Raw genomic sequence first — 45553 nt, forward strand, 5'->3', positions numbered from 1 at the left:
GCAGCCGACGGACAGCCGGCATGACCCGGACCGCGGGTTCCGAGACCGCCTACCGCAGGCTGCTCACGGCCTCGACCATCTCCGCGCTGGGCGATGGCGTCCGGTTCTCGGCCCTGCCGCTGTTGGCCGCGGCCCTGCTCGACTCCCCTTTCGCGGTCAGCCTGGTCACCGCCTCCTCCACCCTGCCCTGGCTGTTGCTCAGCCTCCCGATCGGCGCCCTGGCGGACCGGTGCGACCGGCGTGCGCTGATGGTCGCCGCCGACCTCCTGCGGGCCGGCGCGCTCGCCATCGCCGTGGTCCTGCTGCTGAACGACGCACTGCACCTGTGGTCCCTGGTGGCCGTCGCGTCGGTGCTCGGCATCGGTGAGGTCCTCTTCGACTGCGCCTCGTTCGCCGTGCTGCCCGCACTGGTGACGGCCGAGCGCCTGCCCTCCGCGAACGGGCGGTTGTTCACCTCCCAGACGCTGAGCCGCGACATGGTCGGGCACGTCCTCGGCGGCTGGCTCTTCGGGATCGGCCAGTTCGTGCCGCTGTTGGTGAACACCGTCTCGTTCCTGCTGTCGGCCGGCTTCCTCAGCGCTCTGCCGGCCAGCCGGTCGAGCCGTCCCGACACCCCCCGCAAGCTGCTCCAGGAGATCGCCGAAGGCATCGCCTTCGTCGCCCGCGACCGCCTGATGCGGGCGCTCACGCTCGCGGCGGGACTCGTCAACGCCGTCTACCTCGGGCAGATCGCGATCTTCGTCCTGCTGATCCGGGAGACCTTGCACGTCCCCGCGTCCAGCTACGGCCTGTTCGTCGCCGCCTCCGCGCTCGGAGGGGTGCTGGGCGGCGCGGTCGCGGACCGGGTTACCCGTCGGCTGGGACGCGCCCGCGCGCTCGCCGCCGCCCTCGCGGTGGTCGCCGCCTGCGGCCCCGTCATCGCCGCCACCACCAGCCCATGGGTCGTCGGCGCCGCCAACCTCGCCTCCGGCGCCGCCATCATGGTCTGGAACGTCGTGGCCGTCTCCGTACGCCAATCCCTGGTGCCCGAGCAGATGTTGGGGCGCTCCATCGGCGTCTACCGGCTCTTCGCCTGGGGCACGATGCCGCTCGGCGCCGCCCTCTACGGTCTGCTCGCCGACCTCTGGGGCACGCGCGCCGCGTTCCTCGCCGGCAGCCTCCTGGCGGTGGCGGCCCTGCTGCTGGTCGTCCCCGCCCTGCTGTCCGAGGCCCGGCTCGCCAGGGCCGATCCGGCCGTGCCCGCCGTCGACCAACCGAAGTCATAGCCCTGCGATGAAGGGACAGTCGTGATTGCTGTAGAGAATGAGGCCGCCCTGGTCGGCATGGCGGTGTTCCGTGCCGCCGCCGAGGTGCGCAACCGGACCGTCGTCACCGCGGGCGGGGAGCGCCACCCGGTCTCGCCGGTGTCGGGCGGGTTCGTCGCACTGCGTCCGCGCGGATTCGAGCAGGACCTGACCGCGTCGCTCGGTGCCCTCGGCTGGGGGCGCCCGGTGGCCTTCGTCGGGGACCAGTGGGGGCTGGCAGGGTTCGCCGCCGCGGCCACCGAGTCCGCCCTGCTGGAGGCGCCGTCCGGGGCCGCCCGGACGGGAGTGTCCTTCGTGATGCCCGACGCGTTCCTCGCCCGCAGGAAGTCGGCCATCGAGCGTCGGCTGGAACGATGTCGCACGAAGCCGCGGGGTGCCGTCCAGACCGTCCACGCGGTCGGGGTAGGCCCCTGGACCGTCGCCGACCCCGCAGAGGCCGTCCGGGCGCTCGAAGGCGTCGAGGACATCGTCATGTCGGACTGGACGCACGCCAACACCTTCCCGCTGCTGCCCGACCACGACCGGCTGACCGCACACGTCCTGCCGTACGAGTTCGGCGACTTCGACGCCAACATCCACCACGTCGACGACGCGTTGCGCGGCCTCCACGAGAAGGGGGTCGACCGGGTCGGCCTGCTCATCGAGGGGAATCCGGACACCTACGACGTCCTGGACGGCCTTCCCGTCACCAACCGGGAGATCAGGGTCGCCCCCGGTGTGCCGATCGGCCTGCTCGCCGCCTCCCACAACGCGGATCGCTTCCGCACCGACCCGTTCGCGCGCTCCTTCGCCTACTTCTCGGGCCTGCACAGTCGGCACAAGCTCCCCGCCGAGCAGTTCCTCGGCGAGCTCACCTGCTACCTCGCCGCCGGAATCACCTGCGTGCTGGTCGAGATGTACAAGGGCGACGTCGAACTCGCCCTGCGCGCCGCCCGGCTGAGCGGACGTCCGGCCACCGCCGTGCTGATGAGCGACTACTTCTCCGGCTCGGAGAACACCCTCGTCCTGAACCGGCCCGACGCCGAGGCCGCCCATCACGCCGCCGAGGCCACCCGAGGCGGCCTGTGCACCATGCTCATCACCGACGAGGAACTGCGATGACCTCCGCGCCGCCCCCCGGCCCCGCCCTGCCCGCCGTCCTCTTCGACGCCGCCGACACCCTCGTCGAGCTCGTGCCCGCGATACCCGAGCTGCTCTCCACCGCCTGGCTCGGCCGGGACGGGGCCCCCGACACCACCGCCGTCCGCCAGGCGCTGTGGGCCATCGGCTCCGAAGGCGACTGGCCCGACGACGAACCCGACCCCGAGCGACGACTCGCCATGTGGAGCCGGTTCTGCCGCGAGGCGCTGCGCAGGGCCGGGGGCAACGCCTCGGCCGAGGCGGCCGAGCGCGCGGCCCGGCACATCCTCGACCCGGCCCGGTACCGTGCCTACCCCGACGCCGTACCGTGCCTGCGGGCCCTGCGCGCGGCCGGCCACCCGCTCGCCCTGGTCTCCAACTTCGACCGGTGGCTGCGCGACATCCTCGACGGCACCGGCCTCACGGGGCTCTTCGACACCGTCGTCATCAGCAGCGAGGTCGGGTTGGAGAAGCCCGGACCGGAGATCTTCGTCCTCGCCTGCGAACGGCTCGGCCGTCCACCGGGGGAGTGCGTCTTCGTCGGCGACTCGGTCGTCATCGACGTCGAGGGAGCCCAGAGGGCGGGTCTGCATCCAGTCCTGCTCGACCGCTACGCTCGCTTCCCCGGCTTCACGGGCCCCCGCGTCACCACCCTGGACGGCTTCGCGGCCCTGGCCACCCATCTCCCGATCCCCGCCGGAAGGACCGCCCAGTGACGACAGACCCCCGACACGGCGAGCCGGACACCCACGAGCTGGACACCCACGAGGTGGCCGTCCGGGTGGCCCGGGAACGCGGGATCGAACTGCGCGGCCTCGCCGGGGAGGGCGTGGACTTCGCCGTCTACCGCGCCCACTGCGCCACCCACGGCGAGGTCGCCCTGCGCGTTCCCCGGCACCGGGTCTACTCCGCGCCCTACGGGCGGGTGGAGGCCGGTGACCTCGTCCGCCAGGAGCACGAGATCGCCGGGCTCCTCGCCCGCCAGGGCCTGCCCACCGCCCCCGCGCTCGAACTGATCACCATGGCGGACGGCCTCGTCGTCTCCCTCGCGGGCTACGTGCGGCACGACGGGCTGACGGTTTCCCCGAAGGAGGTCGGTGCGTTCCTGGCGGCCCTCCACCGGGTGGAGCCACCGTCGATCGAACTCGCCTACCAGGAGCCCGGGGACTTCCCGTCCTTCCTCACCACGCGGCTGGTGACCCGTCACGCGACCCTGCGCGGGTTCGCCCCCGACCTGCCCGAGCTGCCCCATCCCGACGGGATGCGCGCGGTGCTCGAAGCCGAGGAGGGCGAGCCGCGCCTGCTGCACCTGGACGTCCGTCGGCAGAACCTGCTCGGCAGCGGGGGGCGGCTCACCGCCGTCGTCGACTGGTCCAACGCCCTGGTCGGCCCGGTCCTGATGGAGCTGGCCAGGGTCGCCGAGTACGCCAGGCTGGCGGACAACGGCATCGACGCGGACGGCATCCTGGCCGGCTACGCGGACTCGGCCGAGCTGCCCGACCTGTACTCCAGGGCCGCCCTCCTGCACCGGCTCGACACCGTCGTGATGCTGGCGCTGGTCTTCCACTCGGTGGCCCCCGACCCGGCCCGCGCGGCCGATCTGACCGCCCGCGCCCGCCACCTGCTGGAGCGCCTCCGAGGCTGAACCGCCACACGGCCGGCGTCCGACACCGGACACCTTGATCATCCTGTGGGACTGCACCGGCGACCCGAACGAGAAGTTCCAGCTCATCGCCGTACAGGCCTGACCGTAACTCCGGATCAAGAGTGGTGGGGTGACCGTGGCCGGATGCCACGGTCACCCTTCCGGTTTCAGCCGGTTCGGCCGATTCGGCCGTGAGCGGCCCGTGGAACGCGCCGTCGCCCCACCGTCGGCGGCGAGGTACCGCGCGGACGTGAGGTCCCGGGGGATGCCGGATTCGTTGGCGCTGGTGCCAATGGTGATGGCCAAGCCCTTCTGGTTCGTGGCACGGCTGTACATGGCGGTCAGCGGGCTGAGGACCAGCACGACCGGTGCGTTGCGGTCGAGGACGGCCTTCCCGCCACGGATCGTGGGCGGTGCCGGTGACCGCGATCGTCCAAGTCCGGGTGCCCCCGTCGGATCGTCGCGCGCGCAGCCGAGGCAGACGCGCGTGTCGGGCGATGCGACTGCTGCGGGCAGGTGTCACTGCGGCGGCCTGCGAGTCTTGCCGTCACCATGCACTGCGGTGGTGCTGCTCGTACGCCGTCGGGCGTCGCCAACAGCGGCGTTGGCGCTGTCCGCCGGTTCACGGCATCCGGTCGGAGCCGCACCGCCGGGCGGCTCCACGGCGGCGGTGCGCACGACCGCCGCCGTACCCGCCAGTACCCGCCGCGGGTTCAGCCGAACAACTGCCGCCGGCTCAGCACCTCGTCGGCGATCCCGTAGGCGACGGCCTCCTCGGCGGTGAGCACCTTGTCCCGGTCCATGTCCGCGCGCAGCGTCGCCACCTCGTGGCGGGTGTGCCGGGCCAGGACCTCCTCCACCTGCGAGCGGATCCGGACCATCTCCTTGGCCGCGAGGCTGAGGTCGGACACCGTCCCCTGCCGGCCGCCGCTGGCCGGCTGACCGAGCAGGACCCGCGCGTGCTGGAGCACGAAGCGCCGTCCCGGGTCCCCGCCGGCCAGCAGCACCGCCGCCGTCGAGGCCGCCTGGCCGACGCAGAACGTGGAGACCGGCGTCTGCACGAACGTCATGGTGTCGTAGATCGCCATCAGTGAAGTGAACGATCCGCCGGGCGAGTTGAGGTAGATCGAGATCTCGCGCTCCGGGTTCTCCGACTCCAGGTGCAGGAGTTGCGCGATGACCACGTTGGCGACGCCGTCGTCGATCTCGGTGCCGAGGAAGACGATCCGCTCGTTCAGCAGCCGGCTGAAGACGTCGTAGGACCGCTCGCCCTGCGCGGTGCGCTGGACGACGTAGGGAACCGTGTACGAGCCCATGTCACAGCCCCATCCGTCGGCGGGAGGAGGCCGGACGGATGTCGGCGACCGACTCCACCACCCGGTCCACGATCCCGTACTCCCTGGCCTGTTCGGCGGTGAACCAGCGGTCCCGGTCGCCGTCGCGCGCGATCGTCTCCTCGCTCTGCCCGGTGTGCTCGGCGGTGATCCGCTCGATGGCCCGCTTGGTGAACTGGAGGTTCTCCGCCTGGATCTCGATGTCCGCGGCGGTGCCGCCGATGCCGGCCGAGGGCTGGTGCATCATGATCCGCGCGTTCGGCAGCGCGAACCGCTTGCCGGGCGAGCCCACGGCGAGCAGGAACTGGCCCATGCTGGCGGCGAACCCCATCGCCAGCGTGGAGACGTCGTTCGGGATGAGCCGCATGGTGTCGTAGACGGCGAGCCCCGCGCTGACCGACCCGCCGGGGCTGTTGATGTACAGGCCGATGTCGGAGCGCGGGTCCTCCGCCGACAGCAGCAACAGCTGTGCGCACACCCGGTTCGCCGACACGTCGTCGACCTGGGTGCCGAGGAGGACGATCCGTTGGGCGAGCAGCTGCGCCGCGAGGTGGTCGTCGAAAGGGCTGGGCGGGGTGTCGCCCTCCCCCGCGCGGGGCGGGGGCGTGGTGAGTGGAGCCATCTGCTCTCCCTGGTCGGGGCGGAGTTGCCGTCCACTCCACTGTCGACCCGCGAGCGCTCCCCGATGCCGTCCTTCTGCCCGCCGCAGATTCGCCACGGGCAGAGCCGGGAGCCGGGCCCCGGCCCGCGTCAGCGCGGGTAGGTGCGGAACCTCGCCTTGCGCAGGCGGTACCACCGGGCGACCGGATCGCCCGGCCAGTCGTCCGGTCCGTCCTCGGCTCCGTCCTCAGCTCGGTCCTCGTCGAAGCCCTCGGGCACCGCGCGGGCCATCGCGTCGCGCGCCTTGAGCAGGAGGTCCCGGCCTTCCCGCCAGGGCTCGGCGTCCCCGCCTCCCGGCAGTCCGTCCGGGCCCGCCACCAGTTCCGCACCGGCTTCCAGCGCCTCGGCCAGCCTGGCCAGGCTGTCGCGCAGCACGGCCGCGATCTCCCGCGGATCCGGATCGTCCAGCCCGCGGTAGGAACAGTGGTGATCCATCGCGTAGGAGAACACCTGGACGGCGTCGGCCAGTTCGCGGACGGCGTGGTCGCCGACGGGGCGGTCCAGCTCGGAGGTGTCGTTCATGGTGCCCTTCGCTCCCGGCCTGCGCTCAGCCCGAAGGCTACCGACGCACTACCCCGAAGGCACCGGGGTTTCCGGCCGGTGCACCGGCACCGGCAGCCCGGCGCGCGGCGCCCCTCGGCCCGGCAGGCCCGGGAGCCGGCCCAGGGCGATCCCGACGTCGCCGCGGTACGCGGCGAGGCTCCGCTCGGTGCGCCCGCCGGCCGCTGAGCGCGACCCGGCCGCCGTCCGCGGTGAGCAGTGTGCAGGACATCGAGCGGGTGAAGGGGGAGTCCGGTACGGCGGCCTGCCACCAGCAGGTCGGGCCGAAGTCGGCTGGGCCGATCAGGAAACCAACGGCCGCTGGCCCGACGGACCCCCGTTCTGAACCGCCAGGTCGGCCTGCCTGGTGGCCAGGCGAGCGGGCCGACCCCGTCGGCTACGCGCAGGTGTCACGTATATCGGCACACTGAGTCCTGCCGCGGACCGGACGGTTCCGTGGCTTTATCAGCGCTCTGGACTGCAGCCCGGGCAGATGTTGTCGTCGTTGAACTCAAAGTGCACGTCGCTCGGCTGTAGATGGTTGGACCTGCAGACAGTGCACAGGTCCCCGCCGCAGTTTCCGCAGCCCACGTAGCGGCCGCCGGCGTACTCGTAACGCCGCTTCTCAATCCATGGGGCATCACATGTCATACCGGGTCTCCCTTCAGCGAGATCATCTCCGTTCGCCTCGGGTTAACGAGTGCACCCACACGATGGTTGCAGGAGGCAGGACGTACAGCCGCCGAGGGTTCTCCGCGCCTGCGGCAGGCCTTGAGGGTGGCCGGGGCGGCCGGCGGCAGGCCACTCAGCGGCTCCCACTCGCCGCCGACAGCTCCGTCCACCCGCACACCCGCCCGCGGCTGCCGAGCGGATGCCAGATGGGTGCGGACGGTCCGCGCTGGACCAGGTCCTCGATCCGGGCGGCGACGGCCGGGACAGCGGCCGGCATCTCGGCGACGGCCGGGTTCTCCTCGGCGGCCAGCCGCAGGTCCGCCACCGCCGAGCGCACCCCGGGGGCCGCCATGCCGACCAGGACCACCAGTAGCCACGGGAAGGAGCGCCGGCGCCGCTCCCACGCCCGGCCCCGGCCGTCCGGACCCGATCGCTCCCACAGTCGGGCGCAGGCCGCCGGCTGCGCCGCGGTTTCCTCGGTGCCGACCCCGGGGCGGTGCCGTTCGACGCCGGCGCCTGGCGGATCCACTGGACCTGGGGCCCGGGCACCGGCGCTGGCCGCCCCGAGCACGACGGCCAGGGGACGATGCGGTGCTCACCGTGCTGCTCATCGGCCCTCGCTGTTGCCGCCGCCACGCTCGCGCGGCGCCGTTCCGGCGCCCGTGCCGCGGCTCAGGCCTCTGCTGACGGACCCTTTCAAGCACCAGGTCAGCGCGAGCGGCTGAGCAGCTCAGCCGTCTCGGCCCGTCGGTTCCAGGCGATGACGGCCAGCGGCACCATGAAGATGAACGGGGTCCCCGCGTTCTCGCCGTGCATCGCGGTGAGCTGGGTGACGAACGCGAACGCCAGGAAGACGATCAGTGCCGTCGCGGCCGGCCCGGCCAGCCGGCGGACCAGCAGGCCGACCGCTCCGGCCAGTTCCACCAGTCCGGTCAGGTACATGAACCAGTGGCCTGCCCCGATGGCGTCGAAAACGGTCGTGGCGGCGGGGAGCGCGAGCAGCTTGGGCAGCGCGCTGGCCAGGGCGAAGAAGAGCGCGAGCAGGATTCGCAGCGTCCAGACCACCCGGACCACGGCCGTGCTGGACTTCGTGGCGGTGGCGGTGGCGGTGGCGGTGGTCGTGGTGGCGGTGCTGGACATTTCAGGTCTCCCTGGTCGGCTGTCGTTGCTTTCTCGGGTTTGACCGCCGCTACCGCCTGAACTCATCGCTCTCGGGAGGAAAAGTCTTCCGGCAGCCCCACCTCCAGTACCGGCGGCTCGCCGCTGACCCCCGCCACCCCGGCCTGCGTGCCTACCGCTACCACGCCCTGCCCGGTCACACCGGCCACCGCGTCTTCGGCTCCTACGTCGAGAACGGCGCCTCCCCCCGGTGGCGGGCACCCGGCAGCGCGCGGAGGCGCCGGCCGCGTGCACGACCAGGAGCTCCGGGTCCAGGGCCCGTACGTTCCCCGGAACGACCAGCCGGATGAGGTCGAGCCGGCCTGCCGACCCCTGCGGCCCGCCCCTCTATCTCCAATGACCATTGTTCCTAGAATGGCCGCATGGAGCACATCGAAGCGATCGCCGCCCTGCACGACCCCGTGCGCCGCCGCCTCTACGCGTACGTGGCGGCCCAGGGCCGCGAGGTGGGCCGGAACGAGGCGGCGGAGGCCGTCGGGGTGGCGCGGACACTGGCGGCGCACCACCTGGAGAAGCTGGTCGAGGCCGGGCTGCTGGAGAGCGGCAGCCGCAGGCTCACCGGGCGGTCGGGGCCGGGGGCGGGGCGGCCGGCGAAGGTGTACACGCGGACGCGCGCCGAGCGGGTGGTCTCGCTGCCCGCGCGCGACTACCGGACGGCCGCCGAACTGCTCGCCGAGGCCGCCGAGCGGGCCGGGCTGGACGACGGGCTGCGCGCAGCCGCGCGGCGGCGGGGGGAGGTCGAGCGCGGAGCGGCCGCGCCCTGCGGGGGGCTCGACGAGGCCGTCGCGCTGCTGGCCGCCCGCGGGTACGAACCCCGCCTGGAGGAGGGGGCCATTCGCATGCGCAACTGCCCCTTCCACTCCGTCGCCGAGCGATTCCCGCCCCTCGTCTGCGGCATGAACCTCGCCCTCCTGGAGGGACTTCTCGGCGCGGACGGCGCCCTCCATGCCCGGATGGACGCCCGGCCCGGGGAGTGCTGCGTGGTGGTCGAGCCTTCTAAAAACAATATTGATTGACATAGAAAGAAGGCCCGTGCTGGGATGGCGCCATGACCTCCCACCACCTCGCCCAGTTCAACGTCGCCACGCTCCGCCACCCCGTCGACGACCCGCGCATCGCGCCGTTCGTCGATCTGGTCTCCCCGGTCAATGCCGCCGCCGACACCGCCCCCGGCTTCGTCTGGCGGCTCGCCGCGGACGGGAAGGACGACGCGACCGCCCTGCGCCCGGCGGGCGAGGACGTCATCGTCAACATGTCGGTGTGGGAGAGCCGGGAGGCGCTGTGGGAGTTCACCTACCGCAGCGGGCACCTGGAGGCGATGCGGCGGCGGCGTGAGTGGTTCGAGCGGAACGTCGAGGCGCACCTGGTCCTGTGGTGGGTCCCGGCCGGGCACCTGCCGGACGTCGACGAGGCCCTGGAGCGACTGGCCGACCTGCGCGCGAACGGCCCCTCCCCGCGCGCCTTCACCTTCAACTCCCCCCGTACTCCGGACGGAGCCGCACCGCACCCGGGCGCGTGAGCGGGCCGCTCCTCCGCCACCGCCGAGCGGACCCGGCGGCCGCCGTGCCGGCCAGGACCACCAGCAGCCGCGGGAACGAACGCCAGCGCTGCTCCTCGCCGGTGCCCACGGTGTACGCGGGCTCGGCGGCGGGCCGGTACACCCCAGCCTGGCCGGCGGGCAGCTCCGGGGCGGGGACGAGGCCGAGCGGGCCGCAGGCCTCGCCGCGGGCGCCGGCGACGAAGGCGGCGTGGATCCGGCCGACGTCGAGCAGGTGCTCGCGCCCGGCCCGCCCGGCGCCACAAGGGATGCCGGGCGGGCCGGTTCAGCGCAGCACCTCCAGCTCCGGCCAGTCGTCGCCGGGCCGATCGAGGAAGCCGGTGGGCCGCCCCGTCAGGTACCGCGCGAAGAAGGCGGCGACGGCGGTGCGCTGGGCGGCCAGGGAGCGCCGGGGGTCGACGGTGCCGATGAGTCCGGCCGCGTCGGGGACCGGGAGGCGGCGGACGAGCTGGGGCAGGAGGACCTGGAGGTCGGTGTACGAGCCGTGGGCGGCGTTCCGCAGCCGCAGGGCATGCCGGGGGCCGGTGGACGCCGCCCAGCACGAGGCCCAGCTCGGTTCGGTGCGCAGGGTCTTCGTGCCGGAGGCCATCAGCAGGAAGGGCTTGGCGAGGCCGCTGTCGGCGACGGGTTCAAGGAGGGCACCGTCGAGGTCGGCCGCCGCGCGGACGCGGGGCTCGTCGTGGGCGAGCTGGGCGGCGACGGAGCCGCCGAGAGACTGCCCGAGCACGCCGGTCCTGGCCGGGTCGGCGGCTTCGGCGAGCCCGTCCGGGAGCGGGTCGGTGCCGGTGTCGGTGCCGGTGTCGGGGCGGTCCCCGCGGGCGAGCCGGTCGAGTGCGCCGAGGACGAAACGGGCGTCGGCGAGGCGGGCCCGGGAGTGCCCGGCGAGGAGGGCGGCGACGACCTCTGGGGTGAGGTCGTCGGGGAGCGGGAGGGCGCGTTCGACACGGCCGCCGGGGAACTCGACCTGTTCGGCCTCGTACGTGGAGTCGAGGGTGACGACGAGGTGGCCGCGGCTCGCCAACTCCTCGACCAGGGTGGTGCCGAGGGCGCGCGAGCCGCCGTCGCCGGGGGAGAACAGCACCACGGGCAGCCGGCCGGCGCGGCGGGCGACGGGCGCGCCGGTGCGGGCGTGGGTCCTGATCCCCCGCCAGTCGGCGGCGCCGGCGGGGACACCGAGGGCCGGTGCGGAGTGCGCGTCCCAGTCGGCCGCCGCGGCCGGGGGCAGCCAGGGGGCCGTCGGGTGCCCGGCGCCGGGTTCCGCCGGGTACCAGAGGCCGGCCATGAGCTCCCGGTAGGGCTTGGCGGGGAGGAGGGGGTCGGGGCGGCTGTCGTCGACCAGGTGCAGCGCGACGGTGCCGACGGGCCAGGGCCCGGTGGGCGCGGGCAGGCACAGCGGGACGGGGGCGGCGGGGCCGTGTCCCCCGGCCGGGGCGGCGGGGCGGCTTCCCGGGGTGGGGGCCGGGGCGGCGGCCACGGTGGCGAGCGCGGCGACGCCGAGCGTGCCGAGCAGGGCGCGGCGGGTCGGGGGCGTGGGCGGGGACATGGGCGGGCTCCTCGGGTGGTGCGGCTGCGGGGTCGCCACCAGGGTTCCGCCGCCGGGGGGTGCGGGGCGCCCTGCCGGGGGACGATCCCGCCGGTGGGTGCGGGTCGCCCCGGCGCGCGTTCGCTCCTCCGCGCGGAGGAGCCCCCGGTGTCCCGGGGTCTCCCCCCGGTGTCCGCCGGCGGGCGGACGCCTTCGCGGGCGCGAGGGCCCTACCGTGGGGCTCCGGCGAGGACGCCGGACGACGCGGACGCGAGGACGGACACGATGACCGAGACCGGCGCGGTACGGACGGGCCCGCCGGGAGCCCTTGCCCGGCTGCCGGGGCGGGTGCCGCCCCTGGTGGCGGACGCCGCGCTCGCGGCGGCCCTGTTCCTGGTGACACTCGGGCCGGGGCGGGTGGCGAACGGTACGGGCTTCGCGCTGCAGACCGCCCTGGTGCTGCCGTTGGTGTGGCGGCGGCGGGCGCCCCGGGCCGCGTTCGGGGCGATCGCCGCCGCGGCGCTCGCGCAGTGGCTGCTGGGTGTTCAGCTGCCCGCCGACGCGGCGTTGCTGGTCGCCCTCGGGACGGTGACCGCGCGGGCGCCGTACCGGTCGGCGTGGGCGGCCGCTCTGGTGGCGGTGGCCGGGGCGGTGCTGGCGGCGGCGCGCTGGGCGCCCGAGGGCCGGTTCCCCGCCTCGGCCGCCGCGATGACGGCGGCGGTCGCCGCGAGCGCGCTGCTCGGGGCGAACGCCCGGATCCGGTGGGCCGCGCGGGCGGAGCGGCTGGCGCGGCTGGAACTGGACCGCGACGAGCGGGAGCGCCGGGCGGTGGAGGAGGAACGCGCCCGGATCGCAAGGGAGTTGCACGACAGCGTGACGCACGGCCTGTCAGTGGTGGTGGCGCTGGCGGACGCGCTCGGGCACGCGAGGCCGGCCGACGCCTGCGCCGTGACGGCCCGGATCGCGGAGACCGGGCGGCAGGCGCTGACCGACATGCGGCGGGCGCTGGGCCTGCTCCAGGACGCCGGTCCCGACGCCGGCCCCCACACGGGGCCCGGGGACGACCGGCGGTCGCCGCCGGGGATCGGGCAGCTCAGGGCGTTGTGCGAGCAGATGGAGGCGGCGGGCCTCGTGACCCGGCTGCGGGTGGACGGCGAGGCGGCCGGGGTGCCGGCCGCGGCGCAGTTGACGGTGCACCGGCTCGTCCAGGAGTCGCTGACCAACGCGCTGCGCCACGCGCCGCAGGGGTCGCGCGCCGAGGTGCGGGTGTCCTGCGCGCCGGGGGCGGTCACGGTCGAGGTGACCGACGACGGGCGGGCCGCAGGGACCGGGCGGCCGGGATCCGCCGGGTCCGGGCGGGGTCTCACGGGGATGCGGGAGCGCGCCGCGGCCTTCGGCGGGGTGCTGGAGGCGGGCCCGCGGCCGGGCGGCGGCTGGCGGGTCTTCGTACGGCTGGATCCCGGGGGCGCGCCGTGAGCGTCCGGGTGCTGCTGGTGGACGACGAGGAGCTGCTGCGGCTGGCGTTCGGCATGATCCTGCGCGCCGAGCCGGACATGGAGCCGGTCGGGGAGGCGGCCGACGGGGCGGCGGCGGTGGAGCTGGCGCGGCGGCTGCGGCCGGACGTGGTGCTGATGGACGTGCGGATGCCGGGCACCGACGGCATCGGGGCGACCCGGCGCCTGCTGCGCGAGGTGCCCGGGACGCGGGTGCTGGTGCTCACGACCTTCGACCTGGAGGCGTACGCCGTCGAGGCGCTGCGCGCCGGGGCCTCCGGCTTCCTGCTGAAGAACAGCCGGCCGGAGGAACTGCTGGGGGCGATCCGCGACGTGGCCCGGGGGGACGCCGTGGTCTCCCCTCGGGTGACCCGGCTGCTGCTGGACCGCTTCGCCCACCGGCTCCCCGCCGCCCGAGACGGCGGCGGAGGCGACGCGGAGCGGCTGCGCGTGCTGACCGCGCGCGAGCGGGAGGTCCTGCTGGGGGCCGCCCGCGGCCTGACCAACACGGAACTCGCCGCCGCCCTCGGTCTCGCGGAGCCCACGGTGAAGAAGCATCTCGGCCGGGTCATGGCCAAGCTGGGCCTGCGGGACCGGGTACAGGCGGTGATCTTCGCGTACGAGTGCGGGCTGGTCGGGCCGAGGTAGGCGCGAGCGGCTGCCGGGCGGGGGCCGTCCCCTCCGCCGCCGTCGGTCCGCCCGCCGGGTCCCCGCGCGCCGCCGCTCGGCCCGTCGGGAGCCGCTGGCGCGCCCGTGGCGAAGCAGCCCGTCCGGGCGCACGGTGTCTTCCCTGCCTTCGGCGAAGTGGTGGGTGGTCAGCGGGAGCGCGGCCTGCCGACCTCTTGGATCCTGCCGACCTTCGGGGCCTGCCGGACCCGGCTACGGCCGGTACCGGTCGGCGAGGTCGCCGTAGCCGCCCGCTGTCCAGACCGCCTTGCGGAACTCCGCGAGGCCGAGCGACCCGGTGCCCTGTCCGGCGGCGGGCGGGAAGTGCGTGGTGCCGCAACGGGCGCAGTACCAGGCCTGGTTCCAGAGCCGTTCGGCCCGGGGCCGGCCTGCCAGGTGCCGCCGCCTGGCGAGGAACAGTGCGGTCGCGCCCGCCAGCAGGGCGATCGCGACGGCCAGGATCAGACACGACCCCCAGAGCGGGACCAGCGCGTCGTTCGCGTCGGCGAGCGCGGCCGCCGTGTGCGTGGCCGGGGAAGCCGGAGCGGCCTTCGGAAGGTCGCCCGGGAGGAGGTCGGTGGGGAAGTCGTTCGGGAACCCCGGGTGCGCGGTCACCCAGTCCGGCGGCGAGAGGTCGGGCTTCCGGGCGACGGGCGCGTCGCGCGGCATGGTCCCCTGGACGAAGGTGAAGACCGCCCCGACCAGCGTCACGAAGCCCAGGGATGCCAGCGTCTGGACCGCCGTGCCGACCGCGGGCGGCGCGGGCGCCAGGGCCCGGCCGAGGGCGGAGACCTCCTCGCGGGTCTCAACGCGGCCGTCGCGGCCGGAGGAGCGCACGGTGACGTTCCGCCGCTCGCCCAGGTGGACCGCCGGCACACTGCGGACCTGGTCGGTCAGCGCGCAGCTCGGGCAGGGCGTCAGGGCACCGGGCGGCGGTGGCGCAAAGACGGCGTCGTTGATCGGCATGTACGGAAATCCCCCCAGGAGCAACGATGGTCGGGCGACCGTTCGTATCCGGGTGGACGCAGCCGCACGGCCTCCGGTTGCCACTGCCCCGACCGCCCCCGTGCCCGCCGCTGCGCACCACCTGCTCCGGAAGGCGGCCACGCCGCCCGACCGCCGCCCTTCCTTCAACACGATGGGCACGGGCGGGCAGAGACGCCTTGGAGAGTCTCCGGCGGGCGACGGGCCATCGTCGCCTACCGCGGCCGCGTCCACCCGGCCGTCGACCGGGACTCCGCCGACGCGATCGACGAGGCCGTCGCCGACCCCGGTCGGGCGCGTAGTAGGCCACCCGTACGACCCGGACGGTCTCGCCGGCGGTGTCGTCCGACAGGCGGTCATGACCGTTTGACGGGCGATATTGACCGGTGCAGTCGAACTGTCGGTACGGTCAGCTCATGGAAGAGCTGCCCGAGGGCGTGGACCGCGACATCCTGGACCGCCGGATAGGCCGTGCGATCAGGGCGATCCGGGACGCGTCCGGCTGCACGCTCCATGAAGCACTCGACGTATTCACACAGCGGTACGAGGAGCTCCGCCGTGATCGGCCTGGTGACTTCCAGCTGAGCCGCGAGGAGTACAGCCGGGACGTCTACACCTGATCCGATCGAACTCGCCGGGCAGTCGGTCAAGGTCGCCTGTCAGCGGACACGGGTGACCGAGCAGACCGGCCAGGAGGCCACCCGCGGGAGCCGGCACGTCGTCGACGCGGTGACGGCACCGCCGGCGTGCGAGCGGCTCGCTGATGAGGCGCTCGCCCTGCTGGCCGCCGAGGAAGAGGCCACGGCCGAAGGCCGGCTCGGTGCCGTCCGGCGGATGCGTACCGGCCCGCACGACGCCGTCGGCCTGCTGATGGAGACCGTCCAGGTGCCACCGTCCACGGGAGCACCGCCCTTGGCATCGACGGTGCGGTCAGCCGCGGCGCCGACGGCGCATCCGTGACCCTGCTGCCCGGCCTGCGCTCGCAGCAGGAGCTGCTCCTGGACGCCTGGGAGCTCGCGCGGGACGCGGTCGATCGCCTCGCCCTTCAACCCGCCGAGCGCTGAACCACGGGCCCACCCGGCCGCTCATGAGAGTGGGCCCGAGACGCATCAACTCACGGGAGGATGCCCCGCGCGCCCAGCGGACCGCTCGGCTGCTCCGTTCCGGTGTGTTTTGAAAGATCCTGTCGATTGATCATGCGTTGAGCAGGGGACTTGCAGGATCTGGGACTTGAGATCCTGGTTGTCTGGCCTGTGGTTCTGCTGCCGTGATTGATCGTTCATGGGCTGTGGCCTGAGGGTTTGCAGAATCTGGGACCGATGTTCGGGTCGGTCGGGAGAACCTGTGGGTGGTCAGGGAAGCAGGGGCTGGCCGTTCTGCCCGCGGACGGCTCGGTAGCCTCGCCCGATGCGCATCCTGTTCACGTTCATCGGTGGCAGCGGCCACTTCCGCCCCCTCATCCCGGTGGCCCGCGCGGCGCAGGCCGCCGGGCACACCGTCGCGGTCGCGGGCAGCGGCGGCAGAACGGCCGAGATCACGGCGGCCGGGTTCACCGCCTTCGCCACCAGCGAGCCGCGGGTGAGTACGGCGGGTTCCGCGGGCGCGGCGGCCGTGCCCGTCGACGTACCCGATCCGGCGGCTGACCTGCGGCAGCTCGCCGAGGGCTTCGCCCGGCGCGGCGGGAGACGGCAGGCTGCTGCGGTGCTGGACATCGCCCGCGATTGGAAGCCCGATGTCCTGGTGCGCGACGAGGTCGACTTCGGCAGCTCGATCGCGGCCGAGGTGCTCGGGATACCCTGTGCGACCGTCATCGTGCTGGCCGCCGGGGGCTTCCTTCGCAAGGAGGTCGTCGCGGGGCCGCTGCACGAGCTGCGCTCCGAGTACGGGCTGCCGGCCGACCCCGGGCTCGCGATGCTGGACCGGGACGTGGTCCTGTCGCCGTCCCCGCACGCCTTCCGGGACCCGCGCTTCCCGTTGCCCGCCCACGCGTTCGCGTTCCGGCCGGGCCCGGCCGTTCCCGCAGCCCCTGTGCGGGACACCCCCACCGTGTACTTCACGCTCGGCACCGTCTACACCAGCACCGAGCTGTTCGCCCGGGTCCTGAGCGGGCTCCAGGGACTCGCGGCGAACGTGGTCACGACGGTCGGCTCCCAGGTCGACCCCGCGCTGTTCGGGCCAATGCCGCCGAACGTTCGGATCGAGCGCTTCGTCCCGCAGGATCAACTGCTGCCGCAGTGCAGCCTGGTGGTCTCGCACGGCGGCTCCGGCAGCCTGCTCGGCACGCTCGCCCACGGCCTGCCCTCGGTGCTGCTGCCGCTCGGCGCGGACCAGCCGTACAACGCGCGGCGGTGCGTCGAACTCGGTACCGCCCGGGCGCTGGAGCCGGTCACCGTGACCCCGGACGAGGTGCGCGAGACGGTGTCGGCGGTACTGGCCGATGAAGGCTACCGCCATGCCGCCGAGCGGCTTCAGCGCGAGACCAACGCCCTGCCCGGACCGGAGCAGACCGTTCCCCTGCTCGAAGCACTCCGCTGAGCATCCCGCGTCCCCGTATCGGCCCCGCCCGCTGACGGCCCCGCACGTCGTGGCGGTTGGAAGGTACGGCCGGGCTGGACGCGGCTGCCGCCGAGCTCGGCCTGCCCCGCCGCCCGGAGCCGGGACGTGCGTGGGTCCGCTGGCCGCACCGTCCGGCCCTCGGCGGCGGCCACGCGTTTCCCCCGGACAGAAGGATCGGTACCGCACTGCCGCGCCGCGGTCCCGACCCGCGATCCGACCCGGCGGCCCGGGACGCCCCGGCGGCTGCGCGCGGTCGGCCGGTGCTCTGCGGGGTGGCCGTTCTGGTTCTGTTCGGAGCGGAGCGGCTCCTGGTGGCCGAGGCCGATCTCGGCGGTGCTCCCGTCGGCGAGTCGCAGGGTCTCCTTGTGTCTGCGCGGCACGTTGAGGTGCCCTTCCAGCTCGCGGTACTGGGTGGCTGCGGCGAGGTTTCGGGCCTCTTTCCCCGCGTGTGTCACCTTCGCGGCCGGCATTTTCGGGCGTTCGGTCAGTTCCGGTCGGCGACGCCGGCCTCCAGGACGGAGACCACGGCGAACAGCGAGAAGCAGACGGCGCCGAGGCCGACCAGGACCCGGGCCGCGACCGTCACGTCCGGGTCGGCCGACTCGAACAGGAACGCCGACATGAACAGGCACAGCAGTGTGGTGCCGATCGGGAGCAGCGCGGCGCGGCCGGCCGGCGGCGCGGCACGGCGCCAGCCGAGGGCGAGCAGCAGCACCGCGCTCAGCACTGTCCAGCACAGCAGACCCAGCCCGATCTGCACGTACCCGGTGGCCAGTTGACCGGGCCGGGGGTCCAAGGCGACGACGACCAGGCCCCCGGTGATGTCCATGGCGCCGAGCACGGCGGCCGGGACGAGCCACCAGACCCGCTCCCGCCGGGTGTAGGTGTTCCGGATCTGCCGCAGCAGGGTGATCACCAGCCCGATCAGGGCGGTGCAGACGATCGCCTGGTCGACCACCACGTGCCCGGCCGTGAAGCGCCCGTCCGAGTCCCCGCCGCCCCCGTTGGCCAGCATGACGGTCGCCCACGCCCAGGCGGCGGCGGCCGCAAGGACCGGGACCGCCACCAGCGCCCGGGCCGCGGACCGGCCGAACGGCGCGGGCGAGCGCGGCGGGGAACCCTCCGGCAGGACGGCGTTCTGCCCGATCAGCGTGAAGCGGGTGGCGACCGCGGCCACCGACGAGACGCACACGCAGACCAGGCCGATGCCGAGGACCACGCTGCCGGCCACGAAGTCGGCCACCGGCCGGTGGCTCTCCGCCAGCAGGCCCAGCCCGTAGCCGACGGCGGCCCCGGACACCGCGAAGCCGAACGCCGGGTAGCCGATCCGGTCCAACGCGCCGAAACGGCCGATCAGTTGCCGCACGACGGTCGCCGCGACGGCGAACAGGCAGAGACAGACGGCGGCCAGGAAGACCAGCGTCAGGCCCGCGACCCGGGCGCTCGGCCCGGTGGAGTGCGCGAGGACGTAGCCGCCGAGCGAGGCCGACACCGCGCCCATGAGCAGCGGAATCGCCCGGAGCAGCACGCTCATTCCGTGGTTCACCAGGTCTCCTCGTTCCCTCGCGCTCGCCGGTTCCGGGCGGCAGTCAGTGTTCAGCCCACCGGGTCTTCGGCCGGGACCCCGGCGGCGGGTGTCCACGGATTTCGTCCGATCGGCTCACGGCTGCTCCGTCCCGGCTGTTTGGAAAGATCTTGTTAATTGATCATGTGTTGGCCATTGGACTTGCAGAATCCGGGACTGCTGTTCAGCCCAGTTGGGAAAACCAAAAGGCGGGGGAAGGGATCGCCCCTCGACGCTGTTGATCTTGATTCAGCAGGGAGACCACCTGGACCCCTACCGGTCCCGCGCGGCCGCCATGCCTCCAGGGACCAAAAGAGGGGAAGCCGCCGCTGCATCCTGCGTCGGTGGCTTCGACGAGTGGTTGCCCTTGTGGCGCTCAGTCGTGAATCGACCAGGTGTCCCTCGGCAGCCAGTGGGAGAGGTCGTCGAGAGCCTCGGCCGGGTAGAAGATCGGCCGGGTGAGGAGCCGGTCGCCTTCCCGCTGCACGTTGACCGTCACGCCCAGGGACCGCGAGGCGGGCACGCCGGCGCTCATGTAGGCGAGCTCGGTGTCCGGCGGCCGCTGCTCGGCACGCTCGGTCATCCACCGCTCCACCACAGAGGGCACCTGCCCGACCAGCGGCACGCCGTCCGCGAGGACCTGGGGCCCGCACAGGGCGTCGACCACGACACCCGTGAGCCGCTGGCCGTCGTAGTACAGGTGGAGGCCGAACTCGCGGTAGGTGGCCTCGACGAGCTCCCAGGCGTTGCCACGGCCCGTGAACCTGCGGTGCCCGGTGTCCGCCGTCATTCCGCTGACCGTGTCCTCGACCTCCGCCGCGCGCATCCCGAAGCGCAGCGGTCCCACGCTCACGTACGGGTCCAGCGTCCACTGCGGCCGCTCGTCGTCCGGCACCACGTGCCACCATCCCTTGAACATGATCACGGACCCTACGCGCGACCGCTGACACCGGGCACAGGCCAGGGGCACAGTTGGTCGCCCGCCCCGGCTCCGCAGGCGTTCTGGAAGGCGGTCAGCGGGGCCTAGGGGAGGCTCTGCTGACCGTGGACCTGCACGCGTTTGCCGCGGCCCGCGGGGGCCGGCCCGTCCTGTTGCCCGCCAGCCGCCTGGTCGGGGGATGGCGCGGGGAGTTCGAGGACGGTGAAGGCGTTGTCGAGTGCGGTCCGGGCGGTGCGGGCGTGGCGGACGAACACCAGGACCTGGCCGCTGTCGAGTTCCTGCAGGGCCTGCTGGGCGTGTTCGCCGCCGCCGAGGCCGCGTCGCAGGGCGCGGGCCTCGTCCCGTAGGGCGGGGAGTTCTTCTTCGAGGCGGCGTCGGCGGTGTTCGGCCTGGCGGCAGGCCGGGCTGCAGTGGAGGGCGGGGCGGCCGGTGGCGGCCTTCGGCAGGTCGCGGCCGCACCCGGGCCGGGCGCAGGCCGGCCTGCTGGCCGAGGGTTACGTCACACGGCAGATTCTGACGAAACGTCGGCCGCGGTGGCAACGGCCCCCAGCGCGCGCCGGGGCCCTCGCACTGCCCCGCCCCGGGCGTTGAGCGCATGGTCGTCGTCCGGCCCGCTGCGCCCCCGCCCCCGGCTCGGCAGCCTGCGGTCGCGGCCGAAGCCTTCGCCGCGGCTGCCGTCCGGGACCGGGACGTTCGTCGACACCTTCCGGGTGGATCACCGCAGCATGGGCTCCCGGCGCTGCTTCGGCACCCAGCGCGCTGCCCAGGGGGAGGGCATGGTCACCACATGCGGTCCCGCCACTCCGCGGTGGGGAGATAGGTCTCGGAGTGGTCGCCGATCCGCTCCGCCCAACGGGAGTCGACGAGCATCGCCCTCGTGAGGAGTACGTCACCGGCCCGTTGGGTGGAGCCGAGGAACCCCAACTCCTCCGAGGCCAGGTCCCCCAGCTGGGTGTGCTGCAGGTAGACGTCGTGGGTGTCGGCGTGCGCGGTGAGGTCGGCCACCAGCTCGGACGGCACACGCCCCACCAACGGCAGACCGTCCAGGAAGACCTGGGGACCGCGCCGCGCGTCGAACGCCACGCCCACCAGGCGCCCGGCGTCGAAGTACGCGGTGACGGCCGCCAAGGCCGGCACGCGAGGGAGATTGAACTCGCTGCTCACCACGGACCCGTAGTGCGGTCGGACCCTTCTCCACGGGCTGGGCACGAGCTCGCCGACGAGTGCCTGCTCGGCCTCCTCGGCCGTCATCCCGAACCGCAGCGGGCCTACCCGGCGGAGCGGCTCCGATGTCCACCGGATCCGCTCGTCCGCCGCGACAACATCCCAGCTCACGTGTCCCGCACCCTTCTCGCTGCCGGCCCCGGGAATCCCGGACCGGCTGGCTCTTCCAGCTCGGGGGAGCGTACGGCGGGACAGTGACAGCCCGTACCGGCGAGCACTTCACCGCGCTGGTCAGGATCACTTGGCAATCGGTCAGGACCGCGTGTCAGAGGACATCGGGCTCAGCCCCGCGCTCGACCCGAGGCCCTGACCGGGTACCCGCCGGTGGCCCTGATCGTCACCGGCGCCGGAGCGATGTCCTGGTCAGTCTTCTAGGGTCCGACCAGATGTTGAGACTGCCGTCCTCGACGACCCACTCGTGGTGGCCGAGCCTGCGGCCGATCTCCTCGAACCGGCTCAGCCGCGCCGGGCCAATGGGGATGAAGTACACCTTCATCGCCCGCTCAGGCCCCGGAGGACTCGCGCACCGTCAGGTCCGGCAGGAGGTCCAGGTGGTGCACCGGCAGGGCGGGGCCGGTGGCGGCCAGCCGGCGGACCAGGAGGTCCACCGCGGCGGCGCCTACGGCGCGCTTGGGCGGGGCCACGGCGGTCAGCGGCGGGGCGCCGAGGGCGGCGAACACGTCGTCGTAGGCGACCAGGGCGAGGTCCTCGGGGATCCGTACGCCGCGGGTGCGCAGCAGGGGCAGCAGTTGCAGGGCGTCCTGGTCGTTGTGCACGAGGGCGGCGCGGACCCCGTCGGCGACCGCCTCGGCGAGCCGGGCGGCGACGGAGTCGACGCCGGCGGCCGGGGTGCGGACGTCGATGACGGGTTCGGCGGGCAGGTCGAGGGCGCGGCAGGCGTCGGTGTAGCCCAGGCGGACCTGGTAGGCCGTCCAGGTGTCGGTGCGGGCCGCCAGGGCCACCCGGCGGTGGCCGAGGGAGGTGAGGTGGCGCAAGGCGAGCAGGACGCCGTGGCGGTGGTCGGAGCCGACCGCGTCGAGGGCCGCGGCGGGGCTGCCGGGGGCCGGGCGTCGTTCCAGCAGGACGGCGGGGACGGGGAGTTCGGCCGCCCAGGCGTGGTCCTCGGGGCGGTCGGCGGCGGTCCAGTTCGGGGCGAGCAGAAGGCCCTGGGCGCCGGAGGCGAGGAGCTGGTCGACCTGGACGCGGTCGGCGCTGGCCTCGTAGGAGGAGATGCCGAGGACCAGGTGCGCGCCGGCCTCGGCAGCGGCGGTGCGCGCGCCGGCGATGACCTCGTCGAAGTACTGCACCACGGCGGGGACGAGCAGGCCCAGGGTGGGGGCCTCGACGGGCCGGGGCGGCACGGGGGCGGGGGCGTCCGCGGGGCCGCCGAAGGAGACGGAGCCGTGGGTGCGGCGGAGCAGGCCCGCGTCGGCGAGGCTCGCGACGTCCCGGCGGACGGTGACGGCGGGCAGGCCGAGCCGCTCGGCGAGGTCCACCACCCGGACGGTGCCCAGGCCGCGCACCGTGTCGAGGATGCGGGCGCGGCGATCGTCCGCCGGGATCGGCATGGCACTCCCTGTCGGTGGGCCGGTCTGTCGAGGTGGACAGGAACCTACCATTCGGTCACCGGGCGGACGGCCGGTGCGGGGTCCCCGCGGGCCCGGGCCGGGGCCGGCGCGCGCCCGCGGGGCGGGAGGGGTCAGGAGCCGTAGCGCTCCTCGGGGACGGCGGGGCCGAGGTCGGGGCCCTCGACCAGTTCGACGCGGTCGCCCGGGCGGTGGAGTTCGAGGACCAGCAGCTCGTTGGCGCCGGCCCGCCAGAGCGGCGCGGGGGCGTAGAGGGTGCGCTGCGGGCCGCGGTCCCAGTAGCGGCCGAGCGCGAAGCCGTTCAGCCAGACCATGCCCTTGGTGAAGCCGGGCAGGGCGAGGAAGCCGTCGGCGGGGGTGTCGACGGTCAGTTCGGCGCGGTGGAAGCCGGGGCCGTCGGCGGTGGAGGGCGCGCCGAGGGCGAGGGCCGTCAGGTCGTCGAGGGGCAGCGGGCGTATCTCCCAGCCGAACTGGTACTGCCGGTCGACCCGGACACCGCCGGTGATGCCCTTGGGGTCGTGCAGCAGCGGGCCGTAGTTGATCCGGCCGAGGTTCTCGACGAGCAGTTCCAGGACGGCGCCGCCCTCGGGCACCCGCAGCGGCAGGGCCTGTTCGGGGTGGTTGCGGTCGAGGACGCCGAGGGGTTCGCCGTCGAGGAAGACCTGGGCGCGGTCGGCGAGGCCGTCCACCCGCAGTTCACCGTGGGCGAGCGGGCCGCGCAGGCGGGTGCGGTAGTGGATGAGGCCGAGGTTCTGGCCGAGCCGCTCCATCGGGAGGGGCTCGGGGAGGTGGTGCGCGGTGGAGAGTTCGCCGAGGGCGCCGCCGGCGCCGAGCAGCGGGCGGCCGGCGGTGACGGGGGCGCTGCGGGGGGCGAGGCGGGCGGGCAGCGGCGGCAGCGGGTGGGGGTTGGGGCCGAGGTGGCGTTCGATCACCGCGCGGAAGAGGTGGAACTTCTCGGTGAGTTCGCCGGCTTCGCCGACCGGGGCGTCGTAGTCGTAGCTGGTGACGTCCGGCTGGTAGCTCGTGCCGTCGTGGTTGGCGCCGTTCCACCAGCCGAAGTTGGTGCCGCCGTGGCCCATGTACATGTTGACGGAGGCGCCGGCGGCGAGCTGGGCGTCGAGGACCTCGGCGGCGTCCTCGGCGTCGCGCACGTGGTGCGGTGCGCCCCAGTGGTCGAACCAGCCGCACCAGTACTCCATGGTGACCAGCGGGCCGACCGGCTGGTGGCGGCGCAGGCAGGCGAGGGACTCCTCGGGGCGGGAGCCGAAGGTGCCGGTGGTGAGGAGTCCGGGCACCCGGCCGCCGAGCTGGAAGCCGTCCTCGGCACCGTCGGCGGTGAACAGCAGGACGTCGACGCCGCGGGCGACCAGGGCGTCCCTCAGATGTTCGAGGTAGGCGGTGTCGTTGCCGTAGCTGCCGTACTCGTTCTCCACGGCGACGGCGACCACCGGGCCGCCGTGGGAGGAGAGCAGCGGGAGCAGTACGGGCACCAGGTGGTCGAACCAGGCGTCCACGGCGGCGAGGAAGGGCGGGTCGAGGCGGCGCAGCCGCATCGCGGGGTCGGCGAGCAGCCAGCCGGGCAGGCCGCCGAACTCCCATTCGGCGCAGATGTAGGGGCCCGGGCGGACGATGACGTCGAGGCCGAGGTCGCCGGCGGCGCGGACGAAGGCGGCGAGGTCGCGGTCGCCGGTGAAGTCGGCGCGGCCCGGGGCGGGCTGGTGGAAGTTCCAGGCGACGTAGGTCTCGACGGTGTTGACGCCCATGGCGCGCAGCCGGGTGAGGCGGTCGGTCCACTGTTGGGGGCGGATGCGGAAGTAGTGGACGGCGGCGGAGACGATCCGGTGCGGACGTCCGCCGCGCAGGAAGGTGTCGCCGTCGGTGGTGAGGGCGGGGTGGGGGGCCTGGTCGGCCATCGGGTCCTCCGCGGGAGGGGAGCGGGAGTGAGGGGGGTGTGGGGACCTCGGTGGGTCCGGGCGCACAGCTGCGCGGGTGGCCGCGGGCGGATCGGCGGCGGCCACCGTGGTCACCCTAGGAGTTCGGTGATCGCACGGTCAATCGATCGACGATCATCGGCTTTATTGATCAATTTCCGATCGAACGATACTCTTCGATCGGAATATCATCGGCTGACCGCTTCCGGACGACGCGTCGGCCGGCACGACGGATGGAGGCCGGAATGGCCATCTCGGGGGAAGAGCGCCGCAGGCTGATCGTGTCGGCCGTCGGCGAGCTCGGCGGGCGGGTCCGCCTCACGGAGCTGGCCGACCGGCTGGGCATCCCGGCCGTGACGGTCCGCCGGGACGTCGCCGCGCTCGCCGACGCCGGCCGGCTCTCCCGCTCGCACGGCTTCGTCTCCCTGGAACGCCCGGACGACGGCGCCCGGCCGCCGCTCGCCCCCGGCCCCGGGCAGGGCCGCGCCCTCGGCCTGCTGGTGCCCTCGGTCGGCTCCTACTTCGACGAGGTGATCGCCGGGGCCCGGGCCGCCGCCGCGGCCGCCGGGGCCCGGCTGGTCCTGGGCATCGCCCCGTACGGGGCGGGCGGCGACCGGCTACAGGCCGAACGCCTGCTGGAGTCCGGAGCCGAGGGCCTGCTGCTGGCCCCGGGGCTGGTCCCGGGCCGGACGGCCGAGGACTACGCCTGGCTGGACGCCCTGCCGGTGCCCGCCGTGCTGGTGGAGCGCCGTTCCCCCACCCCGGACGGCCCCGGGGCCGGACTGGACACCGTGGCCTCCGACCACCGGCACGGGGTCCTGAGCGCCCTGCGCCACCTGGCCGGGCTCGGCCACGGGAGCGTGCTGCTGGCCGCCCGCGGCGACTCCTGGACGGCCGCCGAGGTGCGGGCCGGATACCGGGAGGGCACCCGGCTGCTCGGACTGCCCGACCTGCCGGCGCTGGACATGCTCGGGCCGGGCAACCTGCCGGCCGATCCCGAGCCGCTGGTGGCACGGATCGCCGAGGCCGCGCGGTCCGGGACCCGGGCGCTGCTCGTCCACAACGACCAGGACGCGCTGCGGCTGGCGCCGCTGCTGCGCGCGCACGGCCTGGCGGTGCCCGCGGACGTGGCACTGGTCGCCTACGACGACGTCTTCGCCGCGCTCGCCGCGCCCCCGCTGACCGCCGTCGCCCCGCCCAAGCACGCGGTGGGCGCGGCGGCCGTCGACCTGCTGCTGCGCCGCCTGGCGGCGGGCGCCGAGCTGCCGGTGCACCGCACGGCGCTGCTCCCGGTCCTGCGCGTGCGCGCTTCCTGCGGGGCCGAGCGGACGGCCCCGCGGACGGGCGCCGCGACCCTGGGGTGAGGGGCGCGGCGCCGCCTCGGCCGGACAGGGCCTGAGGAACCCGTGTGCGCCCTCAGCCCGGCAGCAGCGCGGACAGGTGGCGCGCCCCGCCGCCCAGCCGCGGTGCCAGGGGCGCGGCGCGCGGGTGCCAGGGGGCCTCGTACTCCCAGGCCGCCCAGGTGCCGGGCGGCAGCAGGTGCAGGCAGTCGGCGATCGGCAGCACTCCGGTGCCGAGCGGCAGCGGGGTGAGGTCGTCCGCCGAGGCGACGTCCTTGACCTGCGCGTAGCCGAGGTGGGGGCCGAGCGCGCGGTGGGTCCGTGCCGGGGTCTCGCCGGCCAGCCAGGTGTGCAGCAGGTCCCAGAGCGCTCCGACCGCGGGGTGGTCCACCCGGTTCAGCAGGGGTGCCAGGGCTGCCCCGGCGCGGTGGGAGTCGTGGGTCTCGACGAGGATCCGCACGCCGAGGGCCGCCGCCCGCGGGGCCGCCGCGCGCAGGCGGCGGACCGCGCGCTCGTCGGCCTCGGCCGCCGGGCCGGGGCCGCCGTGCGGGAAGACCCGCAGGTGGCGGCAGCCGAGGTCGGCGGCCAGCCGCAGGTGGGCGGTCAGCGCGGCGAGCACCGGCGCGTCCGGCCCGGGCGCGGCGACGCCGACGTAGGAGGCGAGGGTCAGCGGGAGGACCCCGGCGGTGGACAGCAGGCGGGCGGCGCGGCGGCGTTCGTCCGCGTCCAGCCCGAGGCGGACCGGCTGGTCGTCGGCGCAGCGCAGTTCGAGGCCGTGCCAGCCGTGTTCGGCGGCGAGGGCGGCGGCCCGGTCGAGCGGCGTCCCGGGCAGGCCGAGGGTGGCGAGGGCGAGGGGCACGGCGGTTCAGTCCCCTTCGGCGGGGTGGACGGTGACGGCGGCGGGTGCCAGGCGGATCCGCAGGCCCGGTGCGCCGACGAGGCGGACGGTCAGCAGGACGGCCTCCGGGTCCTGCCCGTCCGGCCGGGCCGTCAGCTCGACGGTGTCCGCGAGCGCCGGCGGCCGCGCGACGGCGGTGAGCCGGGCGGCGCAGGCGAACAGGGCCGGGCCGTCGGCGGGAAGCTCGCCGGTGAGCACCGGCAGGGCGGCCTCGGGGCCGAACGCGGTACCGCCGGGGACGTGCTCGGCGCCGGCGGTGGTGAAGCCGCGCAGGGCGTGCAGCTCCGAGGCGAGCCCGCCGTCGGCCCGCACACCGGCACCGGCGCGCTGCCCGGCACCCCGGCCCGCGACGGCCCAGCCGGTCTGGGTGACCGGGGTGCCGGCCGGCCCGCCGGTGACCAGGTGGGCCCGGAACTCCTCGGCGCCGTGGGCCAGGGTGAGCGAGGTGACGGTGACGCCGGGCAGTTCACGGCCGCCGACGCGCGGGTGCCAGCGGGAGGCGGCCCAGCCGGGCCCGGTGCCGAGCGGGTGGACGCGGCCGCGTTCGGTGGGTCCGGCGTCGGTCAGCAGGGCGAGGTGGTTGTCGGCGGGGCCCTCGAAGGCCGGCCCGGTGGCGGTGGAGTGGGCGAGCCGCGCGTAGTACGGGTCGTCCGGGCCCACGGCGTCGGCGGGCTGGTCGTCGCTGCCGTGGTTGTGCAGCCGGACCAGGCCGTCGGCGGCGGTGGACTGCACCAGCCAGCCGGGCCCGTGCAGGGCGAGGACGGTGTCGCGCTCCTCGACGGGTGCGAGTCCCTCCGGCGCGGTCCACACCGGGTGGCCGGGCGGGAGCAGCAGGCCGAGGAAGGCGCTGCCGGCCCAGTACGGGGAGGCGGGGCCGGAGTAGACCTGGACGAGCCGGAGGTCGGGTCCGTGCCAGCCGAGGGTGAGCAGGCCCCGGTCGTCGACGGCGCCGCGGTCGAGGAAGTGGCGCAGGGCGCCGGAGGCGAGGCGGCGGGTGGTGCCGGGGGCGAGCGGGGTGTGGCCGGTCAGAGCCCCGGCCCAGAGCGGGGCGGTGGCGGCGAAGCGGTAGGTGAGCGAGCGGCCCTGGTGGACGGGCGCGCCGTCGGCCCCGAAGGTGTGGGCGTAGCCGGCCAGGTGGGCGGCGAGGCGCTCGCCGTACACGGCGCCCAGGGTCCGGTCGCCGGCGAGGTGGGCGTGCAGGACGGGGTACAGGTGCAGGGCCCAGCCGTTGTAGTGGTCGAAGGCGCGGGGGCGGCCGTCGGTGTACCAGCCGTCGCCGAGGTACCAGCGGTCGATGTGCTCCAGCCCGCGGCGGACGGCGGCGCGGGCCTCGGGTTCGGCGATGCCGGCCTCGGCGAGGAAGCCGCCGACGGACAGCGGGAAGAGCTGCCAGTTGTTGTCGTTGGGCACGCGGTGCAGGGCGTCGGCGAGCCAGCGGCCGACCCGGTCGCGGACGGGCCCGGACAGCCGGTCCCAGAGCCAGGGGCGGGTCAGGCGCAGGGCGAAGGCGATGGAGGCGGCCTCGACCATGGCCTGGCCCCGGTCGGTGATCAGCGGCCAGGACTCGCGGTCGCCGTCGGCGAGGTCGCGCTCGCCGGTGGGGGTGCGGGTGCCGGCGTCGAGTCCGGCGGCGTAGTGCGCCAGCAGGCCGTGCGGATCGGTGCCGCCCGCGCCGGCCACCCGCAGGGCGGCGGGTAGGAAGGTGCGGGCGAAGCCCTCCAGGGCGTCGGAGCGGCGCCCGGAGCGGCTCGGGCGGGGGCCGGGCAGGTCGATCAGCGCCCCGGCGGGACTGGCGTGGGGGAGGACCGCGGTCAGCAGGCCGTCGGCCACCGCCTCCCAGTGCTCCCTGGTCCAGCCGGTGTGCGGGCTGAGGTCGCGGTCCTCCGGGGGCAGGCGCATGAGGTCCTCCGTGATCGGGTGGTGGGCCGGAATCTAGGTAGTGCCTGATCGTTCGTCAAGCTGGAGCGATCAAATGAGCGGCTTGATCGGATTGTGATGTTGTCGCCGCGGCAGCGTATTGCCCCGATTTTCCGGCATTCCAGTGATCGCGAGGGCGGCTTCGGAAGCCCGGCAGGTCGATCATGTCAGATCATTTGATCCAAATCTCTTGACTCCGATCGCCTATCTGCTCAGGATGACAGCCAATCGCCCCCACCCTCTGCGGGTCCCGGCCGGAGCCGACCGTTTCCGGGCCCTGTGCACCCTCGTCCTAAGGAGCCCACCGATGCGCTCGACCCCCCTCTCCCGGCGCAGAGCCCTCCGCACCGCCGCCGCGGCCACCTCGGCCGCGCTCTGCGTCACCCTGCTCGCCGCCTGCGGCAGCAGCGGCGACGGGGCGGCGGCCACCGCCGCGGACGACGGCAAGCCGGTCAGCCTGACCTTCTGGGGCTGGGCGAAGGGCACCAAGGACGTGGTCGCCGCGTTCAACGCGAGCCACCCGAACATCCAGGTCGTCTTCGAGGAGATCCCGGCCGGCGCGGCCGGCGGCTACGCCAAGCTCTCCAACGCGGTGAAGGCCGGCAACGCCCCCGACGTCTTCAACGTCGAGTACCCGCAGCTGCCGGACTTCGTCAGCCAGGGCGCCGTCCAGGACATCAGCAAGCTGGTCGACGGCGACCTCAAGGCCAAGTACCTGCCGCAGGCCGTCGAACTCACCTCGCTCGGCGGCCGCACCTGGGCCCTGCCGCTGGACGCCTCCCCCCAGGTCTTCTACTACCGCAAGGACCTCTTCGCCAAGGCCGGCATCACCGTCCCCAAGACCTGGGACGAGTTCCGCACCGCGGCGCAGCAGCTGAAGGCCGCCCAGCCCGACACCCGCATCGCCACCTTCTTCCCCGACGACCCGACCACCTTCGAGGCGATGGCCTGGCAGAACGGCGCCCACTGGTTCGCCGCCGCCGACGAGGCCTGGAAGACCGACCTGACCGGGCCGGAGACCCGCAAGGTCGCCGACTACTGGCAGAAGCTGGCCGACGAGGACCTCGTGCGCGTCATGCCGTCCTTCAGCCAGCAGTGGACCGCCTCCCTGCAAAAGGGCGAGACGGCCGGCTACCTCGGCGCCACCTGGGGCGGCGGCGTCCTGAAGGCCAACCTCGGCACCACCCCCGAGGTCAACGGCACCTGGGCGGCCGCGCCGATGCCCAGCTGGGACGGCAGCCCCGCCAGCGGCATGCTCGGCGGCACCACCTTCGCCGTGTCCAAGGACAGCAAGAAGGCCAAGGCCGCCGTCGAGTTCGCCACCTGGGCGACCACCACCGCGGACGGCTTCAAGGCCCGGATCTCCTCCGGCACCTCCTCCGCCTACCCGGCCGCCACCGAGCTCGTGCCGGCCGCCAAGCAGGCCTTCAACACCGACTTCTACGGCGGCCAGGACCTCTACGCCCTCTACGCGGACGCCGCCAAGTCCGTCAAGCCGGGCTGGACCTGGGGCCCGGCGATGGGCGTCACCAACGGCTCGCTGAAGGACTCCTTCGGCAAGGTCGCCGGCCGGACCGGCACCATCGACGAGTCGCTCACCGCCGCGCAGCAGGCCACCCTCGCCGAGTTCAAGAACCGCGGACTGAAGGTCGCCCAGTGACCACCGGCACCCATCCAGGCCGTACCACCCGCGCCACCGCCGGCCGGTGGCGCGGGCGGTACGGGGCACCGGCCGTGCTGCTCGCCCCGTTCCTCCTGCTCTTCACCGCGTGCACGCTGATCCCGATCGGCTACGCGATCCGGCTCAGCCTCTTCACCGAACACCGCTCCGGCCTCGGCTTCGGCGACGCCGAGACGGTCTTCACCGGGCTCGGCAACTACACCCGGGCACTGTCGGACGCGGCCTTCCGCGGCGGCTTCCTGACCGCCGCCCAGTACTGCCTGATCTACATCCCGCTGATGACCGGCCTGGCGCTCGTCCTGGCCCTGCTGCTGGACTCCACGCTGGCCCGCGCCCGGCGCTTCTTCCAACTGGCGCTGTTCATCCCGCACGCCGTGCCCGGCATCATCGCCGCGCTGCTGTGGATGTACCTCTACACCCCCGGCATCAGCCCCGTACTGGACGCGCTGGAGTCCCTGGGCACCCAGCCCGACCCGCTCGGCCACCCGCTGCCCGCCGTCGTCAACATGGCGCTGTGGCAGTGGACCGGCTACAACCTGGTCATCTTCTACGCCGCGCTGCAGGCCGTCGACCGCTCCGTGCTGGAGGCCGCCGTCGTCGACGGCGCCGGGGAGCTGCGCACCGCCCTGAACATCAAGGTGCCGCTGATCCGGCCCTCGATCGCCATGGTCGGCCTGTTCACCGTCATCGGCTCGCTCCAGCTGTTCACCGAGCCGATGATCCTCTACGGCACCTCACCGGGCGTCACCTCCTCCTGGACCCCGAACATGTACGCCTACACGGCCGCCTTCGAACGCCACGACTACGGGCTCGCCGCTTCCGCCTCGGTGCTGCTGGCCCTCGCCGCGGCGGGGCTCTCCTTCGCCGTCACCCGGCTCACCCGGGGCCGCTCCGACCGCCGGCGGGAGGCCGACGCATGACCACCACCGCCACCCGCCCCAGCGGCGCCCCGCCCCGCCGCCCGGCCCGCGCCGCCCGGCCGCGCCGCCCCTGGACACTCTCCAAGACCGCCGTCAACGGCACCCTGGTCCTGGCCACCGTCTACACCCTGTGGCCGCTCGGCTGGCTGCTCACCGCCTCCGCCAAGAACACCGCCGACCTGCTCGGCGGCAACGCCCTGGGCGCCGACAACTTCCGGCTCGGCCAGAACCTGCACGACCTGGCCACCACCGGCGGCGGCATCTACTTCCGCTGGTACCTGAACTCGCTGCTGTACGCCGGGATCGGCTCGCTGCTGTGCGCGCTGGTGTGCGTCGCGGCCGGCTACGCCTTCCACGTCTACCGCTTCCCCGGCAAGGAGAAGGTGTTCGGCCTCGTGCTGCTGGGCGTGCTGGTGCCCACCACCGCGCTCGCCCTGCCGATGTACCTGCTGGCCTCCGAGCTCGGCATCGTCAACACCTTCTGGGCGGTCTTCCTGCCCTCGCTGGTCAACCCCTTCGGCGTCTACCTGGCCCGGGTGTTCTGCGCCGGCTACGTGCCGAACGAGGTCCTGGAGGCCGCCCGGATGGACGGCGCCGGGGAGCTGCGGACCTTCTGGTCGATCGGGCTGCGGATGGTGATGCCCGGCTTCGTCACCGTCCTGCTGTTCCAGTTCACCGCCATCTGGAACAACTTCTTCCTGCCGCTGGTGATGCTCTCCGACAGCCGGCTCTTCCCGGTCAGCCTCGGCCTGTTCAGCTGGAACGCCCAGACCAAGGCCTTCCCCGAGTACTACCCGCTGGTCATCACCGGCTCGCTGCTCGCCGTCGTGCCGCTCGTCCTCGCGTTGGTGCTGCTCCAGCGGCACTGGAAGGCCGGCCTGACCGCGGGGAGCGTCAAGTGAGCCCGAACCCCGCCACCGCCGCGACCGGCACCGCCACCACGCCCGCCCCTACGCCCGACCGGGAGACCACCGTGCCCGACGGCCGGCCCGCCAGCCGCCCCCGCGCCGTCCTCGCCATGCACCGCGAGCTCGCCGGGCGCCTGATCGACCCGCACACCATGGCCCGGCTCACCGCCCTGGCCGACCTCGACCCGGCACTCGTCCTTGACGACTTCACCACCCCCGAGGCCCGCGCGGCGCTCGCCGACGCCGAGGTGATCGTCTCCAGCTGGGGCTGCCCGCCGATCGACGAGGAGGTGCTGGCCGCCGCCCCGCGGCTGAGCGCCGTCATCCACGCCGCCGGCTCGGTCAAACACCACATCACCGACGCCTGCTGGCGCCACGGCCTCAAGGTCACCTCCGCGGCCTGGGCCAACGCCCTGCCGGTCGCCGAGTACACCGTCGCCGTCGTCCTGCTCGCCAACAAGCGGCTACTGCCGATCCGTGAGGAGTACCGGCGCCGCCGCGCCCCCCACGACTGGCAGCTGGCGTACGGGGCGGCCGGCAACTACCGGCGCACCGTCGGCATCGTCGGCGCCTCCCGGATCGGCCGGCGGGTGATGGAACTGCTGCGCCCGCACGACCTGGACCTGCTGCTCCACGACCCGTACGTCGACCCCGCCGAGGCCGCCCGGCTCGGCGCCCGCGCCGTGGAGATGGACGAACTCTGCGCGGCCTCCGACGTGGTGAGCGTGCACGCCCCCGAACTGCCGGCCACCCGGCACCTGATCGACGGCCGCCGGCTCGCCCTGATGCGCGACGGCGCCACCCTGGTCAACACCTCGCGCGGCTCCCTGGTCGACCAGGAAGCACTGGTGCGCGAGGCCGCCTCCGGACGCCTCGACGCCGTCATCGACGTCACCGAGCCGGAGGTGCTGCCCGCCGACTCCCCGCTCTACGAGCTGCCGAACGTCTTCCTCACCCCCCACGTGGCCGGCTCGCTCGGCGGCGAGCTGCACCGGATGGCGGCCGCCGCCGCCGACGAGCTCGCCCGCTACACCGCCGGGCATCCGTTCGCCCACCCCGTCCTCGCCGAGGACGGACACCGCACCGCGTGACCCCGCGCCGCGCCCCCGTGCCGCGCGGCCCCGCAGCACGCTCCTCTCAGCACGTCCCTCGCACCACGTGCTCCCCGCACCAGCAACGAATCGGAGAACCCCCATGCCCCGCAGGGTGATCGGCATCGTCATGAACGGCGTCACCGGCCGGATGGGCTACCGCCAGCACCTGGTCCGCTCCATCCTCGCCATCCGCGATCAGGGCGGCCTGCCGCTCGGCGACGGCGACACGCTGTGGCCCGAGCCGATCCTGGTCGGCCGCAGCGCCGACAAGCTCAAGGACCTCGCCGACCGGCACGGCCTCACCCACTGGACCACCTCGCTCGACGAGGCCCTCGCCCACCCGCTCGCCGAGATCTACTTCGACGCCCAGGTCACCCCCGCCAGGGAGACCGCGCTGCGCACGGCGATCGCCGCCGGCAAGCACATCTACACCGAGAAGCCCACCGCCGAGTCGCTGGAGGCCGCGCTCGACCTCGCCCGCCTCGCCCGCGACGCCGGGGTGTGCAACGGCGCCGTCCAGGACAAGCTCTTCCTCCCCGGCCTGCGCAAGCTCAAGCGGCTGGTGGACGGCGGGTTCTTCGGCCGGATCCTCTCCGTGCGCGGCGAGTTCGGCTACTGGGTCTTCGAGGGCGACTGGCAGCAGGCCCAGCGGCCGTCCTGGAACTACCGCGCCGAGGACGGCGGCGGCATGGTCCTCGACATGTTCCCGCACTGGCGCTACGTGCTGGACGGCATCATCGCCCCCGTCCGCTCCGTGTACGCGCACACCGCCATCCACATCCCCGAGCGGACCGACGAGCGCGGGCAGGTCTACCGGGCCACCGCCGACGACGCCGCGTACGGCGTCTTCGAGCTGGAGGGCGGCATCACCGCCCAGATCAACTCCTCCTGGGCGGTCCGGGTGGACCGCGACGAACTGGTGGAGTTCCAGGTCGACGGCACGGAGGGCAGCGCGGTCGCCGGGCTGCGCGAGTGCCGCTTCCAGCACCGCGCGGCGACCCCCAAGCCGGTCTGGAACCCGGACCTGCCGGCGACCGAGCCGTTCCGCGCGCAGTGGCAGCGGGTGCCGGACAACGAGGAGTTCGACAACGGATTCAAGGCGCAGTGGGAGCTCTTCCTGCGCCACGTGACCACCGGCTCCCCGTACCACTGGGACCTGCTGGAGGGTGCCAAGGGCGTGCAGCTCGCCGAACTCGGCCTGCGCTCCGCCCGCGAGGGACGCCGGATGGACGTCCCCGAGCTGTCCCTGTGACGGCCGCCGGCCGCATCCGGGCCGGCCACCGAGCACCCGGCCGCCGGGGAGACCCGAGCGCCCCGCAGCCGCCCGCCGACGAGACGAATGCGCTGACACCATGACCGAGATCCACCTGCCCGGCCACGGCCGGCTCCGGCTGCGCGAGCCCGCCGTCCTGCCCGCCCCGCCCGCCCCCGCCCGCTCGCGGACGGCCTTCGCCGCCGCCCACGTGGTCGCCGACCCGCTGGGCGACAACGCCCCCGGCGCACCCGCCGCCGTCGACTGGGACGCCACCCTCGCCTTCCGCCGACACCTGTGGTCGCTGGGCCTCGGCGTGGCCGACGCGATGGACACCGCCCAGCGCGGCATGGGCCTCGACTGGCCGGCCACCCGCGAGCTGATCACCCGCTCCGGGGCCGAGGCCCGCGCCTGCGGCGGCCTGCTGGCCTGCGGCGTCGGCACCGACCAGCTCGCTCCCGGCCCCCACCCGCTGGACGCCGTCCGCGCCGCCTACGAGGAGCAGCTGACCGTCGTCCAGGAGGCCGGCGCGCAGCCGATCCTGATGGCCAGCCGCGCCCTGGCCGCCGCCGCGCGCGGCCCGGAGGACTACCTGGAGGTCTACGGCAAGCTGATCGCCGCCTGCGAGCGGCCGGTGCTGCTGCACTGGCTCGGCGAGATGTTCGACCCGGCGCTGGCCGGCTACTGGGGCTCCGCCGACCCCGACCCGGCCGCCGCGACCGTGCTGGAGCTGATCGGCGCGCACGCCGACCGGATCGAGGGCATCAAGGTCTCCCTGCTGGACTCCGACCGGGAGATCGCCCTGCGCCGCGCGCTGCCGGCCGGCGTGCGGATGTACACGGGCGACGACTTCCACTACCCCGAGCTGATCCGCGGCGACGAACACGGCCACAGCCACGCCCTGCTGGGCGTCTTCGACCCGATCGCGGCCACCGCCGCGGCGGCGCTGCGGGCGCTCGACGAGGGCGACCTCGACCGCTACGAGGAGCTGTTCGCGCCGACCGTGCCGCTGGCCCGGCACCTGTTCGCCGCGCCGACCTTCCACTACAAGACCGGCGTGGTCTTCCTCGCCTGGCTGGCGGGCCACCAGGACCACTTCACCATGGTGGGCGGCGCGCAGAGCGGACGTTCGGTGCCCCACCTGGTGGAACTGTTCCGGCTCGCGGACGCCGCCGCCGTGCTCCCCGACCCGGATCTCGCGGCCGACCGGATGCGCCGGCTGCTCGCCGTCGCGGGGGTGGCGGCATGAGCGGCGCCGGCGCGGCGAACGGCCTCGCGAGGCTGTCGCTCAACCAGATCACCACCCGGGGCTGGAGCCTTCCGGAGGCCGTGCGGGGCTGCGTGGACGCCGGCATCCCGGCCATCGGGCTCTGGCGCGACAAGGTCGCCGAAACCGGCCTGGCCCGCTCCGCGAAGCTGTGCCGGGACGCCGGACTCGCCGTCAGCAGCCTCTGCCGGGGCGGCTTCCTCACCGCCGACGGCCCCGAGCGGCGCCGGGCCGCGCTCGCCGACAACCTCCAGGCCATCGAGGAGGCCGCCGAACTCGGCACCGACACCCTGGTCCTGGTCGTCGGCGGCCTGCCGGCCGGCAGCCGCGACCTGGTCGGCGCCCGCGCCGCCGTCGCCGACCTGCTCGCCGAACTCGCCACGCACGCGGGCGACTTCGGTGTGCGACTGGCGATCGAGCCACTGCACCCGATGTTCTGCGCCGACCGGGCGGTGGTCTCCACCCTGGCCCAGGCGCTCGACCTCGCCGCCCCGTACCCCGCCCGGCAGGTCGGCGTCGTCGTCGACAGCTACCACGTCTGGTGGGACCCGGCACTGCCCGAGCAGATCGCCCGCGCCGGTCGAGAGGGCCGGATCGCCTCCTACCAGGTGTGCGACTGGACCCTGCCGCTGCCCGCCGACGCCCTGCTCGGCCGGGGCCACGTCGGTGACGGGCACATCGACTTCCGCACCCTCACCGACCTGGTCACCGCCGCCGGGTACGAGGGCTGGATCGAGGTCGAGATCTTCAACCAGGAGATCTGGGACACCCCGGGCGAGCTGACGCTGCGCACCCTGATCGAGCGGCACCTGACGCACCTGGCCTCGCCGTGAGAGTCGTCGTCGCGCCCGACTCCTTCAAGGGCACCGTCACCGCCCGGGACGCCGCCCTGGCGCTGGCCGCCGGCTGGCACTCGGTGCGGCCGGACGACGAGCTGCTGCTCCGTCCGATGGCCGACGGCGGGGAGGGCACCCTCGACGCGCTCGCGGCCGCCCTCCCCGGCGCCGTCCCGTACCCGGTCCCCGACTGCACCGGCCCCGACGGGGGGCCGGTCACCGGCCGCTACGCGCTGCTGCCGGACGGCACCGCGCTGGTCGAACTCGCCGACACCGGCGGTCTGCCGCTGCTCGGCGGCGCCCTCGCCCCGCTCACCGCCGGCACCCGCGGCACGGGCGAGACCATCGCCGCCGCACTGGACGCCGGCGCGCGGCAGGTGACCGTCGCACTCGGCGGCTCCGCGTCCACCGACGGCGGCGCCGGGCTGCTGGCCGCCCTCGGCCTGCGGCTGCTGGACGACACCGGCGCCGACCTCCCGGACGGCGGCGGCGCCCTCACCCGGGCCGCCCGGCTCGACCGCACCGCCCTGCGCGCCGCCCCGCCCGGCGGCGTCCGGCTGCTGACCGACGTGACCAACCCGCTGCTCGGCCCCACCGGGGCGGCCGCCGTCTACGGGCCGCAGAAGGGTGCCGACCCGGCCCGGATCGCCGTCCTGGAGGCGGGGCTGCGCCGCTTCGCCGACCTGCTCGGGGGCGACCCGGCCCTCCCCGGCTCCGGCGCGGCCGGCGGCACCGCGTACGGCCTGGTGACCGCCTGGGGTGCGCAGGTGGTCCCCGGCGCGGCGGCGGTGGCCGAGCTGACCGGCCTCGACGAAGCCCTCACCGGGGCCGGCCTGGTGATCACCGGCGAGGGCCGCTTCGACCGCACCAGCCTGCTCGGCAAGGCGGTCGGCGAGGTCCTCGCCCGCGCGGAGCGGGCCGGCGTCCCCGCCCGGGTCGTCGCCGGGGAGGCCTCCGACCCCGGCGCGCTCACCCTCACCGGGCTGTCCGGGGACCCGGCCGACGCCCGCCACCGGGCGGCCCACTGGCTCACCGCCGCCGGCGCCCGACTGGCCCGCGCGGCGCCTCCTTTCACCGTCTGACGACGTGGAAGGCCTCCCGCGATCCGGACCACGCGGCCGAGAAGGCCCGCGCCGAGCACCTCCACCCGAGCACCTCCACCCGAGCGCCTCCACTCGATCGCCGACGGCGAGGTCATACCGAAGACGCTCACCGTCGTCCCGCCCGGCCCCCACCTCCCAGGAGGAGCTCCCCCCATGACCGCCGCGCCGAACCCCGCCCTGCTCTCCCGCCGCCGCCTGCTGCGACTCGCCGCCATCGGTACCACCGCCCTCACCCTCGGTGCCCTCCCCACCCCCGCCACGGCCGCGGCCGACGCCTACGACACCCTGCGTCTGCGCTGGCTCGACCTGCTCACCGGCACCGGCTTCGACCCGGCCACGGCCCCCTACGCCACCACCCTCGCCGCCCTCGGCGACCGGGCCCGCACCCAGCTCCAGGCCATGGCCCCGACCTCCACGTCCCTCTGGCCGGACCTCCCCCTGGGCACCGCCTCGGCGAACGTCACCGCCTCCCACACCCGCCTGCGCACCCTGGCCATGGCCTGGGCGCAGCCCGGCACCGGTCTGACCGGTGACCAGGCCCTGGCCACCGCGATCACCACCGGCCTGAACCACCTCAACACCACCACCGGCGCCTACACCCCCACGGCCACCGCCTACGGCAACTGGTGGGACTGGCAGATCGGCACCCCGCAGGCCCTCCTCGACACCTGCGTCCTGGCCCACGACCTCCTGCCGCCCACCCGGCTCTCCGCCCTGCTCGCCGCCGTGGACCGCCAGGTCCCCGACTCCCTGGTGTCGAGCTACACGGGCACCAGCACCGGCGGCAACCGGGTGGACCTGTGCCGCGTCCTGGCCCTGCGCGGAGTTCTGGGCCGCACCTCCGCCAAGCTCACCACCGCCACCACCGCGCTCTCCCCGGTCTTCCCGTACGTCCTGGCCGGCGACGGCCTGTACGCCGACGGCTCCTTCGTCCAGCACACCTGGGTGCCGTACACCGGCTCCTACGGGGAGGTGCTGCTCGGTGGCCTGAGCAGGCTCTTCGCCCTGCTGGCCGGTTCCGCCTGGCAGATCTCCGACCCGTCCCGGCAGAACGTCTTCGACGCCGTCACCGACGCCTACGCGCCCTTCCTCTACAACGGCCTGGTGATGGACGCCGTGAGCGGGCGGGCCGTCAGCCGGGGCCGTCAGAGCGGCGACCAGCTCCAGCTCCAGCAGGACGACCACGTCCGGGGCCACACCCTGATCGGCCACATCCTGCGCCTCGCCGACTCCGGCGCCGCCCCGGCCGCCCAGTCCGCCGCCTGGCGCTCCGCCGTGAAGGGCTGGCTCACCCGTGACCATTACCTGCCCTACCTCTCCAACGCCTACCTCGACGTCCCCGAGCTCGCCCGTGCCCAGGCCCTCCTGAACTCCGCCACCGCCGCCGCCCCCGAGCCGCTCGGCGCCCGGGTGTTCGCGATGGACCGCGCCGTGGTCCGCCGCTCCGGCTGGGCCGCCTCGCTCAGCCTCTGCTCCGCCCGCACCACCTTCTACGAGACCGGCAACGGCGAGCACCTGCGCGGCTGGCACACCAACAACGGCATGCTCTCCTGGTGGGGTGCCACCTTTGGCAACGGCCAGTACTCGGACGCCTTCTGGCCCACCGTGGACCCGTACCGCCTGCCCGGCACCACCGTTTCCGCCAAGCCGCTCGCCGACGCCGCCGGCGGCACCTGGGGCGCACCCCACCCGGACTCCACCTGGGCCGGCGGCGCCACCGACGGCACCTACGCCGCCGTCGGCCAGGACCTGCGCGGCCTCTCCTCCACCCTGACCGGACGCAAGTCCTGGTTCCTGCTGGACGATGCGGTGGTCTGCCTCGGCGCGGGCATCAGCTGCACCGACGGCACCCCGGTGGAGACCGTCGTCGACAACCGCAACCTCGGCCCCGCCGGCACCCACGCCCTCACCGTGGACGGCGCCGCCCAGCCCACCACCCTCGGCTGGTCCCAGCGCCTCGACGGCGCCCGCGCCGTCGCCGTCGCGGGTTTCGGCGGCTACGTCCTGCCCGCCGGCACCACCCTGCGGGCGAAGCGCGAGGCCCGCACCGGCAGTTGGCACGACATCAACACCGGCGGCTCCACCGAGCAGCTCACCCGCCGCTACCTCACCCTCTGGTTCGACCACGGCACCAACCCCACCGACGCCGGGTACGAGTACCAGGTGCTGCCCGGCGCGACCGCCGCGGCCACCGCGGCCCGGGCGGCCGCCCCCACCGTCACCACCCTCGCCAACTCCCGTACGGTCCAGGCGATATCCGACTCCGCCTCGGGTGTCACCGCCGCCAACTTCTTCGCCGCCGGCACGGCCGGGCCGCTCACCGCCTCCGCCCCCTGCTCGGTGCTGGTCCGCGACACCGACAGCACCCGCACCGTCACCGTCGCCGACCCCTCCCGCCGGGCCGCCACCGTCACGCTCACCCTCGCCGGCACGGGCCGCCCCACCGAGGCCGCCGAAGGCGTCAGTGTGCTCTCCACCGAGGGCGCGGTGACCCTCCTGGTGGAGCTCGGCGGCACCCAGGGCGCCGGCCGCACCATCACCCTCACCACCGCCTCCGGCGCCCCGGCGACCGCCACCGCGACCCTGCTCGACCCCACCCAGGACAGCTACGTCCGCGACGGCTCCTACGCCACCACCAACTACGGCACCGCCACCACCCTGACGGTCAAGAACACCAACACCACCGACAGCGGCTTCAGCCGGCGCGCCCTCCTCACCTTCGACACCACCGCCGTCCCCGGCACCGTCCGCCGCGCCGTGCTCTGGGTCCACGGCGCGGTCGCCGACTCCGGGGGCACCCTCGCCACCCTCCAGGCCTTCACCACCGCCCCCACCCCCTGGACCGAACCCGCCGTCACCTGGGCCAACGCCCCCGGCCTGGCCCAACCCCTCGGCACCGGCCGGATCTCCACCACACCCGACTGGATCCCCCTCGACGTCACCCCCGCCGTCACCCCGGGCAACCCCTCCCTCACTCTGGCCCTCTTCCAGCCCCTCGCCACCGTCGGCCTCGCCGTCAACCTCGACGCCCGCAGCCACACCACCTTCCACCCCGTCCTGGAGGTGATCACCTCCTGACCGGCCACCGCCGCACCATCGGGTCGCGGGACCGGACGCATCCATGGACGACGAGACGCCGCTGCGGGGCCGGGCCTACGGAACCGACCACGACGACCCCGTCCCCGGGCACGTGTACCGCGAGCGTGTCGGTGGTCCGCTCGACGGCCTCTCCTGGACGTCACCGCCTGGGACGCCGACCGGCTTGCCGGCGGCGCCGCGCTCGCCACCGAGATCGGTCGGTACGGCGCCGGCGGCCCCGGGGCCACACGACCGCGAGGTCAGCCGAGAACCCCGCCACTGGGTCCCACAGCGCGTCAGTTGGCATCGTGGCGGTGGTGAGATTGCCGGAGAAGTCAGTCGTCCGCGTCCGCGAAGGCCGGATCCCATGCGGTCGGGGCCCCGGAGGCCACGGTCCGCCTGGTGCCATTCGACCCTCGGGCATCCGCCCGACTGCTTCTTGACGCGCTGGACCACCGCCAGGCCGTCCAGATGGCGACTGAACTGCTCGAACTCCCGAAGCGCGAGGCCGAGTCCCAGGCCCGATGAACAATCGATCAGCGCGTGCGGCGTCCGGCACCAGCCGGGCGCCGCACGCGTTTCCAAGGTTCCACCCCACCGCCGGCAGATCACCAGCGGATAGCGCCACCCCCGCCGGGGCATAGCCAGAACCAGACCCACCAGGGGAAGGAGACCAGCAGGATGTCGCGGCCGTCGGTGGCTGGAGCCTGGGCGAGCCGGACGAATGCTGAGGGTCCCGTCGGGCGCGCGCGACCGACAGGTACGGATCGTCGCCGGGTGCCGTTCGTCAGCTGCGGCGACTCAGGAAGCCCCTGCCGGGTCTACGTGGCGACGACCGGCGAGGCCGAGGCCGGCGGCGTACCAGTCGACGTGGGTGGCGACGGCGGCGAAGACGCTGGGCCACGTCTCCTCCTGGAGGATTGCCCGGAGCAGCAATTCGCGGACATCGGCGAGGTAGGCGTCGAGGCGGTGGCCGGTGCGGGTGAGTACCGCGTCCGCCGGCCGGGACCTGGGCCGCCCGATCCTGGATTCCCCGCTGGTGCGCGGCGCGATGTGGCTGTGCTGGAGTGGCCACGACGGCACCCGTACCCTCCACCAGGGCGCCGACCCGGCCCGCGGCTGGACCGAGCGCGACGTCGACGGCCTGGACGGCTGGGTGGCCCTGGTCGACGGCCGGATCGTCCTTGCCACCCGCCCCGGCGGCCTGCCGGAGCCCGTCGTCCACGCCGAGGCCTGGCAGGCCGGCGCGACGCTGCACGCCGCCCTCGCCCAGCGCCCCGCCGACCAGGACGAAGAGGATGAGGGGGACGGGTACGAGGGCGACGACCAGGAGCACGGGCTGCTCGGCGGCATCCGCCACCGGGTCCGCGGCCGGGCCGCCGGGATGACCCCGGAGACCATCCAGCAGGCCCCGCGCCGGGCCCGGGACGACGAACGCGCCGCCGACCGGTACGCCGACGCCGGCCACGAGGCCGCCTACGCCACCGCGGACACCATCCGCGCCGAGTGGCAGCGCGTCCGCGACCACACCGCCGAAACCCGCGCCGAGCGCTACGACCCCGACCACGACACCGCCCTCCAACACGCGCTGCGCCGCGAGCGCCACCGGCGCGACATCGCCGACTGGGCCGCCGAGGCGGCCCTCCAGGCCCGCCAGAGGTCCGACGCTGCCACCGTTCCCTCGCCGGCGCCGCCGCCCAGCCCCTCTACACCGCACTCGAACGCGCCGGCCTCCACACCCTCACCGACGACGACCACCAGGCCGTCCGCGAACTCACCCGCCAAGTCGACCCCGCCACGCAGCGCCAGGTCATGACCTGGCTGGAGCGCACCCGCGCCGGCGCCCGCGCCCTGCACGGCACCGAGCAGGCCCCGCCCACCCGTCCGAAGGCGCGCCGCTTCGTGGCCGGTGCCGCTGTCCACAACCGGCCCCGGCCAGGGTGGCTGCCATGACGACGACGAAGACCACGGCGCCCTGCCAGGCCCATGCCGCCGACGACCGAGCCAACTGCCCGACGGCCGAGCTGCGCACCGTCCAGACACGACTCCTGGCGCTGCTGGAGCTGTACGCCGACGGCCCGCTGAGCTTCGACTACCTGTTCAGCCCGGACAAGGCCACCCGGCGGGCGATCCGCCTGCTCGCGGCCCTCCTGAGCGTGCCTCCCAGAGCCGTACGCCGCCACGCCCGCGGCTCCCGCTGGCCCGCCGACCGCAAGCTGCGCCAGGCGGTGAACCACCAGTCGGAGGAGGAGTTCTGTCCCGCGCGCCTGGCCGAGCGGGCAGCGAAGCAGGCCCGTGCGGAGGCGGCGGACGCCCGGCGCCGAGCCGCGGAGAGAAGTAGCTCAGCCACCCTTGCTAGGTGTGACCTGTTGGTGTTGTTGGGGATGGAATGGCCTTGGATGCTGGGTTGTCTGGACCTATTTGCGTGGGTGTGGATGTGTTGCCGGTCGGCGGCTTAGGCCGGGATTGACTACTTTGCGTGGTGGTCGAGGATGGCGGCCCGCCCTCCGGAGCTGGTTCCTGCCCGGTCCCTCGATAGGGATATGGTGGGGCGCTTTTATGTGGCTTCCTGTATCTTGATGATCTCTGGGTCTTGTTCCCTCCGGGGCGTCTGTTGATGGTTTGTACACTTCAGCTCTAGAGTGTCCGTTCGAGGCTGCGGCATCCCGTTGCGGCCTCGAATCTGAATGGAATTGAATATGCGAAACTTGCGTATTGGACATTTGAATCCGAGAGAAAGAAGGAATGAATATGAATTACTGGGATAAGGGTCGCGGTCTGGCTAATCTCGCGTGGCTTTGGATCCTTGTGGTGGGGCTGCCTTGGCTGTACACCGTCCTCGTCGGGCCACTCCTGGAGCCGCAGGCCCTGGCCGCCCTGGCGCTGTGCGGGTTGATCTTCATGTTGGGTGGCGGGGCGGCGCTGATGGTGTGGGCTCCTGTTGTGGTGGTGGTCTGGGGAGTCAAGGGCACGAAGAAATAGTTCTGCTGGGGGCTGTCCGCGAGCGGAGGTCCCACCTTGTATCGGATTGGGTCCGGGGCTGTTGCCCTGGGCCCGCTTTGGTTCTGTCGCGTTGCCTGTCGCGCCGGGGTGGTGTCGCGTGGTGTGACGTGGGCGGATGCCCCTGTCCCCCTGTGTGTGATCTGGGCGCGACAGGTGGGTGGGACAGGGTGCCGGGGTTGGGGGCTGCGGTTGCTGCTTGGTGGTGGCCGCCTCCGGGGTGTCGACGACCGCCAGGTGCCGGTAGTCCGGAGGCGCCGTCCGGGGCGGCGGGGCACGGCCGGGACGGCGGCCGTCGGGTAGGCCGGCCTTCCCGACGGCCTGGTCCTGGTGGTGGTGCTCGGCGGCGGGTGGCCCGGTGGCGGTGGGGGTGCAACGCGGTGTTGCGGTGGGGTGCAACACGGGGTCGTGTTGCGGGTCTGACCAGGTGTTATGTGGCCGGGAGTGGGGGCGAGTGGGCGTGCTGCGGTGGCGTGTTGCACCCCGCTGGTCCGTTCTGCCGACCTCGGCGATTCTCGCTGCCCGCCCGCCCGCCCGCGCGGCCCGGCGCCGTGCCCTGCAGCTGCGCCTGGTCGACGTCCTGGTCGGCCGTCAGGCCGTCCCGCTGCGCCCGGGTTGGCCGCGCCGTCCAGGCCCGTGCTACCTGGAGGCCCCGGTCCCCGGGTTGCCTGGCCACCTCCGGGTGTTCCCTGCCCGCGGCCCGTGTTGTTACCCAGGGCCACCGTCCTGGCCGCCCGTCCTGGTTCGGTGTTCGGTTTGGTGTCGCTGCTCCGGGAATTGCTCCGTTGACGCTGGGCGGGATTTCCTGGGCGGTCGGGAAGGGTGGTCGCCGTGTCGGCGTGGAGGGCCGTAGGCCCCTTTCGGGTGTGCCTGAATTCGATTTCTGTCGGCTGTGCCCCGAAAGGCTTTCCGATTTGCCGCCTGAAAGAGAATGGAAAGAAATTCGTATTCTTGCCGGAAGCGCGGCCGGATAGAGCCGGGATGGACGGTCGCCGCGAGGTTGCCCGTTTTCCTCCGGTACCCGTCGGGGAACTGGTTGGATAGAGTTGTGCGGAAGCCGGGGAAACGCTCCCGGATTCGCTGCGGATTCCGGCCCGGAGTCTGTGGTTGAGGGCCCGTCAGGGGCCGCTGTGCGGGGTGCCGGTGAGGGTCCGCCACCGGGGTCGGGGGAGGCCCGGGCCGGACCGGTGGCCCGAAGGCGCCTCCCGAGGGCCGCAGGCCCCGTCCCAAGGGCGGAGGACGGGCCGCCAGCCCAGCAACCACACGGTGAACCCGGCCCCGGGCACCCCATCGGCCGGGACCGGGGGAGGCCCCCGGGGGTGGGGTTGTGCCTGATACCCGAAGTCCGCGTCACATCGTCAACGCCGAGGGCCGCGGGTCCCGGCAGGCACCCCGCCTCCCCGGAGGGATGGGCCACTACCCGAATTCCGCGTCACATCGTCAACGCCCACCCCCGGGCGCAGCCCGGGAAACCCTGCCAGAAAACCGGCCCGTAGGGCCGTGAAAACACCGCACCAACAAGACGGAAAGCCGACCGGTTGACGGGCCGTAGGCCCGGGACAATGCCCCGACAAGGCGGAGCGCGGCGACGCCAGACGCCCACCACCAACCACCCGCACAACCCCACGTATTCGCCGCAGGCGAATACCCCCCACCACCCATCCACCCGCCGAGGCGCAGCCGAGGCCACACCACCCACGGTGACGGCGCAGCCGGCACCCCCGGCTGACGCCGCGTCAGCGGCGCCCTGGCCGCCAGGCCAGGGGTAAGGCCCTTTAGGGC

Annotated in this window: 43 protein-coding genes (2 of these 43 running past the window's edge); 27 read left to right on the plus strand and 16 right to left on the minus strand. The window is 74.3% G+C overall.

The window, feature by feature from the left end; all coding sequences use genetic code 11:
- Window positions 1–24: the 3' end of a lantibiotic dehydratase gene (locus ACFCY1_RS24895; protein WP_375876108.1), read on the plus strand. It extends 2655 nt beyond the left edge of the window; only the last 24 of its 2679 coding nucleotides appear in the window; its start codon lies beyond the left edge, outside the window; its stop codon occupies window positions 22–24.
- A protein-coding gene (locus tag ACFCY1_RS24900) for an MFS transporter (protein WP_234348177.1) crosses the window boundary here: on the plus strand, window positions 1–1265 show its 3' portion. Its footprint begins 73 nt before the window's first position; 1265 of the gene's 1338 nt are visible here — the last part of the coding sequence; the start codon falls outside the window, past its left edge; its stop codon occupies window positions 1263–1265. The genes ACFCY1_RS24895 and ACFCY1_RS24900 overlap by 97 nt, the downstream gene beginning before the upstream one ends.
- Before the next feature lie 21 nt (window positions 1266–1286).
- Window positions 1287–2405 carry a hypothetical protein gene (locus ACFCY1_RS24905; RefSeq protein WP_375876109.1) on the plus strand — a complete coding sequence of 373 codons (1119 nt, stop codon included), beginning with the start codon at window positions 1287–1289 and terminating at the stop codon, window positions 2403–2405.
- The gene (locus tag ACFCY1_RS24910; protein WP_375876110.1) at window positions 2402–3139 is read left to right on the plus strand and encodes an HAD family hydrolase; all 738 of its coding nucleotides are present in this window, start codon (window positions 2402–2404) and stop codon (window positions 3137–3139) included. The genes ACFCY1_RS24905 and ACFCY1_RS24910 overlap by 4 nt, the downstream gene beginning before the upstream one ends.
- Window positions 3136–4068, plus strand: coding sequence for a phosphotransferase family protein (locus ACFCY1_RS24915; RefSeq protein WP_049649242.1), 933 nt, complete (start codon window positions 3136–3138; stop codon window positions 4066–4068). Before ACFCY1_RS24910 ends, ACFCY1_RS24915 begins: the two co-directional genes overlap by 4 nt.
- 153 nt (window positions 4069–4221) lie before the next feature.
- Here the strand turns inward: ACFCY1_RS24915 and ACFCY1_RS24920 are convergent, their stop codons facing one another.
- The 6 genes from ACFCY1_RS24920 to ACFCY1_RS24945 form a co-directional block, all read right to left on the minus strand.
- Window positions 4222–4431 carry a hypothetical protein gene (locus tag ACFCY1_RS24920; protein ID WP_159028308.1) on the minus strand — a complete coding sequence of 70 codons (210 nt, stop codon included), beginning with the start codon at window positions 4429–4431 and terminating at the stop codon, window positions 4222–4224.
- A 350-nt stretch (window positions 4432–4781) separates the two neighbouring features.
- Window positions 4782–5384 (minus strand): ClpP family protease, encoded by a 603-nt coding sequence (locus tag ACFCY1_RS24925; protein ID WP_375876111.1) that lies wholly within the window; start codon window positions 5382–5384, stop codon window positions 4782–4784.
- Between the two features lies 1 nt (window position 5385).
- Window positions 5386–6024, minus strand: coding sequence for an ATP-dependent Clp protease proteolytic subunit (locus ACFCY1_RS24930; protein ID WP_049649240.1), 639 nt, complete (start codon window positions 6022–6024; stop codon window positions 5386–5388).
- Window positions 6025–6152: 128 nt separating this feature from the next.
- On the minus strand, window positions 6153–6584 hold the full coding sequence (locus ACFCY1_RS24935; protein WP_375876112.1) for a hypothetical protein: 432 nt from the start codon (window positions 6582–6584) through the stop codon (window positions 6153–6155).
- Window positions 6585–7407: 823 nt separating this feature from the next.
- Complete coding sequence (locus tag ACFCY1_RS24940) at window positions 7408–7803, minus strand: hypothetical protein (RefSeq protein WP_375876113.1); 396 nt, start codon at window positions 7801–7803, stop codon at window positions 7408–7410.
- Window positions 7804–7982: 179 nt separating this feature from the next.
- On the minus strand, window positions 7983–8414 hold the full coding sequence (locus tag ACFCY1_RS24945; protein WP_375876114.1) for a DoxX family protein: 432 nt from the start codon (window positions 8412–8414) through the stop codon (window positions 7983–7985).
- Window positions 8415–8815: 401 nt separating this feature from the next.
- Between ACFCY1_RS24945 and ACFCY1_RS24950 the strand changes: the two genes are divergently transcribed.
- Together ACFCY1_RS24950 and ACFCY1_RS24955 are read left to right on the plus strand one after the other, a co-directional pair.
- Window positions 8816–9469 (plus strand): helix-turn-helix transcriptional regulator, encoded by a 654-nt coding sequence (locus ACFCY1_RS24950; RefSeq protein ID WP_375876115.1) that lies wholly within the window; start codon window positions 8816–8818, stop codon window positions 9467–9469.
- A gap of 32 nt (window positions 9470–9501) precedes the next feature.
- Window positions 9502–9972, plus strand: a complete 471-nt coding sequence (locus ACFCY1_RS24955; protein WP_049660689.1) for a DUF3291 domain-containing protein — start codon at window positions 9502–9504, stop codon at window positions 9970–9972.
- A gap of 304 nt (window positions 9973–10276) precedes the next feature.
- Here the strand turns inward: ACFCY1_RS24955 and ACFCY1_RS24960 are convergent, their stop codons facing one another.
- Window positions 10277–11554, minus strand: a complete 1278-nt coding sequence (locus ACFCY1_RS24960; protein ID WP_375876116.1) for an alpha/beta hydrolase family protein — start codon at window positions 11552–11554, stop codon at window positions 10277–10279.
- A 264-nt stretch (window positions 11555–11818) separates the two neighbouring features.
- Here ACFCY1_RS24960 and ACFCY1_RS24965 point away from each other — a divergent pair, with 264 nt between their 5' ends.
- A complete protein-coding gene (locus tag ACFCY1_RS24965) occupies window positions 11819–13009 on the plus strand; it encodes a sensor histidine kinase (protein ID WP_375876117.1) in 1191 nt (396 codons plus the stop codon).
- On the plus strand, window positions 13006–13674 hold the full coding sequence (locus tag ACFCY1_RS24970; protein WP_375876118.1) for a response regulator: 669 nt from the start codon (window positions 13006–13008) through the stop codon (window positions 13672–13674). The genes ACFCY1_RS24965 and ACFCY1_RS24970 overlap by 4 nt, the downstream gene beginning before the upstream one ends.
- 231 nt (window positions 13675–13905) lie before the next feature.
- Here ACFCY1_RS24970 and ACFCY1_RS24975 read toward each other — a convergent pair whose 3' ends face one another.
- Window positions 13906–14658, minus strand: coding sequence for a hypothetical protein (locus tag ACFCY1_RS24975; RefSeq protein ID WP_375876119.1), 753 nt, complete (start codon window positions 14656–14658; stop codon window positions 13906–13908).
- Window positions 14659–15092: 434 nt separating this feature from the next.
- Between ACFCY1_RS24975 and ACFCY1_RS24980 the strand changes: the two genes are divergently transcribed.
- The 3 genes from ACFCY1_RS24980 to ACFCY1_RS24990 all read left to right on the plus strand — a co-directional run bounded on the left by ACFCY1_RS24980 (window position 15093) and on the right by ACFCY1_RS24990 (window position 17211).
- Window positions 15093–15296 (plus strand): hypothetical protein, encoded by a 204-nt coding sequence (locus tag ACFCY1_RS24980; protein WP_375876120.1) that lies wholly within the window; start codon window positions 15093–15095, stop codon window positions 15294–15296.
- A 52-nt stretch (window positions 15297–15348) separates the two neighbouring features.
- Window positions 15349–15636 (plus strand): hypothetical protein, encoded by a 288-nt coding sequence (locus ACFCY1_RS24985; RefSeq protein ID WP_375876121.1) that lies wholly within the window; start codon window positions 15349–15351, stop codon window positions 15634–15636.
- A 447-nt stretch (window positions 15637–16083) separates the two neighbouring features.
- Window positions 16084–17211, plus strand: coding sequence for a glycosyltransferase (locus tag ACFCY1_RS24990; protein ID WP_375876122.1), 1128 nt, complete (start codon window positions 16084–16086; stop codon window positions 17209–17211).
- Between the two features lie 505 nt (window positions 17212–17716).
- Here ACFCY1_RS24990 and ACFCY1_RS24995 read toward each other — a convergent pair.
- The 6 genes from ACFCY1_RS24995 to ACFCY1_RS25020 form a co-directional block, all read right to left on the minus strand.
- Entirely contained in the window at window positions 17717–18778 is a 1062-nt protein-coding gene (locus ACFCY1_RS24995) for a DUF2776 family protein (RefSeq protein ID WP_375876123.1), read from the minus strand.
- A gap of 394 nt (window positions 18779–19172) precedes the next feature.
- Window positions 19173–19715 (minus strand): hypothetical protein, encoded by a 543-nt coding sequence (locus ACFCY1_RS25000; RefSeq protein WP_375876124.1) that lies wholly within the window; start codon window positions 19713–19715, stop codon window positions 19173–19175.
- Window positions 19716–20516: 801 nt separating this feature from the next.
- The gene (locus ACFCY1_RS25005) at window positions 20517–21071 is read right to left on the minus strand and encodes a hypothetical protein (protein ID WP_375876125.1); all 555 of its coding nucleotides are present in this window, start codon (window positions 21069–21071) and stop codon (window positions 20517–20519) included.
- A 226-nt stretch (window positions 21072–21297) separates the two neighbouring features.
- Window positions 21298–21456 (minus strand): hypothetical protein, encoded by a 159-nt coding sequence (locus ACFCY1_RS25010; RefSeq protein ID WP_375876126.1) that lies wholly within the window; start codon window positions 21454–21456, stop codon window positions 21298–21300.
- 7 nt (window positions 21457–21463) lie between these two features.
- Window positions 21464–22528, minus strand: coding sequence for a substrate-binding domain-containing protein (locus tag ACFCY1_RS25015; protein WP_375876127.1), 1065 nt, complete (start codon window positions 22526–22528; stop codon window positions 21464–21466).
- Between the two features lie 131 nt (window positions 22529–22659).
- Window positions 22660–24459 (minus strand): beta-galactosidase family protein, encoded by a 1800-nt coding sequence (locus ACFCY1_RS25020; RefSeq protein ID WP_375876128.1) that lies wholly within the window; start codon window positions 24457–24459, stop codon window positions 22660–22662.
- A gap of 263 nt (window positions 24460–24722) precedes the next feature.
- On the opposite strand from ACFCY1_RS25020, the gene ACFCY1_RS25025 reads away from it, so the two are divergent.
- Window positions 24723–25841: a substrate-binding domain-containing protein gene (locus tag ACFCY1_RS25025; protein WP_375876129.1), complete on the plus strand. Its 1119-nt coding sequence runs from the start codon at window positions 24723–24725 to the stop codon at window positions 25839–25841.
- Window positions 25842–25893: 52 nt separating this feature from the next.
- Here ACFCY1_RS25025 and ACFCY1_RS25030 read toward each other — a convergent pair whose 3' ends face one another.
- Together ACFCY1_RS25030 and ACFCY1_RS25035 are read right to left on the minus strand one after the other, a co-directional pair.
- Window positions 25894–26676, minus strand: a complete 783-nt coding sequence (locus tag ACFCY1_RS25030; protein ID WP_375876130.1) for a sugar phosphate isomerase/epimerase family protein — start codon at window positions 26674–26676, stop codon at window positions 25894–25896.
- Between the two features lie 6 nt (window positions 26677–26682).
- Window positions 26683–28614, minus strand: a complete 1932-nt coding sequence (locus ACFCY1_RS25035; RefSeq protein WP_375876131.1) for a DUF2264 domain-containing protein — start codon at window positions 28612–28614, stop codon at window positions 26683–26685.
- Between the two features lie 325 nt (window positions 28615–28939).
- On the opposite strand from ACFCY1_RS25035, the gene ACFCY1_RS25040 reads away from it, so the two are divergent.
- The 14 genes from ACFCY1_RS25040 to ACFCY1_RS25105 all read left to right on the plus strand — a co-directional run bounded on the left by ACFCY1_RS25040 (window position 28940) and on the right by ACFCY1_RS25105 (window position 43753).
- Window positions 28940–30292: an ABC transporter substrate-binding protein gene (locus ACFCY1_RS25040; protein ID WP_375876132.1), complete on the plus strand. Its 1353-nt coding sequence runs from the start codon at window positions 28940–28942 to the stop codon at window positions 30290–30292.
- Window positions 30289–31233, plus strand: coding sequence for a carbohydrate ABC transporter permease (locus ACFCY1_RS25045; RefSeq protein WP_375876133.1), 945 nt, complete (start codon window positions 30289–30291; stop codon window positions 31231–31233). Before ACFCY1_RS25040 ends, ACFCY1_RS25045 begins: the two co-directional genes overlap by 4 nt.
- Window positions 31230–32135, plus strand: coding sequence for a carbohydrate ABC transporter permease (locus ACFCY1_RS25050; RefSeq protein WP_049657190.1), 906 nt, complete (start codon window positions 31230–31232; stop codon window positions 32133–32135). The genes ACFCY1_RS25045 and ACFCY1_RS25050 overlap by 4 nt, the downstream gene beginning before the upstream one ends.
- A 116-nt stretch (window positions 32136–32251) precedes the next feature.
- Window positions 32252–33232 carry a hydroxyacid dehydrogenase gene (locus ACFCY1_RS25055; RefSeq protein WP_074006233.1) on the plus strand — a complete coding sequence of 327 codons (981 nt, stop codon included), beginning with the start codon at window positions 32252–32254 and terminating at the stop codon, window positions 33230–33232.
- A 103-nt stretch (window positions 33233–33335) separates the two neighbouring features.
- Window positions 33336–34487 carry a Gfo/Idh/MocA family protein gene (locus tag ACFCY1_RS25060; RefSeq protein ID WP_049657187.1) on the plus strand — a complete coding sequence of 384 codons (1152 nt, stop codon included), beginning with the start codon at window positions 33336–33338 and terminating at the stop codon, window positions 34485–34487.
- Window positions 34488–34587: 100 nt separating this feature from the next.
- Entirely contained in the window at window positions 34588–35736 is a 1149-nt protein-coding gene (locus tag ACFCY1_RS25065) for a dihydrodipicolinate synthase family protein (RefSeq protein WP_074006085.1), read from the plus strand.
- On the plus strand, window positions 35733–36587 hold the full coding sequence (locus ACFCY1_RS25070; protein WP_049660487.1) for a sugar phosphate isomerase/epimerase: 855 nt from the start codon (window positions 35733–35735) through the stop codon (window positions 36585–36587). Before ACFCY1_RS25065 ends, ACFCY1_RS25070 begins: the two co-directional genes overlap by 4 nt.
- Window positions 36584–37672 carry a glycerate kinase gene (locus tag ACFCY1_RS25075; RefSeq protein WP_375876134.1) on the plus strand — a complete coding sequence of 363 codons (1089 nt, stop codon included), beginning with the start codon at window positions 36584–36586 and terminating at the stop codon, window positions 37670–37672. The genes ACFCY1_RS25070 and ACFCY1_RS25075 overlap by 4 nt, the downstream gene beginning before the upstream one ends.
- A gap of 174 nt (window positions 37673–37846) precedes the next feature.
- Window positions 37847–40771: a polysaccharide lyase family 8 super-sandwich domain-containing protein gene (locus tag ACFCY1_RS25080; protein ID WP_375876135.1), complete on the plus strand. Its 2925-nt coding sequence runs from the start codon at window positions 37847–37849 to the stop codon at window positions 40769–40771.
- Window positions 40772–41173: 402 nt separating this feature from the next.
- Window positions 41174–41299 carry a hypothetical protein gene (locus tag ACFCY1_RS25085; protein ID WP_375876136.1) on the plus strand — a complete coding sequence of 42 codons (126 nt, stop codon included), beginning with the start codon at window positions 41174–41176 and terminating at the stop codon, window positions 41297–41299.
- A gap of 454 nt (window positions 41300–41753) precedes the next feature.
- Entirely contained in the window at window positions 41754–42587 is an 834-nt protein-coding gene (locus ACFCY1_RS25090; RefSeq protein WP_375876137.1) for a hypothetical protein, read from the plus strand.
- Window positions 42584–42724, plus strand: a complete 141-nt coding sequence (locus ACFCY1_RS25095; RefSeq protein WP_375876138.1) for a hypothetical protein — start codon at window positions 42584–42586, stop codon at window positions 42722–42724. The genes ACFCY1_RS25090 and ACFCY1_RS25095 overlap by 4 nt, the downstream gene beginning before the upstream one ends.
- Window positions 42721–43230, plus strand: coding sequence for a hypothetical protein (locus ACFCY1_RS25100; RefSeq protein WP_375876139.1), 510 nt, complete (start codon window positions 42721–42723; stop codon window positions 43228–43230). The genes ACFCY1_RS25095 and ACFCY1_RS25100 overlap by 4 nt, the downstream gene beginning before the upstream one ends.
- A gap of 292 nt (window positions 43231–43522) precedes the next feature.
- Window positions 43523–43753 carry a hypothetical protein gene (locus tag ACFCY1_RS25105; protein ID WP_375876141.1) on the plus strand — a complete coding sequence of 77 codons (231 nt, stop codon included), beginning with the start codon at window positions 43523–43525 and terminating at the stop codon, window positions 43751–43753.
- Window positions 43754–45553: the final 1800 nt, after the last annotated feature.

The sequence above is a fragment of the Kitasatospora sp. NPDC056273 genome, assembly GCF_042268845.1.
Lineage (GTDB): Bacteria > Actinomycetota > Actinomycetes > Streptomycetales > Streptomycetaceae > Kitasatospora.

What these genes read in the sequence shown, in the direction of transcription:
- ACFCY1_RS25105 (WP_375876141.1), top strand. Translation starts at nt 43,523, where the DNA reads ATGAATTACTGGGATAAGGGTCGCGGTCTGGCTAATCTCGCGTGGCTT.
- ACFCY1_RS25025 (WP_375876129.1), top strand. Translation starts at nt 24,723, where the DNA reads ATGGCCATCTCGGGGGAAGAGCGCCGCAGGCTGATCGTGTCGGCCGTC.
- ACFCY1_RS25100 (WP_375876139.1), top strand. Translation starts at nt 42,721, where the DNA reads ATGACGACGACGAAGACCACGGCGCCCTGCCAGGCCCATGCCGCCGAC.
- ACFCY1_RS25010 (WP_375876126.1), bottom strand. Translation starts at nt 21,456, where the DNA reads ATGAAGGTGTACTTCATCCCCATTGGCCCGGCGCGGCTGAGCCGGTTC.
- ACFCY1_RS25095 (WP_375876138.1), top strand. Translation starts at nt 42,584, where the DNA reads ATGACCTGGCTGGAGCGCACCCGCGCCGGCGCCCGCGCCCTGCACGGC.
- ACFCY1_RS25055 (WP_074006233.1), top strand. Translation starts at nt 32,252, where the DNA reads ATGCACCGCGAGCTCGCCGGGCGCCTGATCGACCCGCACACCATGGCC.
- ACFCY1_RS25000 (WP_375876124.1), bottom strand. Translation starts at nt 19,715, where the DNA reads ATGTTCAAGGGATGGTGGCACGTGGTGCCGGACGACGAGCGGCCGCAG.
- ACFCY1_RS25060 (WP_049657187.1), top strand. Translation starts at nt 33,336, where the DNA reads ATGCCCCGCAGGGTGATCGGCATCGTCATGAACGGCGTCACCGGCCGG.
- ACFCY1_RS25065 (WP_074006085.1), top strand. Translation starts at nt 34,588, where the DNA reads ATGACCGAGATCCACCTGCCCGGCCACGGCCGGCTCCGGCTGCGCGAG.
- ACFCY1_RS25035 (WP_375876131.1), bottom strand. Translation starts at nt 28,614, where the DNA reads ATGCGCCTGCCCCCGGAGGACCGCGACCTCAGCCCGCACACCGGCTGG.
- ACFCY1_RS25040 (WP_375876132.1), top strand. Translation starts at nt 28,940, where the DNA reads ATGCGCTCGACCCCCCTCTCCCGGCGCAGAGCCCTCCGCACCGCCGCC.
- ACFCY1_RS25015 (WP_375876127.1), bottom strand. Translation starts at nt 22,528, where the DNA reads ATGCCGATCCCGGCGGACGATCGCCGCGCCCGCATCCTCGACACGGTG.
- ACFCY1_RS24990 (WP_375876122.1), top strand. Translation starts at nt 16,084, where the DNA reads ATGCGCATCCTGTTCACGTTCATCGGTGGCAGCGGCCACTTCCGCCCC.
- ACFCY1_RS25070 (WP_049660487.1), top strand. Translation starts at nt 35,733, where the DNA reads ATGAGCGGCGCCGGCGCGGCGAACGGCCTCGCGAGGCTGTCGCTCAAC.
- ACFCY1_RS24965 (WP_375876117.1), top strand. Translation starts at nt 11,819, where the DNA reads ATGACCGAGACCGGCGCGGTACGGACGGGCCCGCCGGGAGCCCTTGCC.
- ACFCY1_RS25050 (WP_049657190.1), top strand. Translation starts at nt 31,230, where the DNA reads ATGACCACCACCGCCACCCGCCCCAGCGGCGCCCCGCCCCGCCGCCCG.
- ACFCY1_RS24930 (WP_049649240.1), bottom strand. Translation starts at nt 6,024, where the DNA reads ATGGCTCCACTCACCACGCCCCCGCCCCGCGCGGGGGAGGGCGACACC.
- ACFCY1_RS24950 (WP_375876115.1), top strand. Translation starts at nt 8,816, where the DNA reads ATGGAGCACATCGAAGCGATCGCCGCCCTGCACGACCCCGTGCGCCGC.
- ACFCY1_RS24980 (WP_375876120.1), top strand. Translation starts at nt 15,093, where the DNA reads ATGGAAGAGCTGCCCGAGGGCGTGGACCGCGACATCCTGGACCGCCGG.
- ACFCY1_RS24975 (WP_375876119.1), bottom strand. Translation starts at nt 14,658, where the DNA reads ATGCCGATCAACGACGCCGTCTTTGCGCCACCGCCGCCCGGTGCCCTG.
- ACFCY1_RS24945 (WP_375876114.1), bottom strand. Translation starts at nt 8,414, where the DNA reads ATGTCCAGCACCGCCACCACGACCACCGCCACCGCCACCGCCACCGCC.
- ACFCY1_RS24935 (WP_375876112.1), bottom strand. Translation starts at nt 6,584, where the DNA reads ATGAACGACACCTCCGAGCTGGACCGCCCCGTCGGCGACCACGCCGTC.
- ACFCY1_RS24955 (WP_049660689.1), top strand. Translation starts at nt 9,502, where the DNA reads ATGACCTCCCACCACCTCGCCCAGTTCAACGTCGCCACGCTCCGCCAC.
- ACFCY1_RS25080 (WP_375876135.1), top strand. Translation starts at nt 37,847, where the DNA reads ATGACCGCCGCGCCGAACCCCGCCCTGCTCTCCCGCCGCCGCCTGCTG.
- ACFCY1_RS24960 (WP_375876116.1), bottom strand. Translation starts at nt 11,554, where the DNA reads ATGTCCCCGCCCACGCCCCCGACCCGCCGCGCCCTGCTCGGCACGCTC.
- ACFCY1_RS25020 (WP_375876128.1), bottom strand. Translation starts at nt 24,459, where the DNA reads ATGGCCGACCAGGCCCCCCACCCCGCCCTCACCACCGACGGCGACACC.
- ACFCY1_RS24925 (WP_375876111.1), bottom strand. Translation starts at nt 5,384, where the DNA reads ATGGGCTCGTACACGGTTCCCTACGTCGTCCAGCGCACCGCGCAGGGC.
- ACFCY1_RS24910 (WP_375876110.1), top strand. Translation starts at nt 2,402, where the DNA reads ATGACCTCCGCGCCGCCCCCCGGCCCCGCCCTGCCCGCCGTCCTCTTC.